Below are 57671 nucleotides of genomic sequence, written 5' to 3'. Positions count from 1 at the left end.
CACTTTCAAAAGGGTATTTTCAAAAAATTAGAGATAGCAGTTGGGTTGGAAGAAACCTTTTGAATATGGGCACCATTCAAAAAGATAAAAGTGATTTTTTTGGAAGCAAAGAGACCCTTACTGATGCCTTAAAGTATTTAAATTCCAGAAATGATAAAACCTATATGGTTCAGTGCTACAATCTTTTGGCGACGAATCATAGGAAACTTTTAAATTTTGATGATGCTTTGACATTTTATAATAAAGCAATTAAATTAACTGATTCACCAACTGATAAGTTTATCTATCAAAATAACTTAGCAGCAACCTATATTGATAACCATCAATTAAAAATGGCTATAAATCTATTGGATTCTATATCTAGTATTCCAATACCTGTAAGTAACCAAAAAGAATACGCAAGAGTTTTGGACAATCTTGCCTATTCAAAATGGCTTTCTGGCAATAAAATAAAGGAGAATGAATTTCAAAAACCTTTGCAAATAAGAATTCAAAATAATGATAAAAGAGGCCAAATTGCAAGCTATACCCATCTAGGAGAATTCCATAGTGAGACCAATCCAGGGAAAGCAACCTCCTATTTTGATTCGGTGATTATACTTTCCAAAACTTTGAAAATACCAAGAGCTGAAAAGGACGCCTTAAAGTTCTTAATGGAATTGGAACCTACAAATGTTCAACTACGCGACCGCTATGTTTTTTTACAGGATAGTCTTTATAAGCAAGAGCTAAAAGTTAAGACGCAGTTTGCCAAATATAAATACGACGACAAACTTAAACAGGAATCCATTCTCCGTTTGGAAAAAGACAACGCCGAAAAAGAGTTGGAAGCCAATCAAGAACGAACTCAAAAGATTTTATATCTAGGAGGTTTTATCTTTACCACTACCATTCTTGGGCTTTCCCTCTTTGGTTTTAGACAACGTACCAAACGATTAAAGCAACAAGGTATGGCTAAAACGCTAGAAGCTATTCAAGAAACTGAAGCGGAACTTTCCCGAAAGTTACATGATGACCACGGCGGAAAATTGAACCAGCTAATGTCTCTCATACAAATTGATGCAGATAAAGAAATAATTTTAGATAAAACAGAAGAACTTTACAACCATACCCGTGATTTTTCTAGAACCTTGAACTCGGTAGATACAGGTCCAGATTTTTGGAACATTCTTAAAGCCACTTTAGAATTTGCAAAACCAGCAGAGGTTGAAATGATGTTTAACGGGGGCAAAGAATTAAATTGGTCAACGGTAAGTGATCAGTCAAAAACCATTCTTTTTAAGGTACTGCAAGAACTGATTATCAATATGGCAAGGCATAGTAAGGCACAACAAACCGTAATCATCTTTAAAGAACATAACAAAATACTCAATGTGTACTACGAAGATGATGGGGTGGGTGCATCAAAAGAATCCCTATTCAGAAAAAATGGACTTCAGAATACAGAAAAGCGTATTCAAGCCATAGGCGGAAGCATTATTTTTGATTCAGAAGAAGGGAAAGGGTTTCGGGCAGAAATCCATATTCCCAAGTAATTAAGTACATCATGTTCAAAAAAATACTATTGGCTGAAGATTTTCAAGGAGAAAACTATGGCATTGTTGAAACCCTAAAAGAAAAATTAGCCATTGAAGAATTGCAAAACGAATTGTATTGCGATAAGGCTTTTACGCGATTAAAAGTAGCCCTAAGGAATAATGATGCGTACGAGTTATTGATAACCGATTTGTTTTTTGAACAAGATCATGTAGACCGAAATCTGACTTCTGGTTTTGAACTAATTAAAGCTGCAAGAACCTTGCAGCCTAGTTTAAAGATTATTGTGCACTCTATGGAAAACAATCCCATACAAATCAATACGCTTTTTAAGGAGCAAAAAATTAACGGCTATGTATGCAAGGGCCGTAACGGTATGGTGGAGTTGGTCAATGCCATTAACGAAGTGTATCATAATAGAACCTATGTGTCCCCGCAGCTAAATTTGAACGTTCCCCACAATGTGGTAGAATTGGATGATTTTGACCGTGCTATATTAAAAGAACTCGCTAACGGCCTTACAAAAAAAGAGGTGTCTGAAAAGTTTAAAAAAGAGAAGATTACCCCTAACAGTGAAAGCACGATTGATAAAAGAATAAGCAGGCTTTATGATGAGTATGAGGCTAAGAATACTACAAATCTACTTTTTAAACTTGCTAAGGAGGGTAGAATTTAACTCCTAATATATTTTATAGATTCGAAGATTTTTAAACAAAATACAATCCCTTACAGATATCTGTAAGGGATTGTATTTTAATGGGGTTAGGTTTGATGAGTATTAATTTAAAGAAAAATTATTATGGCTGTAAAAAACACAGAAACAGGAGAAGTACACTTAGGGTCTAAAGGTAGCGACACCGGATGCGGGCTAGACACATCAGCTAGTCATTGGGTAAGTTCGACAGGGGCAATCACCTGCGATAGATACGGATGTAAAAACTAGTTAAATAAAATGAACAGGATAATCCATGAGTTATTGGAATACTAATCCAATGGTATTACGATTCAATTAAAGATTAAAACAATGAAGATAAAAGCAATAAAACCTGGGCCTAAGCCTAATAAGGATAATGGAACTCCTGATAAGAGAAGGCGAGTAAGGCCAGAAAATAAACCTAAACATCCAAAATTAAAACCTCACAAGCACAAACCTGGTGATTAGAAAATTCAATTAAAAACAAATGATATTAAATTATTTGATGTCTTAATGTCGGATACTATCAATTCTTAACTTATGGATTCTAGTAATTTACCTTTACTAATCTTCTTCTTGTCACTTTCTTTAATTGTTTTGATATTTTTTCTAATAAGAGGGGTGATTCTTTGGTACTTTAAAATTGATAGAAGAATAGACTTAATGAATGAAAGCAACAATTTAATTAGAGAGCTTTTAGATTTTCTGAAAAATGATTCATCAAGAAATGCCTGAATTTAAATAATGCAACTCCAAAACCAACTAAAAGCCCTAGCCGAAAAAATTGGCAAGCTTAAAGAAAAAATAGATACGGAAGAATCTACCAAGCACGCCTTTGTATTGCCTTTCATTAATATTCTAGGATACGATACGTTTAACCCCACCGAGGTGGTGCCAGAGTTTACGGCAGACATTGGCCTTAAAAAAGGGGAAAAGGTAGATTACGCTATATTCCAAAATGAGCAGCCAATTATTATTATAGAATGCAAAAACTGGAAGGAAAAGTTGAATACCCATAACTCGCAACTGTTCCGGTATTTCCATACCACCAAAACGAGATTTGCACTCTTGACGAACGGTGTAGACTACCAATTTTATACAGATTTAGAAGCGACCAATAAAATGGACGAAAAGCCTTTTCTAGAGTTTACTGTCACAGCGTTAAAGGAGAATACAGTTCACGAAATTGCAAAGTTCCATAAATCAAATTTTGATGTGGACAAAATTGTGGACAATGCCAGTTCTTTAAAATATACGAAGGAAATTAAAAAATTGATAGCGCAAGAACTACTAACGCCCTCTCATAATTTCGTAAAACTATTTGCAAACGAAGTATATACAGGCCGACTTACTGAAAAGGTAATGGGGGAATTTACTGATTTGGTAGGCAAGGCCTTTACCCTAACCATTAGCGATAAGGTAAGCGACCGTCTTAATGCGGCGCTCAACAAAGAAGTCGAAAATCAAAAAGAAGAACATCAAGAACCAGAAGAAGTAAGTAAAATCGAAACTACAAAAGAAGAATTGGAAGGTTTTAGAATTGTAGTTGCCATTTTACGAAGAAAACTACCGGTTAGCCGTATTGTTCATAGAGATACACAGTCTTATTTCGGAATCCTCCTAGATGACAATAATAGAAAACCGCTTTGCAGACTTCACTTTAATGGCACAACAAAATATTTAGGCTTGATCAATAAAGATAAGAATGAAATCAGGCAGGCTTTAAATGCCTTGGAGGATATCTACCAATTTGAAAACGAGCTATTACAAACTGTAGATTATTATGAGAAGGAGTAGGTTACCAACTACTATTTACTATAGCTATTTTTTATCTAATTAAAACCTAAGAGAAATACCATGAATAATTTTAACAGGATCAAACAATCGCTATTGCTGCTAATAGCAGTGACATGTGTCATTCCAAAAGACACAAATGCCCAAGACAATGGGGCTGCCATAGCCGCGGGAGTAGGTGCTTTAGTAGCTATTGGAGCAGGTGTTGCAGCTGTAGAGCAAATGAAGGAAAGGGCAGAATTGACTGCTACGCAATGGCTGTTGGCAAACAATCCAGATATGACTAGTTTTTCTTTAAAAACATTGGATTTTAACGGTAAAAAATTAAAGGATATATCCGATGCTTCAGTGATTACCTTTAAAATTCAAGAATTTCTCCCCATGGATAATCCAGAATTAAATGGGAAAAAGCAAGTGTTGCTAGGATTTACCAGCCAAGGATGGATAAACGAATACGGCATTGACTTTAATAAAGTAAAATGGTTTTTACTGGATCAAGAGGAATGGACAAAAATGATGGTTTCTTATGTACGGGTTGCTTCGGGAGAATGGGCAAATTCAAGCGTTGAAGAGATCTTGGTTAGAGGAAAAATCGTGAATAATGGAGTTAAGGTAAAAGGTAGACTCGAAATCCCCTTTTATAAAATGTCTGGAGATATGTACGTGGTTGCGGATTATTCCAATGAAATGAAATTCATATATAATGAACGCTCTTTGGGTATTTTTTTAAAGGAAACCAATGACCTTGTTCAGATAAAACGAGGCAGCTTAATTGAGTTGCATGAATTCTTTTTTGAGGAGTGAAATTTCGATTTTAAAAAAGGATATGAAAGCTTAACCAATTTTTCTAACGAGTGGCATAATGAAAATATCATTACTCTTATTTATAACTGCGATTTTTTCTATTTCAAATAAAGAGCTAGAAACCAATGTCTACATCTGCAAAGGAAAAGGAAGTAAAAAATACCATTATTTAAAATCATGTAGGGGCTTGTCCAATTGCTCAACAAACGCATCTGAGTTAACCTTATCTAAAGCTAAAGAAATGGGCAGAACTCTTTGTGGTTGGGAGGATTAATCTTTGAATCTAATTCATAAAAAAGAACAGTTAATTAGTTGTTCTTTTTTTAGGCTTTACGGATATCTGTAAAGAATTGAAAAATAATGGGTTTAGGTTTGAAAAGCTAAAAATCTAATCTTGAAATAATGGGATACAGAAGAGGATATTATAAAAAAGATGGCACGTATGTTCAAGGTCATTTTGTAAGTAAAAATCACGGAGGAAAAAGACGAAAGATTACCAATAAGAAAGGATGTTTGGGAGTTTTTCTATTGTTATTGGTTACTGTTTTTATTTTCTCCTGTGAAACTGAATCTACTTGCCAGTCTAAAAATTGTGCAGATTTTGCCAATCAAGCAGAAGCCCAAGCCGCTTTTGAAGGGGATAAAAGTTGTTTTTCAAATTTAGATAGAGACAATGATAACATAGCCTGTGAAAATGGTAATTACTAAAATATGGAGAAACTAAATATATCAGTAGGGTTAAAGAGCCATTTTCTTAGGCTATATCAAATGGCATTTGCAGACGATAATTTTGACGTGCTAGAATTAAAAATGCTTTACAAGTTCGCAGAGGAAAGGGGGCTTAGTAAAGATCAGTTAAATGAAATTCTATTAAACCCTTCCCAAGAGTCTTTTGTTCCGGATTCTTTAGAAGAGAAAATAGAGTACTTGTATGACTTAGCGCTTATGATTTGGGCTGACGGAATTGTCACTGAAGACGAAACCAATACCTTAAAAAAATACTGTTTAAAATTTCAATTTCTAGAAGAAAACATTGACGATATCTGTGAATTTCTTCTTGAAAATGCAAAAGTGAAAATTTCTTTAAAAGAACTAATAGCCAAAATGCAAGACTAATATGGGATCTCTAAAAAATATATTCTCTATTAAAAAAAGTGCTCCACAGGAAGTTGAAAAACCTATGGAGGAAGATGTTAAAAAAATAAAACTTTCATTTTTTGAAAGTGGTTATGGATCTTCTAAACAGGCTGAAGGGAATCACATGATATTCAAGGCTTGTTTACAAGATGTCTATATGGATTACAAGGGTAAATGTAGGGAAGATGAAAAGCTCCAGATAGAATTAAAGGAACCCTATGTACAAGAACAAAGTAAGTATGAAATAGAACTAAAGAAAAGGAAAACGGTAAAAGCCATTATTGAGGAGGGTATATCCAGCTTGGAAGAAAAAATTAGGACCTTTAAGAACGAAATAGCTGATGTAAAGCATAATCCAGAAAAATATGTGGAAGATGCGGACAAAAAACCTAAAGCACAATTTTATCTCGGTCTAATTGTGCTCATCCCTATCACATTTTATTTGCTAGTTTTTTATATATCGGCTTCTTATTCTGCTTTTTTTAAAACCTTCGATACCGAACAATTGACCAATGCGATTTTTGATGCCAATGCCTTGACCAAGGCAATTGATGACGGTTGGTTAGAAGGTGTTTTTGTAGCAACGATTCCCTTTGCATTTATGGGTCTGGGATATTTGATACACATGTTTCAAAAACATAAGAATTGGCTATCCTATGTGAAGATAGCAACCTTATTTATGGTCACTTTTATTTTCGATGCCATACTGGCCTATCAAATTGAAAAGAAGATTTATGACATTGAGAAAACCCTCAATTCGCCTGATTTTAATGTACAGATAGCTTTTACAAAAGCTGAGTTTTGGGGAATCATTTTTGCTGGTTTTGTGGTTTATATCATCTGGGGTTTGGTGTTCGATTTTATTATGAAGGAATATGACAACTTCGACAAAATCAAAACTTTTATTAAATCTAAGCGCGAAGAGATTAAAAACTATGAACAAGAAATTACAGAACAAACTGAAAAGCTTGGGCCTATTAAAGAGGAAATTTCAGGTATAGAAGGAAAAATAAGTGACCTGCAAAGGACTATTGATGGTTTTGTGTTCTCCAACAAACAGTACCTCACTTATCATGCTGAATATGTAAAGGGGTGGTTTCTGGCAATAGCGGACAATTTTGATTCTTTAAAAAGGCGAGATCAATTATTGTCTCAGTGCACTGTTGAGGAAAAAAAGCATTTAGAGGAGCATGATATTGCCGATGAAAGTTATGAAGGTCGTTTGTATAAACTAATTAATTAAAAAAGATGAAAAAGTTTACGCAGTATTTTTTAGCCTTGGCATTTTTAAGTTTTACACTTTTATCATGTAAAGAAGAGCCAAAGACAGCCGAATTAATTCATGAACATGATTTTCCTAAGGTTGCTGTAAATTCCAATTTGAATATAAGTATCCTTTTGGATTTGTCTGATAGAATAAGCCCTGAGAAATACCCTTCTCCCGCAATGGAGTTTTATCAAAGGGATATTGGCTATTTAAAGGCTGTTGCAGAGAATTTTGAGTCGCATATCATGAATAAACGATTGATAAAAATAGATGATAAAATTCGGGTATTCATTGATCCAGAACCTTCTGATAAAAACCTAAACCAAAAACTGGAGGCTCTTAAGATTTCTTTTGACAAGAGTACTGTTTCTAAGGAAGCTATCTTAGCTACCTGTAAAAAATATGATAGTATTTCTACACTTATATATGAAGCTGCCATAAAAGATGACCACTATGTAGGCTCAGATACGTGGCGCTTTTTTAAGAACAAGGTAAATGATTATTGCATTGAAGAGGGCTATAGAAATATTCTAGTTGTTTTAACAGATGGCTACATCTACCATAAGGATACCAAGATGAAGGAAGGAAATAAAACCACCTATTTAACACCACAGGATGTTAAACAATTAGGTTTTAATAAACCAGGTTGGAAAGAAAAATTTGAACAGCAAGATTTTGGTTTTGTGGCTACCAATACTAACTTGAACAATCTTGAAGTATTAGTTTTGGGTGTTAATCCAGATGATAAGAATCCTTACGAAGAAGATGTCATTAGAGCCTATTGGACCAAGTGGCTAACGGATATGAATGTAAAAAACTTTGAGATAAAACAAGCGGACTTACCTTCAAATATGAAGAAGGTAATTCAGGATTTTGTTTTGAAAAAGGGATGATTGTAGCAAATGTGCAATTAATAAAAATCACTCATTTTAAGATTATTTAATTAAAATAGAAATTTATGGGAATTAAAAAAGGTCCAAAAAGAATAGCTAAATCAACAGGTAAGCCAGACCGTAGACAGAGAGATAATAAAAAAACACCAGGGAATACACCGTCTTTAAAACCTCATGAACATAAGAAAGGTGATTGATTATACTTTTTTTGAATTTAAGGATTATGGACATCCGGATTGGTGGAGGAATAATGTCTTTACCTATTTTGAATTGCTTTCAGTTCTTATATTTATAGGATGATTCACAGGATTGGAGAAGTTTCTACCATACTACGTTCAGTTGTGAATTGCTTTCAGTTCTTATATTTATAGGATGATTCACAGGTCTATAGCTAAGCGAATGAACTCCTTACCGGTTGTGAATTGCTTTCAGTTCTTATATTTATAGGATGATTCACAGGTCGACCAACCTCATATACTCTATATTTCCAGTTGTGAATTGCTTTCAGTTCTTATATTTATAGGATGATTCACAGGATATTCCCATCAAAAGGAAAAACCAATATGGTTGTGAATTGCTTTCAGTTCTTATATTTATAGGATGATTCACAGGCACGGTGGCATTTAATCCATCACATAGATAGTTGTGAATTGCTTTCAGTTCTTATATTTATAGGATGATTCACAGGATACTTACCGTTCGCCAACACCACCGTGGAGTTGTGAATTGCTTTCAGTTCTTATATTTATAGGATGATTCACAGGTAGTTATATTTTTTAGTTTTTTGAGGATAGTTGTGAATTGCTTTCAGTTCTTATATTTATAGGATGATTCACAGGTACGATTTAAAATTTCCGAGTCCCCGGAGAGTTGTGAATTGCTTTCAGTTCTTATATTTATAGGATGATTCACAGGTATTCCTGTAAGGCTAGAGAAAGCACCGTCGTTGTGAATTGCTTTCAGTTCTTATATTTATAGGATGATTCACAGGTTCCTATATTTATTTCATTATATGCCATACGTTGTGAATTGCTTTCAGTTCTTATATTTATAGGATGATTCACAGGATTTTTGAAAAGGAACTCTAGCTTCTTGTAGTTTTGAATTGCTTTCAGTTCTTATATTTATAGGATGATTCACAGGATTTCATAGAAGTTTGAAACCTCCTTTATGGTTGTGAATTGCTTTCAGTTCTTATATTTATAGGATGATTCACAGGTGGTGCTTCATAGTATAGTAAAGAGCCAACGTTGTGAATTGCTTTCAGTTCTTATATTTATAGGATGATTCACAGGTAAGTAGAATTTGCAGGCGGTACGGTTACAGTTGTGAATTGCTTTCAGTTCTTATATTTATAGGATGATTCACAGGAGGGACGATGAGCCTTATCCGAGCGGTTTGTTGTGAATTGCTTTCAGTTCTTATATTTATAGGATGATTCACAGGCTGCTTACGGAGACACGCAATACACTACTGGTTGTGAATTGCTTTCAGTTCTTATATTTATAGGATGATTCACAGGATGACATTAAAAAACATTTGTTCCAATGGTGTTGTGAATTGCTTTCAGTTCTTATATTTATAGGATGATTCACAGGCAGAATTAGCTAGGATAAACGGTTGGATAAGTTGTGAATTGCTTTCAGTTCTTATATTTATAGGATGATTCACAGGATAAGCCATTTCGCTAGGCTCTATTGCTCAGTTGTGAATTGCTTTCAGTTCTTATATTTATAGGATGATTCACAGGATGTGTTTATGATGGCTAGTTAATAGCTTAGTTGTGAATTGCTTTCAGTTCTTATATTTATAGGATGATTCACAGGTGGTGCCAAGTTTGGCAAAAGTGAAGCCAAGTTGTGAATTGCTTTCAGTTCTTATATTTATAGGATGATTCACAGGATTATCTGCATAGCTTATAACCCCACTATAGTTGTGAATTGCTTTCAGTTCTTATATTTATAGGATGATTCACAGGGGAAAAGATAAAAGAGGGATTTAACCTAGCGTTGTGAATTGCTTTCAGTTCTTATATTTATAGGATGATTCACAGGATGTAGAATTTGAGCTTTCGTCAGATGTTCGTTGTGAATTGCTTTCAGTTCTTATATTTATAGGATGATTCACAGGGAAGTCATAACACATATACGAGAAATAATAGTTGTGAATTGCTTTCAGTTCTTATATTTATAGGATGATTCACAGGTTATATTTCTGTAGACAAGAAATAAGCTCCGTTGTGAATTGCTTTCAGTTCTTATATTTATAGGATGATTCACAGGTGCGAAAAACAATCCTTTTGAATGGATGGGTTGTGAATTGCTTTCAGTTCTTATATTTATAGGATGATTCACAGGTACGCCTGATCCAGTTGTAGCTCCAAGTGGGTTGTGAATTGCTTTCAGTTCTTATATTTATAGGATGATTCACAGGGTTTTGGCCCGGTTGATACCGGAAGTGCCGGTTGTGAATTGCTTTCAGTTCTTATATTTATAGGATGATTCACAGGAAAGAGCGTATTAATAGTGTATCCCTTCAGTTGTGAATTGCTTTCAGTTCTTATATTTATAGGATGATTCACAGGTCCAGCACCACAAATAAATTACCATTAGGGGTTGTGAATTGCTTTCAGTTCTTATATTTATAGGATGATTCACAGGTATACCTTTTTATATGCGCTGCATTAGCGAGTTGTGAATTGCTTTCAGTTCTTATATTTATAGGATGATTCACAGGATGATCGGGATTTAGGGCTTTTAAGCCAGTGTTGTGAATTGCTTTCAGTTCTTATATTTATAGGATGATTCACAGGGATATACAACGAACAGGATTAGCAAGCGCGTTGTGAATTGCTTTCAGTTCTTATATTTATAGGATGATTCACAGGTGAAAACAGATTTACCTTTATATTCCAGTAGTTGTGAATTGCTTTCAGTTCTTATATTTATAGGATGATTCACAGGGCCACTTTGCCGTATCATAACTCGGGTTGGGTTGTGAATTGCTTTCAGTTCTTATATTTATAGGATGATTCACAGGGACTTTATCGGCTTGTATTTCATCCTCAAAGTTGTGAATTGCTTTCAGTTCTTATATTTATAGGATGATTCACAGGCAGCCCTACTAATTCTGTACAAATGGATAGTTGTGAATTGCTTTCAGTTCTTATATTTATAGGATGATTCACAGGAGAAGAAACCCGATCCTATTGTATTGAATAGTTGTGAATTGCTTTCAGTTCTTATATTTATAGGATGATTCACAGGCAGGCTCATCATACCCCTTTCAAGGGAGTGGTTGTGAATTGCTTTCAGTTCTTATATTTATAGGATGATTCACAGGATATTTACACAGATATGATAACAGCGATGAGTTGTGAATTGCTTTCAGTTCTTATATTTATAGGATGATTCACAGGAAAGCTAATTGACAATGCTACTGCTTCTTAGTTGTGAATTGCTTTCAGTTCTTATATTTATAGGATGATTCACAGGATCTTGTTTTTTTCTCGTTTAGTTATCATAGTTGTGAATTGCTTTCAGTTCTTATATTTATAGGATGATTCACAGGAGGATTCAGTAAAGGTTATTATGGCTTAAGGTTGTGAATTGCTTTCAGTTCTTATATTTATAGGATGATTCACAGGCACTTGGAATTAAGTAAGGTCTTAAATCTAGTTGTGAATTGCTTTCAGTTCTTATATTTATAGGATGATTCACAGGAAATAAAGATTGCTTTGGTTTTCTGTGAGGGTTGTGAATTGCTTTCAGTTCTTATATTTATAGGATGATTCACAGGGTAAGGTAAAATTGGGCGGAAGGGTTCCTGGTTGTGAATTGCTTTCAGTTCTTATATTTATAGGATGATTCACAGGAAGTTACAGGACAGGAAAACAAGCAGACGAGTTGTGAATTGCTTTCAGTTCTTATATTTATAGGATGATTCACAGGAACAAAATAAGGATTGGTTGGTCTCCACTGGTTGTGAATTGCTTTCAGTTCTTATATTTATAGGATGATTCACAGGGAAAAAACCCGACCCTATTGTGTTGAATAGTTGTGAATTGCTTTCAGTTCTTATATTTATAGGATGATTCACAGGCAGAACCGGCCGACCTCTACAATGAAGACGGTTGTGAATTGCTTTCAGTTCTTATATTTATAGGATGATTCACAGGCAGGTAACGTCTCGGGTATAGTGAGTAGCAGTTGTGAATTGCTTTCAGTTCTTATATTTATAGGATGATTCACAGGCCACATCTTTTAAATACGACACCATAGGCGGTTGTGAATTGCTTTCAGTTCTTATATTTATAGGATGATTCACAGGGGACGATAACGGGGTACTTCAAATCTATCAGTTGTGAATTGCTTTCAGTTCTTATATTTATAGGATGATTCACAGGATACCCGCCATAATGAGCTGGTATCCTGTTTTTTAGGTCTATTTTTAGGATTTAAAAAATTAGGACTAAAAAAGTGTCTCGACTGCGCTCGACCTGACAATTTAATTTCTAGGGTTTTTAAAAAAGTTCAAGTTGCTGTGAAGGTGTCTCGGGTTCTACTTCTTTTTGACCGTGAAAGAGTTCCATCATTCCAAATTGTTTATCAGTGATTTGCATAATGCAAATTTTTCCTTTTTTAGGAAGTGCATTTTTAGTGCGTCTGATGTGTACATTGGAGTTTTCCCGGCTGGCACAAAACCGCATATAAATACTATACTGAAACATGGCAAAACCATCATCGAGTAAATTTTTTCTAAAACGGGCAGCCACTTTACGCTCGGTACGTGTTTCGGTTGGTAAATCAAAAAAGACAAGTACCCACATAGAGCGGTATTGATTAAGTCTTAAAAAATTGTTTTTTTGCATCATTCATCCAATCTGATACCGGTATATTCAGGAAATAAAATCTTGCGATTTGTCCCTAGAAAACAGTCATAAAGACTGCTTGTGGTGCGGCTTACGGCATTCATAAGTGGGCTCCACTTCCCATCTATATACACGTCTAAGGCAGGAATGAGCAAGAGTTCTGTCTTTAGTTTTTTAGAAAGCTCTTCTATAGGGCAGCCGGTTTCTAGAATATCATACACCACAGCATCTACATAAATGCGATACGGCTCCATAATATCATCTGCCAGACAAAATGCATTGTATTTATTGCGGTGAAAAATTCCTATCGATGGTAACATTCCACTACTCACTAAAGCACGTGCTACAACAGCTCTTAAAATGGCATAGCCATAATTGAGTAGGTTATTGGGCGGTACACCTTTCTGGTTGCGACTAAAGCCTTCTACTTCACTAAAGAGGTTTTGAAAATAATGAGCAGCAGCAACGGCTTCTAAGTTTCCGGTATCACCACTTTTCACATCGGTACTCCAACGCTTCATCTTCAAGACATTATTTCCTCTAGATTCCAGATGTAGTGCTTGATTGTAAATTTTTGCACTTACGGTTTGTTGCCAAAGATTTTTTTTGAGCGGAAGGCTGGCATTGAGCTGATACCGCATCCGTTCGGTTTGCTCTGTATGACCTACCATGGGTTGCAATAAGGAGCAGGGCAGGTGTTGTTTGTCACACGTAATCACAGCGGTTTTGTTTTGAACCAGTTTCATTAGTAGCCCGGTAGTAATCGTGATTTGTGGGTCTTCTAGTACCACATAGCCTAAGTCTTCGATTGGAATAGCAGCTTCCTCTTTTTCTTCATTTGGGAAGTTCACTACCAGTTGCTCATTGCGGGTGCTGAGGTAGGCGGGATTGCCAAAAAAGAGGGTGCGTTTTATCATAATTTAATATTTAAAATTAATCTTTCCGTCTAGATTCATTTCAAAATCTTTTTCTTCGACAGCAAAATTCCAATTACCTGCGGTAAGTCTCATTAGCGGCTGCTCATCAAAACTTCCATATTCAGAAGCTTCCTTATATCCTTTTGGTAAATTTTTTAATATTTCGGTGTTTGCTCCAGAGATTAAATGGTGCTTAAACTTTATTTTATTTGAATCACCTTCAAATTGATATATCTTATACATTCTATCAGAAAGTTCCTTCTCGTTGAGGTCTTTTAATTCTTCTAAGTTTTCTTTGTAGAAAATGGCTTTTTGACCGGATTTTAAAACTGCGCACAAAGGCAGTTCTGTTTTTTTCTTTTGGATTGAATTAAAATGTGGGATTTTATAAAAATATTTTTCATTTTCAATATCCAATTTGGCTAAATCAAAAATCCCAATAATATTAATAGCTCTCTCTTCTTTACCTTTTACTTCTCCTTTATAAAACAAACAAAATACATTTTCCCCGTTCTGCGCATAGGTGGTTTGCTTATATTCTTTATCTGAAACAAAATCGTGGTCGTGAGGTCTTACGGCAGTAGAATGCTTTAATCTTTCAAAACATCGTATATGCCTTATTTTATTTACTTTCTCTCCTTTTTTGTTGAGCATATAAATACCTTTTTCTAAGGAATTTTTAAAGCTTTCAGATTTATCGACCTGGGTTTTTATCATTTCAAATAAAGCCCGGTCTACAATAATCTTATCTATTTCATTCAGGTTTTTAAATCCTGGGGAAGCGGAATCTTTGGCATAGGACAAGGGTTTTCTAATAACGAGTTTGATTTCATCTTCTAAAATCATTTTCTTGTCATCGTCAAATATTATTTTATTATCCTCATCACGCTTAGCTTGTTTTATGGCACCGTATAACGATTCGCCGTGTAATTGTCCTCGAATGGTATCACCCTTTGCCCACATGGGATTGCCATTTTCTTTTTTCACTATTTTTCCACGTTTCCTTACTTTTTTAAAAGTAGGGGTGAGGGTACGTTGTTCTTTTAGGTTATTTATGAGTGTTTCTTCTTCAATTTGTTTAATGTAGTAAGTCTTAAAGTCTTTCCAGTCTATAGGTTGCTCATGATAAGTTCTTGCGATGCCATTATCTTTAGCCAGATTATATTCTTTTAAAATCTGGTCGCGCTCTGCTGGTTTTGGTATCAAGGTTAAAATGGCAGCATCAACAGCGTGATGACTATGTTTGGTGCGGTCTTTTTTATTTCCAAACAATTTTACATTGTAAATTTCTTTAAAATCATTGACCACATTGCCTTTCTGGACTTCTACACGATTAAAAACGGTTTTAAGATAGGGAACAGCATATTTCGTCATTATTTGAGTATCTCTTAATTGACTGTTTCGCCAACTTGCTTTATATTCTTCAATAGTAAAGGTTTGCAGCTTTTGTTTTAAGTAATCCAGTTTGAATTTTAATAGATGACGTTGTTGGATTTTATAATCTTTGGTATCTTTAGAGTCTATGTAACTTAAGTTTTTTAAGCCGTCCAATTGTTTTTCTAAATCAGTTATTTTTGACCATTTTTCAACGATTATTTCTTTTTCGATTCCTCTTTTTTTGATTTTCTTTTTATAAGCGGTGCGTTTGCCAAAAAGACTTTCAATATTTTTTACAATAGGCTCGATACGCTGACCATTAAATGTGGAAGTATCTTTAAAGTTGTCTAACTGCGTGGGGTATTTCTTCCCTTTAATGTGATTATTGAAGTCTTTATTTGCCAGAGTTAAGTTTTTCAATTCACTATCAAAGCTAATACTGGCGGGTATGGTGTGTTCAATATCATAGTATTCTCCATTAAGCACATCGCACATATTGATTATTTTTCCGGTATACAAGCATTTGCGGTCTTGCTCTTCCCAAAGTCTTATTTTACGTATAAGTGATTTGTCGTTTACGTCAAAACTGGTATTACATTCTTTATTTATTTCTTCAATACGGTTTTTATAAGACTCATTTTCCCTTTCTCGTTCGTTTTGCCATTTCACTAGCGCTTTTCTATAATTAGCGTTGTTTAGCTCTCGTGCAATTTCTACGACAATTCGGGTGTGGTTATCAATTTGTTGGGTCTGTAGTAAAAAGTTTAGTAGGTGTTTTAGCTTATGGAGGGTTTTAAGTGCCATTGGATTTTTGAACCCTTTACTAATGGGTTCTGGATCACCTAATAATTTTAGGGAAATACCGTCAGCCTCTGCATCTGGGTTTTTATGTAAAAAACGACCTAGTTCAGCTTCTTTTACAAAAAAGGTTTTGCCTCTAAGGTTAATTTCCTGATTGGTTGATGCATTAGGATATTTTTCCTGTTCTGAAGGATGCCACAGGTGTTTTATATTTTTGTCAGGAACTTGTTCCGGATAATGTTCCTGTAAATATTTAAATATCTGGTCGTGAATACGGGGTTGTTCTATAAAGCTTCCTTTTTTTGCATGAAATGGCTTTTGCAGGAACTTTTTATACTCTTTTTTTATAAAATCAACGTATTGCTTTTGGATGTTTTCATCGGTTTCGTTCCAGGTTTTTTCTCCAAAGCTTTCAATTATTTTTTGATGAACTAAATTGAGGTCTGTATCATCTAAATCTTCATTTTCAGCTAAATGATAATCGCCATCTGAAACAAGTTCTGCTCGAAAAAGACTGTTTAGTATATTGTTTAACTTTTTCTCTATAGCGGCTTTTTTATAAACAGTATCTATTTCGGAGGCAAAATGATTGACGAACTCCGTTGAAACTTCGTGTGTTCCTAGCACCTTTTGAAGATTTGCCATATAAACAGCCTTTGGGTATAAGAAACCTTTCTGAAGATATGGCAGTATTTTTTTTATAGCGGAAAGGCTTAAGGTAGCATAACCTTGTTGTAGTTTTATCTTTGAGAATCTTGCAGAATCTTCTTCGGATAGGCCTAATTTAGTTGATGCAAGTTCTTTAAGCTTTTCTTCATTGTCAAAGGTGAACAGTATGTGCCAAATATCCTCAACGGTATATGCTTCATCTTGCTTTCTTGAAGGTTTTGCTTCCCGTACAAAAGAAGCATTCCAATTAAAATCTTCTTTCCAACTCTCGCCTAGAACGTCTTCGAGCTTTTTAAGTAATTTAGCTGATAATACTTTTGTGTCTGGTCGTTCAGCAAATTTTGAATTTACTTTTGCCCCGTCTTTATGAATACGGTCAAGTATTGATTTAAGCTTGAAATCTGCTCCACTTTTTAGAAATAGGGGATAGATTTTTTCTTTAAGATACGTTACTAATTCCTCTCCTTCCGGAGCTTCAATTTTTAGGTTGTTAATGAAGATCCAAGCGCGGTATTCCTCATATAGGTGATGGCTTATGGGGGCTCTTCTTTTATTTTTTTCGTAAGTACATAAACCTATTAATCCTTTTTGTGTTCGTAAAGGCCGTTGCCAGATGATGGCTTTATGCAGTTTCTTGTAATCTGCATCACTTAGGTCTTGTACCCGGCAAATTTCTTTTAGTTCATTTTCATAATCTTTCCTTAGGTTGTAGCGTTGGCGAATACGGATTTTTTCATAGTTTTTGGAATGCTCTTTTTGATAATGGTAGAGTGCTGCACCTAAGCTTTTATAAGTATCTATATATCCTGAAATTTCATCCCGTCCCTTTGTAGTACCATCTTTTGAACCTTTAAGCATTGTTTTTGCCTCTTCTTCATCGCGCCCTTTAAAACCACGCCTTTGCACTAAATGATAAAATACTCTTCCTAAAATTTCTGGGTTTTCCTGAAATATTTTTTTATCTTTTTCCACCTCACTTACGGCTTTTGCTCTAAAAAGGTAATAACTCTCGTGTTTATTTCCTCCAAACAGGTGAAAATCGGGTTTGCTATCGCCATTAAAATCAAACCGAAGCCAGTTCAGAAATTCTTCGGTTTGTGGATATTGTCGTTTGTCTTTCTTAAAATATTTGCGCCACTGATTGAGTTCGTCGATACTTAATGGGCACATTTTATTTTGAATGAGAAACTCTAATAATTCCCATTTTCTATATTTTTCAGCTTGGTAATTTCTACGTTTCCCACGGCTTTCGGTACGCTTCTTTACCTTAGGGAATTCAATTCCTTTTTCTTCTCCTACACCTTTCTCAAAAATCAGCACTCCATTTTTAATGATTTGATTGTCAATTTCTGTGGTATCCCTAACGGCCCAGCCAATAGAGTTCGTGCCAAGGTCAATTCCTAAGGTTAAGTTGCTCATAATTATTTTTTATTTATATTTACAGTCTGAAAGCAATTCATAATAAGGCTATAAGCCGAAGAAAAATCTTAAATCCTGCGTACTCCGTGGGATTTTTTTATTGAGGTCCCAATTATAAAAGTAACAATAGTTTTTTTTATAAAATTGAGGATATCTGTAATCTCATTAAAAGTCAATCACTTATATTTACAATAAGGATTATTCCGTTGTGTAAACATTTAAAACGGCTTTTACAGGTCGCTTTCATTTTATATACAGGTTAAGTGTTTTATGAAATCTTATTAATTAGAGTAGGTGAAATAGGTATTGTGTGACTCAAATCTGCTAAGATTTATAAAAAAATTGATGACAATTAGAGGTTAGTTTATTTCCACCCGCAAATAAACCGGTAAATGATCTGATAATTTTCTCACCCTTTCCAGATTTTCACATTCTCTAACGAAATCAATGACACCACTTTTGGTTTTAGCAATGGTGTTGGAGTAGAAAATATTATCAATAGCATGGTTACGGTAGTCAAAACCATCACAGGTCTTTTTCAGTGTAGTTTTTTGGTGAGTAACGGCAGGAGCGTAGCCTTTGGTTTTAAAAGTATCAAAAATAGGTAGGGCTTCTTCCACATTAAAGTCCCCAGCTAGAATCACTGAGCCAGTAAAATGTGTAGTGATGTGTTGTGTCAAGGCCTTAATTTCGGCTTCTGGGTTTTTGTCATGAGGTCTGGAGTGAAAGTTGATAAGGGTCAATTTTTTATCAGCCATATAAAAATTTAAGAAAAATGGTTCCCTGTCAATTAGGGCATCTAGTTCTTTTAATAACCTGCCTCTATTCTTAATTTTAATATGCTTGGTTTTCCAAACAAACGCATAACGCTCTGATGCATATTTAGTCCCGTTCGTGGGGTCGCTGATTACATAATCCCATTTAGCACCTTTTCTATTTAATAGATCGGAGAGTTTGGCAACAGCCTGTGCACCTCCATATCCTGAAACTACTTCTTGTATGGCTACAATGTCTACATCTCTTACAACCTCTGCAATTTGTTCCAATTCATCATTGCTTTTGGTCTTTCCAAAATCTTGAATGTTCCATGAGACAATGGTGATTTCATCCTGTTGTGAAAAAATTTGGACTGAAATTAATAGAATGAATAAGAGTAGTATTTTCTGAAACATAAGTTTGCGTTCAATGAAATGCGAAGCTATAGAAAGTTAAGGTTACAGGTTTACGTAAATCCGTAGTTTATACTTGAATGAGCCAAATAATCCGCTTAATCAACTCATAAAAATACTATATTTGAGCCGAATAAATGATTTAATCGGCTCATGAAATACAATTGGCAGCAAAAAGACTGGCCTCATTTTCAGTATAAAACTGAGGCTGTTGAAGATGTACTCTATGATTTTGCAAAGCGTACGGGGCGTATTAGTGGCGTATTGGATGGTTTTTCTGAATCCGAACAAACAGAAGCTATGATAAACTTAATGGTTTCCGAAGCTATAAAGACCTCGGAGATAGAGGGAGAGTATCTGAGCCGAAAAGACGTCATGTCCTCTATTAGAAGGAATTTGGGCTTAAATCCTGAGCTACCTGTATCTAAGGATAACAGAGTTGAAGGAATAACCGATTTAATGCTGGCAATCCGTAATCACTTTACGGCCCCTCTTACAGAAGAGATGCTTTTTGATTGGTATATCATGCTAATGAAGGGTAGTAAAGGGATAGAAATAGGCCAATGGCGTTCGCACGAAGAACCCATGCACATAGTTTCTGGGGCAATAAGTCGTGAAATCGTTCATTTTCAAGCCCCACCTTCAAATACAGTTCCTTCAGAAATGAGCGAATTCATAACCTGGTTCAATGAATCCCGGAATGTGATTCATAAACCTATCATACGCTCCGCTATCGCTCACCTGTATTTTGAATCTATCCACCCTTTTGAGGATGGTAATGGTAGAATAGGTAGGGCCATTGCAGAAAAAGCACTTTCCCAAAGCATTGACCGCCCGGTTTTGTTTAGCCTTTCTAAATCCATAGAAAGCAATAAAAACGATTATTATACGGCTTTAAAAGTAGCTCAACGTTCCAATGAAATTACAGATTGGATAAATTACTTCGTGAAAACTGTTTTGGACGCACTAATCGATGCCGAGAATGAGATTGAATTTACTTTAAAGAAAACGAAGTTTTTTGACCAACATAAAAGAGATCTTAACGAACGGCAACAAAAAGTGGTTCGTAGAATGCTTGAAGAAGGTTACCAAGGTTTTGAAGGAGGTATGAACGCTCGAAAATATGTTTCGATTGCTAGCACATCTAAAGCAACCGCCACAAGAGATTTACAGGATTTAGTTCAAAAAGAGATATTTACGGCTATTGGTGGTGGGCGTAGTACCCGATATAAGCTACTCGTTTAAATCATAATAAGGAATTTCATGGAGTATAAATGAGTCATATCATTCTTTTCAACGGTTTAAATAAAGATTTATACAAAGGGGGCTTTTGAAATAAACCAAGTTTTATATCCTTTTACAATTAAACAATGGGGAGGAGAGAAGTACTGTAAAATGCTGCAAAGAAGTAAAAAAGGGGCAAAAATGCAGCACGCTCGCAGCACGCTGATTAACATTTATTTAACATTAATATTTTTATAACGCTGATTACCAGTTAGTTAAAAACAAAAAAAGCCTCTAAAATAGAGGCTTTTGCGGTCTGGACGGGACTCGAACCCGCGACCCCCTGCGTGACAGGCAGGTATTCTAACCAACTGAACTACCAGACCGTGGCGTTTAGCGTGTGCAAATATACACTGCTATTCCAATTCCACAAACATTTTTTTAAAATATATTTTAACCTAGATAAAATTTTGTCTTTCTACCATAAACGTATTGAGTACAGCGCTAAAATTTGACCGTACATCCACGTCTACATGTTTGATGCGATATTGGGCACATTTAAGTTTTATTTGCGATAGGTAATTGTTGAGTTCCTTTTCGTAAGCTCCTTTGATGTTATCCGCATAAAGGTCTAGATATTCGCCAGTTTCCACATCTAAAAATCGCTTTGGGGTATTCTCAAAATTAAAATGTAACTCATGTTCCTTATCTATTAAATGGAAAAGAACCACTTCATGTTTATTATATTTTAAATGTCGTAAAGCCTCAAAGAGTTCCTCATTGGACTTTTCGTTCTGGAACATATCGGTAAACAAAAAGATAAGACTACGTCGCTTTATTTTTTCTGCAATTTGGTGCAAAAAGGTGTAAGTTCTTGTTGCTTTAGGTGGGTTAGTGTCTTTGCTTATTTCGTTTAATTTTGCCAATAGCATTTGATAATGGCGTTCACTTCCTTTTTCTGAAGCGTAAAAGCTGTAATCATTGGCATAGACGCTTAATCCCACGGCATCACGTTGCCTTTTAAGAATGTTCATCAATGCCGCTATGGCCAATACCCCAAAACCAATTTTATTTAGGTCGTCTAGTTTTAGATTATCCACCTCCGGATAATACATAGAGGCCGAATTGTCCAAAATCATATGACACCTGAGGTTGGTCTCTTCCTCATAGCGTTTGGTGAAGAGTTTATCTGTTCTTGCAAACAGTTTCCAATCTATATGTTTAGTGCTTTCGCCTTGGTTATAAATTTTATGTTCTGCAAATTCTGCAGAGAAACCATGAAATGGACTTTTGTGAATGCCACTAATAAAACCTTCTACCACTTGATTGGCCAAAAGTTCAAGATTTTGAAAAAGGGTTGCGTTATTTAATTCTGATCGTAGGTCCACGGGATTAAAGATAAAACAAAAAAGGTCCGGCAAGTGCCAGACCTTTCTTAAATACTATGTTAAGAATACTACAACAATGCGTCAATAGCATCGGTATACACTTTTTTCGGTGATACGCCAACTTGTCTGCTTGCGATCTCGCCATTTTTAAACACCAATACTGTTGGTATGTTACGTACGCCGTATTTGGCTGCAAATTCTTGGTTGGAATCTACATCTACCTTACCAACAACCGCCTTGCCCTCGTATTCGTTACTTACTTCATCTATAATTGGACCAACCATTCTACATGGACCACACCATGCTGCCCAAAAATCTACTACTACCGGTTTGTCACTTTTTAACACTACCTCGTCAAAAGTAGCATCTGTTATTTCTAATGCCATTTTATTGCTTTTAAAGATTATACAAATTTAGTCAAATATTATCCAGTTTCCTTACGATTCAATTATTCGTTTTGGTTATAACGTCATCAAGCTAATTTATTACAGGATAGTATGTTTATCGAGATTGCTTAATTCAGCTTAAAATGTATCTGCTCTTCTTCCAATCGTTGTAAAAGTTCACTGGAAATCTGTACTTTCTGCTTTCGGCTGCTTAGGTTTACCTTTATCTGCTCCTGCATTTCATAAACCACAAAATTAATGGGGTGGTCACCTTTGTGGGAAATCAAGGTGTCTTTTAATTTGTGTATTTGCTCTTCCTTAAGCTCGTCTATATTTAATTTTATGGTAAGTTTCTTGGCATAGGTTTCCATTACATCCTGTAAGAGCATAAAACTATTAAATTGCATTCTTGGATCGCCCTTTTTGCCCGTATCCCTATTTACCCAACCTTCACGAACAAATAATTTAATATAGGCGAAGGAATTGAGCATTAGAAAATGTCTGAATTTTAGGTATTCCTCACCAAATATGCGAAACTCAAAAGAGTCCGTATAATCTTCCATTGTAAAGGCTGCCCATCCTTTTCCATTTTTGGAGATGCGATGCTGAACATCGGTAATTACCCCTGCAAACGTCAATTCCCAATTTACATAACTAGGCAAATCGTTACAGCTTGAAATGCTAGCATTGCAAAAAGCGTTGATTTCTGTTTTGAAATCATCCAAAGGATGGCCAGAAATATATATGCCAACTACTTCTTTTTCACGTTTTAATTTTTCCATGGTACTCCACTCCTCGCAAGGCGGAACAATGGGTTCTGGTATCTGTACCTCACTGGCATCGCCAAATAGACTTACTTGGGCAGAATTTTCATTTTCTTGAAATTTCGCACCGTATTTGATTACTTTCTCAAGAAATGTGATTCCATCGCCTTCATCATGAAAATATTGTGCCCTATGGCTGGTGCCAAACGAATCAAAACCACCGGCAACAGCTAAGTTTTCAAAAGCTTTTTTATTGGCTGCCCTTAAATCTATCCGTTTTGCCATGTCAAAAACCGACTTAAAATTCCCATCCTCTTTCCGGTTTTTTACGATGGTTTCAACAGCAGCACGTCCAACGCCTTTAATGGCGCCCATACCAAAACGAACGGCTCCTTCCTTATTTACTGCAAATTTATAATACGATTCATTAACATCAGGGCCCAATACATCCAAGCCCATGCGTTTACATTCCTCCATGAAGAAGGTTACCTGCTTAATGTCATTCATATTATTACTCAAAACCGCAGCCATGTACTCAGCAGGGTAGTGGGCTTTTAGATAAGCTGTCTGATAGGCAATATAGGCATAGCAGGTTGAGTGACTTTTATTAAATGCATAGGCAGCGAAAGCTTCCCAGTCTTTCCAAATTTTTTCTAAAGTTTCACGTGGATGCCCTTTCTTTTCCCCGCCATCTAAAAATTGAGGTTTTAATTTTTGTAGCAAGGCAAAAATCTTTTTACCCATGGCCTTTCGTAAAACATCTGCATCACCCTTTGAGAATCCCGCCAATTTTTGGGAAAGGAGCATCACCTGTTCTTGGTAAACGGTAATCCCATAGGTTTCCTTTAGATATTCTTCCATGTCAGGAAGGTCATAGGTTATCTCTTCCGTGCCATGTTTACGGGCAATAAAACTGGGTATGTATTCCATTGGACCCGGTCTGTACAGAGCATTCATGGCAATAAGGTCATCAAACACGGTAGGTTTTAAATCCTTCATGTGTTTTTGCATTCCTGGTGATTCATATTGGAATACCCCTACCGTTTCCCCTTTTTGGAACAGTTCATAGGTTTTTTCATCATCCAACGGAAAATCATCGGGTACCAAATCAATGCCATGTTTTGCCTTAACAATTTTAACCGTATCCTTGATTAAGGTTAAGGTTTTTAACCCCAAGAAATCCATTTTCAGTAACCCCGCACTTTCTACAACGGAATTGTCAAATTGGGTAACGTAAAGATCTGAATCTTTGGCAGTGGCTACAGGAACAAAATTGGTAATGTCATCTGGTGTGATGATGACCCCACAGGCATGAATACCCGTGTTACGTACAGAACCTTCCAAAGTCCTTGCCATTTTAAGGGTCTGGCCCTCTAAATCGTCCCCATCATGAATATTGAACAATTGATATATTTTCTCCAGATCATCTGCTCGGAACTTTTTCTTCAAGTCGGCATCTGATTGCCCAAAAATCTTGCCTAATTTGGACATGGTGGGAATCAGTTTTGCAATACGGTCGGCATCGCCTAATGGTAAATCTAGAACTCTGGCTGTATCCCGAATGGAGGATTTGGCGGCCATAGTACCGTAGGTGATAATTTGTGCTACTTGGTTGGCGCCATATTTATTGATCACATAGTCCATAACACGACCACGGCCCTCATCATCAAAATCAATATCAATATCAGGCATGGATACCCTGTCTGGATTTAGGAACCGCTCAAAAAGCAAGTCATACTTCAGGGGGTCTATGTTGGTAATGGTAAGGCAATACGCAACAACAGAACCTGCTGCGGAACCTCTTCCTGGCCCAACGGATACGTCCATATTCCGTGCTTCACGAATAAAATCCTCAGTAATTAGAAAATAGCCGGGATAACCCGAATTTTTTATAGTATCAAGCTCAAAATCAATACGTTCCCTTATCTCAGGTGTAATCTCCCCATATCTTTTTTTAGCACCTTCATAGGTAATATGTCGTAAATAAGCATTCTCGCCACGGTTGCCACCATCAGCGTCATCTTCTGCAACCTTATATTCTACAGGAATGTCAAACTTAGGCAAGAGTACATCACGTGCCAGTTCAAAAGGTTCTATTTTGTCAAGAATTTCGGAGACACTAATTATGGCTTCAGGGATGTCCTTGAAAAGGGCTTTCATGTCTTCTTGTGACTTAAAATAGTATTCCTGATTAGGAAGTCCATAACGATAACCCCGACCGCGACCTATAGGTGTGGCTTGCTTTTCACCATCCTTTACACACAGCAAGACATCGTGTGCATCGGCATCTTCTTGCGCGCAATAATACGTGTTGTTGGTCGCCAATACTTTTACCTGATGTTTTGTGGCGAAATCTAGAAGTACTTTGTTTACACGGTCTTCATCTTCTTGCCCATGACGCATAACTTCTATGTACAGGTCATCGCCAAATTGTTCTTTCCACCAGATAAGTGCCTCTTCTGCTTGGTTTTCGCCAATATTAAGTACTTTTCCCGGTACCTCACCATACAAGTTACCCGTAAGTACAATAATATCTTCTTTGTACTGTTGAATTACTTTTTTGTCTATTCTAGGGACATAGTAGAAACCATTGGTATAGGCAATTGATGACATTTTGGCCAGATTGTGATATCCGTTTTTGTTTTTGGCCAAGAGTACTATCTGGTACCCGTAATCTTTTACACTTTTGTTGGTATGGTCCTCACATACAAAAAACTCGCAGCCAATAATCGGTTTTAATTCTAGCTCACTGGGTTGTTCACCGTTCTCTATTAATTCAGCATTTTTTTCTCTAACGGTCTTGTTATGTGCGCCTATTTCCTTTACAAAATGAAAAGCACCCATCATATTGGCATGGTCTGTTAGGGCAACGGCAGGCATTTGATTGTCTGCAGCAGCCTTTACCAGATCCCTAATGGCAATGGTGGACTGTAAAACCGAAAATTGTGAATGGTTATGCAAATGGGCATAGGCTACGTCCTCTAAAGTGGCAAGGTTCTCCTTTATTTCCTCCTTAGTAACGCCGCCGGTATCTTTCTCCCAAAGGGCATCTGCAATTTTTTTAGATGCTTTTTTTAGGTTGATGTGTTTTAGGCCAATAAGCTGTATTTCTTTGGGATTGGCTTCTGAGAACTGTTCAAAGTAATCTGGTGGTACATCTAATTGTTCTGTGGTGTACTGTTTTTTGCGCACCAATTCCAAAAAGCAACGTGTGGTAGCCTCAACATCCGCCGTGGCATTATGTGCCTCGCCAAAAGGTTCTCCAAACAAATATTGATGTAGTTCGGTTAGGGTAGGGAGTTTGAATTTCCCCCCGCGACCTCCCGGGATTTGGCAAAGTTGTGCGGTACGTTCCGTACAAGTATCCAAAACGGGTAGTTCCTGCAACGGGTTGGTTATATTGAGCCTATGGAATTCTGCCCCCATGATATTTAAATCAAACCCTACATTCTGACCTACGATAAACTTGGTTTTGGACATAGCTATATTGAACTTTTCCAATACTTCTGCCAGAGGAACCCCTTTTTGTTGCGCCAGTTCCGTAGAAATACCATGAATTTGTTCAGCGTCATAAGGAATATTAAAACCTTCTGGTTGCACTAAATAATCTTGATGTTCCAAAACATTGCCCATGGCATCATGCAACTGCCATGCAATCTGTATACAACGGGGCCAATTATCGGTGTCGGTTATAGGGGCATCCCAGCGTTTAGGTAATCCGGTAGTTTCGGTATCAAAAATTAGGTACATACATGTAGTATTTGAATGTGGGCTTCAATCAAAAAATAGGAACAGATAAAATTAGGTAAAACTTGGGCTTTGGTAAAAGGGATTTACTAGGAGTTATTAACTAAAAAAAACCGAACATATATATGTTCGGTTTTTTAAATGACTATTTATATGGATTAGGAGACTGCCTCTTCAAATATTTTGGCGTTGTTCAACGCTTTTTCAATCTCATTCCTGTGTTTTATGAGCATGTTTTCCGTGGAAGGTGCCCATACTATTTCGGTATCGCTTAAGATTTCGTTATACTCTTCAAGACTTGCTTTTTCTCCTCGTTCAACTTCTTCCAAAATTCTTTCCGTGTCGTCGCTGGTAAAAGTCGTAGTTAAGTTCATCCAAGTTCTATGCAAATCACCTTTTAGGCTTCCGCCTTTTTCTGGCAATTCACCATATATTTGGATTTCTTTTTTCAACTCATGTCCAAAATTGTAACGTTGCTGTACCTTATCGGCCAAGAATTTTTTTACGGTTGGGTTATCTGCTTTATCCTGTGCTAGTTTATAGCCTTTTTCGGCATCGTATGTTCTGGTTAATAAATCGTTTAATCTGTTTGAAATTTTTTCTGAATACTTCATATTATCTCTTATCATTTAAATTTATAATGGTTATTGGTTATCAACAACTACACTATTTAAGTTATAAGAAATATTGCCAAATACAAGTATTTACAGGGGTTTAGTATGTTTTTAACGGTTTGGCGACTGTTTTCTTAAAGCATTTAACATGTTGGAGGGATATTTACTTCAAAAGTTGTGTTGTACAAATTCTAAAATAAACTATATTTGCACCCGCTTTTAGTCCAGCTATGGTCGCTAATTGCGAAAAGTAAAAAAAATAGAATTAATAATCATGGGTCGGGCACCCTACAAATTAATGTGATATGCCAGTAAAAATTAGATTACAAAGACACGGTAAAAAAGGTAAACCTTTCTATTGGGTTGTTGCAGCAGATGCAAGAGCAAAAAGAGATGGTAAATTTTTAGAAAAGTTGGGTACTTACAACCCAAACACAAACCCAGCAACTATAGATCTTAACGTTGATAGTTCTGTAAAATGGTTACAGAATGGTGCACAACCTACAGATACCGCTAGGGCAATCCTTTCTTATAGAGGAGTTCTTTTAAAGCATCATTTATTAGGTGGTGTTCGAAAAGGTGCATTAACAGAAGAGCAAGCGGAAGAAAAATTCAATGCTTGGGTTTCTGAAAAGGCAGCTGCAATAGACGCCAAAGTGGGTGGTTTAGACAAAGCAAAACAAGAAGAAAGAGCAAAAGCATTAGCTGCTGAGAAAGCTGTAAATGAGAAGCGTGTTGCTGAAGCCGCCGCTGCTGCGTTGCCAGAAACTCCAGAAGGAGAAGATGCTGCTGCTGAGGTAGAAGCTGTTGAGGCTGCTCCAGAAGTTACAGAAGAGGCACCTGCTGCTCCTGAAATGAAGGATGAGGCTGCTGCTGAAGAAGAATAGATAATATAGGAAACGATGGACAAGTCTGCTTGTTTCTACTTAGGTAGAATCGTTTCTAAATATAGTTTTAAGGGAGAGGTATTGGTAAAATTAGATACCGATGATCCCGAGATTTACGAAAATATGGAATCAGTATTTGTTTCTCTGGGAAACAATCTGATTCCATTTTTTATTAAACGATGTCGCCTACACAAATCTAATCTGTTGCGAATAGATTTTGAAGAAGTGAAATCAGAGTCTGACGCAGACCGTATTATGCGATCAGAACTGTATTTACCCCTTTCCATGTTACCAAAACTTACAGGTAACAAATTCTATTACCATGAGGTAATTGGGTTTACCATGATAGATGCCGTTCATGGGAACATAGGACAGATACAAAGTGTAAATGATAGTACATCACAGGCACTTTTTGAAGTGCAAAAAGGAGACAAGGTATTGCTTATTCCCATAAATGATGAAATCATCACTAAAGTTGATAGGGAAAACCAGACCATAGAGGTAGCTACCCCAGAAGGTCTGGTAGAATTATATTTATCCTAACTTTCCAAGGCTTGTTTGGCAAAAGCCAAACATTTTTTAACCTCCTCTACCGCATTGGAGCCTTCGGGTATGTCATATTCCAACTCTATTGTAGCTGGGAAAGAATAGTTATTGTCGCGCATAAGTTGTAGCGCCTCTGTAATAGGCGTATCACCTGTACCCCAAACTAAGTTCCCTTTTTCATGTTCCGGTGTTTGGCGATCTTTTATGTGCATACTCTTTATGCGTTCGTGTTTTTCTTTAATAATATCTAAAGGCGCATTATTTCCAGCAGCAACAAAATGACCCAAATCTAAATTTAGCGCATTGTGTTCTGATTGCCCTAAAGCGGTATCCCAGAAGGTTGGAGTTTGCTGTTCATGACCATGATACGCCACATAAATACCATGGTTGGCTGCTATCTTTCCAAGTTTTGCGGTATGGGCATCATCACTGGGATGCTCCAAGGTAACATGGCTGGCACCTAAAACCTTTGCCACCTTCATACCCCAATTTATTTCATCATCTGTATTGTTTTTGCCAAAGGCACTTGGTTTAAAGGCATAAATTGAAACTCCAGCGTCATTATACATTTTTCGTAATTCCTTAAACTTGTCCATAGAAACTGTAGCACGCCATGCGGCTACTTCTTTGTTGTACGCATCCAAGGTCTTTTGCATTTCCAAAAATTCCTTTTCTTCCTTTTGGTCTAGTTCGTTGTTTCTCTTTTTTCTCATTAGTCCATAAAAGGCGCGTCTGTCCACCGGACTTTCTGGTTTACCGGCAAAAGACTCGGCTGGATCCCCCATGAGCTCTATGGCATTTATGCCACAATCTAATACATATTGTAAGGTTGCTTTTGCACTTTGATCTGGCATACTTCTAAAGGAATAGGTAATTACTCCCAATTGAACACCTCTAATTTTGGAATTAGGGATGTAAGCCCATTTTAAACCACGTGCTGCACTAAGAAGTGATGGGCCAACCAATGCTGTCCCAGTTGCCGCCAAGGTGGAATTTTTTAAAAATTTTCGTCGACTAATACTTGTTTTGTTTTCTTTCATATTTCTAGTTGTTTATTTGGCTGTTTTGGTTAATTCTGGCATAGCATACAATTTCAATTGTCGCATACGCCAAGGTATTTCATTTTCATCTTCAAAGCCTTCTGTAAGGGTGAATTTGATATATTTAGCACTTGTCACTTCAAAATCTTTGTTAAAATCTGGACTATCGCCCAGACCTTGGTAAACTGAATCCCAATTCTCTCCATCCAATGAAGTTTCTATTTTAAAAGAACGGGGGTACGTTTGTAATGGCGGCGGCGACCCTTCTCGCCAACCTCTTGAGATGGGTTGCGAATTATAAGAAAGGCCTGTTAGTCCTATGCTTTTAGGGAACTCAACTTGAAACCACATCCCTTTCTTTTGGTGTTCGCCAGTGGTCCAACCTTCATAATTAAATGCACTCTTAGGAGAAGCGGTTCCTCCAATTCGGTTAGGTGCGGTATGGCTGGAGGTAACTTTCCAATCACTGCCCAAACTTAGGTATTTAGGAACAGAGTTTATTAATTCAGTATAACGGTAGGTGCCGTTTTGCCTAGTTGTTTTAGCTCGTATTCTAGCAACTTGATCAGCCGTCACCATACTGGCCTCATTCGATAAATTTTGTCTTATATAAGACGCTATCGCGGCTATCCACGCATCATCCTGTTCTTTATTGCCTACCATAATTCCTGCAGGATAGGTTTTACCTTCCAACGGCCCTTCTAAGCCATGCAAGATGGTTTTAATGATATATTCCGGATGTTGTTGCACCCTAATAGAACCCGCTAGAGGAGGTGCCATTACGGAGCCATTGCCTAAAGGGGTGCCTGTACCATCATTGCCATGGCATTGTACGCAAAGCTCATTAAATATTTCCTTTCCCATCTCCAACGATTCTTGCTCAGATTCAGAAAGAACTGTGGCATTTCGGTTCCATCGATTACGGACTTCTGGAGGATTTACAATCTGGTTGCCAATTACTTGTATCCCTTTTGCCTTATTTTCTATCATTAGATTTATTATCTCGGTTTTGTGTCCGGGAATATCCAGATATTTACAGGTAAGCATAGCTTGTAGGGCTACATCGGTATCAGGATCTTTTAATAATTGTAAGTACAAATCATTAAAAGATTTGTTTCCAGCTTTGTAAAGAGTTTCACTAGCTCTTAAAGCTTGTATTTTTATTTTAGGGTCATTATCCTTAAACAGGGGTAATAATGTTTCTTTTTGTAAAGCACCAAGACCTTCCAGACACCAAATGGCATGTATTCTTGCAAATTGATTGGTGTGGTTCAAAACCATATCTTTTAGAATGGGAGCCACGCTTAAGTCCTTGGATAATACAATTAGCTGTTGCGCCTTATCACGCCACCACCCATTAGGATGATCCAGAAATGATATGAGTTCACTTGCTTTTTTATTGAACATATTAGGTCTTGTCCTGTCACGTTCTTTACTCTCATGTGTAATACGCCATATACGGCCTAAACCAATAACTTTATCTAATTGGTACTGTTCAATTTTGGTTCTTAGATAGGTGCCTTTCTGTGCCCATTGCCCTTCTTGTATGATGCCATGGTACATATCCGTGATATATAAAGTGCCATCTGGAGCAGTGGTCATGTCCACAGGTCTAAATAAGGGATCTGTAGAGCGAAGAAATTCAGATTTTTCATTCTGATAAACATTATGCAATGTAGTTAACCCCTCATTTACTTCTGGGTTGATTTGTCTTACGATACGTGCTACCGGTTCACCGTAAAAGTACTGACCATAGAGATTTTCTGGTAATCTGTCTCCCCTATACACATCATTGCCAGCAGATCCCGTTACCCTATTGGTAGATCCGTCTGGTTGTCTAACCCTGTCCATACCCTCTTGTAAATCAGCAATTTTTACCGCCACGCCCCAGGGTACTTCAAATCCTTCTGCAAATTCATTTTCAAAAGTAAAGTTACCGTAATGAACAGGAAATTGGAAATGGGACGGGACACCACTCGCACCTCCCTGGAACCATAGTTTGCCACTATCATCATGGGTAACACCCCACTGTGCACGGTTGTAACCCGTCTTTTCCCGTATCACCCCATTTGGTGTCTCCCTGACCCTAAAGGCATTTACGGTACTATACAGCCAATTGTCCATACCATAATACATAAAGGCCTGTTGATGCTCAACATTTCCAGAACGTCCATATTTGTTGGTAAAGAACTCCTTTTTGTCTGCTTTTCCATCTCCATTAGTATCTGTGTATTTGTATACATCATCTGTATCTGACTCCATGGAGAGAATACAATCTTTACCATACGGCAAAACAAAACGGGGAAATATTAAACTATCAACAAAAACGGTTCCCGTTTCGTAAACTCCATCATTATCCTTGTCCTCCCATCTGGAGATTCTACTTACAGGTTCAAGAGTACCATCAGAATCTGCCGTTAACATATAGGTTCTTAATTCCAATACGTACATCCTTCCATTACCATCAAAGGAGATGGCCCCGGGTTGTTCAATTTGTGGTTCAGTTAAAACAGGTTCAATATGATAACCCGCTGGCAAAAGAAATTTGGTCGCTTCCTCTTCGGGTTGAAGTGGAAGAACAGGTGCTTTGGGATCGAGGTCAATTCCTTTCCAATCTTCATCCTCCGGGTCTGCATCGAGTGGCAAGGATAATTGTGGTAAGGTGTCGGACATTGAATTGATGACCGTTTCTACGGGAGTCGGTTTTTTTATTTCGGGTTGACATCCATAAAGTAGAAGTATACAGGAAATGGATATTAGGAAATGAGGTAGGGATAGATATCTTTCGAATTGAAATTTTAACTTGCTCATTAGTAAAGGCATTGGATAGGTCTTTTCAACCTTTGAATGTATAAAAAATAACTATATTCAGATTGATAATAATCTAAATTTTATGATATATAATGAGAAAAAGGAAAAGATCAATACTTAAAAACACTTTTTTAATATTATTTTCTGTATTTATTTGTTCATTGGCGCTAGGGCAGTCTAATCATGAAACTTTTTGGGAACCGCCCAATATAGTGTTGATTTTTACCGATGACCAAGGCTATAATGATGTTGGTGTTTTTGGAGCGGATGATATTGAAACACCCAACTTAGATCAAATGGCAAAGGATGGACTTTTGCTTACCAATTATTATGCAGCACAGGCCGTTTGTTCCGCATCCAGAGCAGGAATATTAACGGGTTGTTACCCTAATCGGATAGGAATCCATAATGCCTTGATGCCTAATAGTAAGGTAGGTTTAAACCCCAGTGAAACTACATTGGCAGAAATGCTTAAGGAAAGGGGGTATGCCACTGGTATATATGGTAAATGGCATTTAGGGGATGCGCCTGAATTTCTGCCTTTAAACCATGGATTCGATGAATATTATGGGATACCTTACTCTAATGATATGTGGCCGCTACATCCTCAACAAGGTTCAGTATTTAATTTTGACCCATTACCCTTATATCAAAATGAAATAGTAATAGACACGTTAACGGATCAGACCAATTTGACTACAGCCATCACAGAAAAAAGTGTGGATTTTATCAATAGACATAAAGATGCCCCATTTTTTCTTTACGTGCCACACCCACAGCCCCATGTTCCCCTGTTTGTATCGGAGAAGTTTAAAGGCAAATCAAATAGAGGTTTGTATGGTGATGTAATAATGGAGCTGGATTGGTCTGTTGGTGAAATTTTGAAAGCTTTGGAGCAAAATAACCTTACCGAGAACACCTTGGTCATCTTTACCTCTGATAATGGTCCGTGGCTTGCCTATGGCAATCATTCTGGTAGTGCGTATCCTTTGCGCGAAGGGAAGGGCACGGCTTGGGAAGGAGGCCAAAGAGAGCCTTTCATTGTTAAATATCCGAAGGAGATAAAAGGAGGTGATATTTTAGGCACACCTGTAATGGCCATAGATATATTACCAACGATTGCAGCGCTGACCGATTCAAAATTGCCAGACGCTACATTGGATGGTAAAAGTGTATGGAAATTGCTCAAGGGTCAAACCAAATCCAGCCCACAGGAGGCATATTTCTTTTATTATAGGGTTAATGAACTATTTGGTGTACGTTATAAAAATTGGAAAATGTACTTTCCACATACGTACAGGACCATGGAAGGTCAGGAAGCCGGCAAAGATGGAATTCCGGGCGAATATAAAATGATTAAGCTGGATACGATTGAATTATATAATTTGGAAGTTGATCCAAGTGAAAAACATAACTTGGCGAACGAATTTCCCGAGGTGGTAAAAACAATTAAAAAATTAGCAGACAATATGCGATTTAAATTAGGGGACAGTTTAACAGGTATTGAAGGGTCCGAGAACAGGGATTCAGGTATATTAAAATGAGCAAACCATTTAAATGTAAACAGTTTACGGTTAACCAAGATCGCTGTGCCATGAAAATAGGCACGGACGGTATCTTGCTTGGGGCATGGACTCCGTTGAACAACAATCCATGCTCAATTTTAGATATCGGTGCAGGAACGGGTATCATCAGTTTAATCATGGCACAACGGAGTAACGCGGAACTAGTTGATGCCATAGAGATAGATGAGAATGCCTATGAGCAATGTGTTGGGAATTTTGAAGCTTCACCATGGGGAGATCGGTTGTTTTGCTATCATGCTGGATTAGATGAGTTTGTGGATGAAATTGATGATACATATGATTTAATTGTGTGTAATCCACCATTTTATACTGAAGTTGTAACCACTGGAAATAAACAAAGGGACCTTGCAAGACAAAATAGTTTTCTTCCTTTTGATGAACTGTTGCAAGGGGTATCCATTTTACTGTCAGAAGCTGGATCGTTTACCGTTATTATCCCATTTAAAGAAGAAATTCAATTTATAGCAATAGCAAAAAAGATAGGGCTTTTCCCAAGTAAAATAACAAGAGTAAAGGGGAACACCACAAGTGAGGTAAAGCGTAGTCTTCTGGAAATCAGCAAAAAAGAGATGACGGTGGAAATAAGAGAGTTGATTATTGAGAAAGAGAGACATGTGTATACAGAGGAATACATTAACCTAACAAGGGATTTTTATTTAAAAATGTAACTTTTTAATTGCGCAATGTTATATTTTTATATTCATTTATGTAAAAAAATTGTATGAAGCCTGATTTATTTGAAGCACCTGACTATTATAATTTAGACGACTTATTTACCGAAGAACATCTATTGGTGCGCGACGCTGCCCGACAATGGGTTAAAAGGGATATTTCTCCAATTATAGAAGAATATGCCCAAAATGCTATCTTCCCAAAACAAATTTTATCTGGTTTAGCAGAAATAGGGGCGTTCGGACCTTATATTCCAGAAGAATATGGTGGAGCAGGGCTAGATCAAATAAGTTACGGACTCATTATGCAAGAAATAGAGCGTGGCGATAGCGGGGTGCGTTCCACCGCTTCTGTGCAGTCCTCATTGGTAATGTATCCTATATACTCTTATGGAACGGAGGAACAACGTAAAAAATATTTGCCAAATCTGGCTTCGGGGGAAATGATGGGTTGTTTTGGCCTAACAGAACCTAACCATGGGTCCAACCCTGGTGGTATGGAAACCAAGTTTAAGGACATGGGAGATCACTATCTTTTAAATGGGGCCAAGTTGTGGATTTCTAACTCACCTTTTGCCGATATAGCCGTGGTATGGGCTAAAAATGATGAGGGTCGTATTTATGGATTGATAGTAGAACGTGGCATGGAAGGTTTTTCTACTCCAGAAACACATAATAAATGGTCGCTACGCGCTTCGGCGACTGGAGAGTTGATATTTGATAACGTAAAAGTACCTAAGGAGAATCTGTTGCCTAACAAATCTGGTCTGGGTGCCCCGTTAGGTTGCTTGGATTCTGCCAGATACGGAATTTCTTGGGGAGCCATAGGTGCGGCAATGGATTGCTATGATACCGCTCTGCGTTATGCCAAAGAACGTGTTCAATTTGGCAAACCTATAGCCGCTTTCCAATTGCAGCAGAAGAAATTGGCCGAGATGATTACAGAAATAACAAAGGCGCAACTTTTAGCATTTAGATTAGGGCAGTTGAAAAATGAAGGGAAAGCTACTACGGCACAAATATCTATGGCAAAAAGGAACAATGTGGACATGGCCATTAAAATTGCAAGGGAAGCAAGACAAATTTTAGGAGGAATGGGCATTACTGGAGAGTATAGTATTATGCGCCATATGATGAATCTAGAAAGTGTAATTACTTATGAAGGAACACATGATATTCATTTGTTGATTACAGGCGCAGATATCACAGGTCATCAAGCATTTAAATAAGTTAACCAATTGCTTAGGTTAATTTAACATGCTCACAAAAAAGACGCGCTATTTTTGCCGTGCGTGTTTTAAGATGCATGCTAATGTTTGAGTTAGTTAGCTTAAGCCGATGGGAGCATCGGCTTTTTTTTATATAAAAAAGTAAGGTGTTTTACACTTTTTTACCAAGAAAGTCGCGATACCATTTCCCAGACGATTTTAGGGTTCTTTTTTGACTTTTAAAATCAACATGTACGAGTCCAAACCGTGGGTAATATCCTTCGGCCCACTCGAAATTATCAGTAAAGGTCCAAACAAAATAGCCGCCGATATTCAACCCCTCTTGTTTCGCTTTTAAAACGTGTTGTATATAGTGTTGTAGAAACAACTTTCGATTGGTGTCATTTACCTCACCATCTATTGGTTCATCTTTAAAAGCAGCACCATTTTCAGTAATTATAAGTCTGGGAATTTTCCTGTAGCTATTGAATTTTTTAATCATTTCATAAATACTAGCAGGGTAGACCTCCCAATCCATTAATGTGGTGGCCACATTGCGTTTTGTGGCTTTTATTATTTTCGCCCTTAGATAAGGAACAAAATAGCTATGCCCAACCACTTCCCTAGTATAATTTTGGATTCCAATAAAATCGAAATCAAACGTACTCCGTTCCATATCCCCAGATAGGATATAAGGTTTTAATTTTTTTAGAATGGGTAGGTCTTCTGAGGGGTAGCCAAGTCCTAAAACAGGTTCTATAAAAAGTCGGTTTAATAAAGCATCCACTCGTATGGCTGCTTTAGCATTCCTTTTACTTTGGTTTTTAGGTGTAATTTGGGAACAGGAGTAGGTTGTTCCTATTTGTGCATTGTTTACTTCTTTTCTTAAAATTCTAGCACCTATGGCCTGTGAGAGTTGTGCGTGGTGTACTGCAGGCAAAAATTGTTTTATCCCTTTTTTCCCAGGGGCATGCACGCCAAGAAAATAACCACCTCCCGTAAAAACCATAGGTTCGTTTAAAATCATCCAGTGTTTTACCCTATCACCAAAATGACTTGCACAAACCTTTACATATTGGGAAAACCAATGCAGTATTTTTCTATTGGTCCAACCACCTTGTAATTCCAATGAATGTGGGAGGTCCCAATGATAAAGGGTTACCCAAGGTGTAATGCCAGATTCAAGACAAAAATTAATAACATCATTGTAAAAATCAATTCCGTTATGGTTTATTTCACCAATGCCATTGAGTAAAATTCTACTCCAAGATAAAGAAAACCTAAAATTTTTAAGGTTCATGGATTTCATCAACAGGATATCCTCTTTGTACTTGTGGTAAAAATCACAGGATTCCCGTGCGGTATGGTTTTGATAGATGTTTCCTTTTTCATTGGAAAATATGTCCCAAATGGAATATCCTTTTCCGTCTTTTTTATAAGCCCCTTCTGTTTGAAATACCGCAGTGGCCACACCCCAAACAAATTCTTCTCCAAAATCTGTAATGCTTAGAGGTATTTCTGTTGAATTTATTTTTTCTTCCAATCCTAATGAATCCCTTTAGTGGTGGTTTCTCCCAATAAACGCAAAACAATTTCATCGGTACGATCAGGATAATCTACGGGAACGATAATATTACTCTCCACCCAATTTTTAACCTTGTCCAAATGCTTGTCTTTTAGCGATTTTATGACAGGAACACCCATGTTCTTTAAAGCAGCGGCATTGCATTGTTGCTCATATTGACCTTTCATAGGAATTACCAATAATTTTTTTTGCATGAAAAGTGCTTCTGCGGGGGTTTCAAATCCAGCTCCACAAAAAACACCTTTACTACTGGCCATGCTTTGTACAAAGGCTTCATTTGTTATAGGTCTTATCATTATTTTTCCTGAGGTAATTTCCTTATCGTTATGTTTAGAAAATACTTCCCACCGTATTTCTGGCATTTGAGATAGAAACCCGAGTAGTTTTCCATCACTATAAGAAGGTAGGTATACCGTATAATGATCTTTTGTACTGATCTCTTGATTACGAATGTCATTTCTTATAATTGGCGTAAAAATGCCATTTTCATAAGCTTTGAAGTGAAGTCCGAATTGATGACTGGTAGGCGCGTAGTTTTTTAGTATCCATTTGCCCATTACATCATTTTTTTGTGGTTTAGGTGCAAATTTAGATAGTACTGCAGCTTGGTGACTAAAACTATAACAAGGTTTATTGCGAAGTTTACAGCCCCATGCAGTTATAGGTTCAAAGTCATTTATGATTAGGTCATATTCGAGTATAGGGACCGATTTGATTTCTTTTTGCAGTCGTACCGTATTGGATTTTATATAGGTACGCCACATATCAACACCGCCTTTTTTTCCAAAAATAAAACTTAGGCCTTTAAGCCTATATTTTACCCGGTAGGGAATTTGAATATCTGCTTGCGTACCACTTATTAGAATATCTAAATCTATATTATGCTTAAGTAAGGCCGGAATTACATCTTTGGCCCTACTTAAATGCCCATTTCCCGTGCCTTGAATCGCATATAAAACTTTCATATAGTTGGGTTGTTCAAATATTATAATTATTTCAATTTGACAAGACCACTTGATTGAAATTCTTCTACAAGACTTTGGAACAATGCGGCTTTTTCGAGAACATAGGTTTCTTCGTTGGGATCTTCAGCTTGATTAGCAATTTCAATATCATGTTCGTAGGTATAAAGTTTCCATTTGCCATTATGGTATTCCAGAGCGGTAAGGTTCTCTATCCAATCACCTGAATTTAGATAGGTGACGGTACCTTTATCATTTGATATTTGACGCATTTCCGGTTGATGGATGTGTCCGCAGACCACATAATCGTAATTATTTTCAATGGCAATATCCGCTGCAATTTGCTCAAAATCGTTAATGAACTTTACAGCAGATTTAACACCATTCTTAATTTGTTTGGACATGGATATAGGTCCTTTACCTATTTTTTTGGAAATAAAGTTAATGGCCCTATTTAAGATGATTAAAAAATCATATCCTTTTGCACCTAGTTTTGCTACCCATTTCGAATGTTGCATGGTAACATCAAAGACATCGCCATGAAAAAACCAAGCTTTTTGGTCACACAACGGAAGAACAACTTTGTTGACGATGCTAAAAGAGCCCATTTTAAACCCTGTGAATTTTCTAAGCATTTCATCATGGTTACCCGTGATGTAATGTATTTTTACATCTTTGGCAATCCATTCCATAATCATTTTAACCACTTTCATATGTGATTTTGGCCAGTACCGTTTGCTAAATTGCCAAACATCAATAATATCGCCATTAAGTATTACCTCTTTAGGCCTTATTGATTTCATATATTTTAATAGTTCTTTTGCATGGCAACCATATGTGCCTAAATGTACGTCTGATATGACCACAAGATCAACGGGTCTTTTTTTCATGTAAAAATTTGGATTTAATTTTTCTGGTTTTCCTGAATTTTAGGGGAGCAAAGAAGCTTCCTAATCTGCAGATTAAGAAGTGGGAGGGAAAAACAAGGACATGCAGTTGTATGATTTTCATTCGTACCGAACCTCTAACTACAAAGATTCATGTATTCACTTAAAATTAGCGTTACCAGTTATTTAATCTTTGGTTATGAACTTGTTAAGTTTATGGTACGCATTAATATTTAGGTATTAAAACACGTCTATAAGGTGCTGTGTTGCTTATGATTACATGTTGATTAAATTACTAAATAACATGAATTGACGGTTTCACAACAGAATCACTTTATCTCACAACAATAAGTTTAGTTTCAAAATGTTCCTAACTACATTTACTATGTAATAAAAAAGAAATAAAATTTTTCATTTTCATATAGTGTTCTCGTGAAAGAGTCTGATCCCACAAGGTTGGACTCTTTTTAGTTTACAGCAGTCTTAAAATAACTTATCGTTAGTAAATACATCTGACAACACTTCTTCCATGAAGGGAATCTGTTTTTGGGCTTTAACGGTAAAATCAAATAAACTTAAGCAACGATCCAAATTTTGGTTTTCATAGGTTACTTTATAGTAAATATTGCCATTAAGGTAGTCTGTCAACGCTCTTAACCCATGTAAGAAAGGCATCATAAATACGCCTATGGGCAAAGATTTTATCTCATTTTTAGTTAAGAAAGCCGTGTTGCTGGCCAATCCTTTAGCGATAGCATTGAAAAGCTCAGTATCGAATGTTATTTTGCCATGGTCTTTTTCATCTTCAGATGCTGCGTTTACAATTGTTCGTACAGCGTCACCAAAATCATAAAGGAAGTAGCCTTTCATAATAGTGTCCAAATCAATTAGGCAAAGTGCTTTTTTTGAAGTTTGGGAGAAGAGTATGTTGTTTAACTTAGTATCGTTATGACAAATACGGATAGGTAAATCCTTTAAGTTAAAGGTATTCAGCTTGGCAAGTATATTTTGCGCGGTAATTAGGGCATTTTCAGCAATTTTGATTCTATCATTTTTAGCTGAGGCCAAGGCAGTAGTAAACTGCTCCTTGCGAAATTCTAGATTATGGAATTTAGGAACGGTATCAACATATCCAGATATTGACTCTTTCTGAAGTAGCAAATGAAATTTACCAATGACCCTTCCAGCTTCGAAAGCTATATCTGTATCGTTGGTAGTTGTATAGGTAATGCTATTTGGGATATAATTTACCAAACGCCAAAATCCAAGTTCAGTTTCAGCATAAGCTCCTCCAGAAAGTGTGTGAATGTATTTTAAAGAAGAATAATCACTGCCTTGTAATGCTTCCAAGGCAGTGGTGATATTTTGCATTAACCCCGAAACATCCTTAAAGACTTCGGTATTGATCCGTTGTAAGATATATAAAGGTTGATTGAAAGAGGAGACAAGAAAGGTGTCGTTTATATACCCTGCAGTAAGTGAGCTATAAGTATACTCACGTTTAACAATAGCAAAATACCCCAAAATTGCATTTAGCTCCTCTGGGGTATATTTACTTTTTTTTAGTTCCATAATGGTGAAACGTACTGACCTTCTTTTGTTTTGTTTTGAAGACTTTCCATAGCTTTTTCCTTATCGCTAGCATAGGTTACGCCAAACCAGTCACCACCGGAAGGAATACATTTAACTTCAATTTCCTTGGCTTGTAGCATTTCCTGAATCATAAAAGGAAGATATAATTCGCTGTTGGCGATACGATCTTCATCATTTAGGAATACTCTAAATGCTGACTCTATTTTGTTGAATATAGACGGTCTACAGACCCAAAAATTCATACTGGCCTGTTCTGTACCATTAAATTTTAAGTTGGTATCCTCATCTATAATGTCATCATCAACCTTTATCAACTTTAGTCGTTCTTGAACAGAAATCAAGTTGTCCCCATTTACTTCGCAAACACCTCTGGAAACGGAGCCATGCTCAGATAAGGTGTCTTGTAACGTATAACCTAAAAGCGCATAGGCACTTTCATTAGTTTTCATGAATTCAGCAGCCTTTTTATAGGCAGCTTGACCGTAAAAATCATCGGCATTAATCACTACAAACGGACCATTGATAACATTTCTGGCTGTCCAGACAGCATGGGCCGTGCCCCATGGTTTTTTTCTCTCACCTTCAAAAGTAACTCCAGAAGGTAAGTCAGTAAGTTCTTGGGCAAGGACGTTAAGCTTTATGTGCTTTGGTAAACGCCCACTTAGGTGTTCTTCTAAAAAAGCAACATTTTCTTTTTTGGTAATTACAACAATTTGTTCAAAATCATTTTGAATGGCATCATAGATTGCAAATTCCATTAAAAACTCGCCATTTGGGCCTAAATCATCAAACTGTTTTAATTTGCCGTATCTGCTACCGCTTCCGGCAGCCATTAATAGTAGTGTCATGGTTTTAATTTTTACTCGATAATCGAGATTCAATATTCCAACGTTTACGTTGATTTGTTTATTATAGTTTTTTTTGTTAACCACAAGTATTTATTATGAGGTTAAAAACAGGTCCAAAAATAAGGATTGTCATTAAATAAGAATCAATAATTAGTTATACGGTCGTTATATTTCTATTAATTCTTCATTTCAAGAGATTTTCATAATTTACAGTACAATTAATACTAGAAAATAAATGGGTACTCGTCGCAATTTTATAAAAAGCACCTCTATGGCTGGTGTTGGTCTCATTACAGTGCCAGGTTTAGCAAATACTACCTTTAGTGTTTCGGACAAACTTAATGTTGGCTTGATCGGTGTAGGTTTAAGAGGAACGAATCACTTAAATAATCTTCTGTTAAGGAAAGATGTAAATATTACAGCAATCTGTGATATTGATTCCAACCGAATTGATATTGCCAAAGATTTAATAAAGAAATCAAATGGTAAAGTACCAAAGGTTTTTGGGGCCAATGAGTACGACTATAGGAATTTATTAGAATTGGTTGATGTTGATGCAGTGGTAATTTCAACGCCTTGGTTATGGCACACCAGAATGACGGTAGATGCCATGAAGGCCGGAAAATTTGCAGGTGTAGAGGTATCTGCATCCAATACAATAGAGGAATGTTGGGATCTTGTAAATACCCATGAGGCAACAGGAACACACATGATGATTCTAGAAAATGTAAATTACCGAAGGGATATTCTTGCTGTACTTAATATGGTTAAACAAAACCTTTTTGGCGAGATGGTACATTTTAGATGTGGCTATCAACATGATTTGCGCCATGTGAAGTTTAATGATGGTAAGGAAGCCTATGGAAAAGGTGTGGAATTTGGCGAGAAAGGAATTTCGGAGTCAAAATGGCGTACGGCCCATTCCGTAAAACGAAATGCTGATGTGTACCCTACCCATGGTTTGGGTCCAATTGCTGTAATGGCCGATATTAATAGGGGAAATAGATTTGTTTCCCTGACCTCTCATGCTTCAAAAGCTATTGGCCTACATAATTATATTGTTGCCGTTGGTGGTGAGGAACATCCCAATTCAAAAGTTAAATTTAAGCAAGGAGATGTTATCACAACAACCATAGATACCGCTAATGGGGAAACCATCATTATAACCCACGATTGTAATTTGCCAAGACCCTATTCTTTAGGATTTAGGGTGCAAGGGGCCAATGGTTTGTGGGAAGTTGATGGTAACCGAATTTATATTGAAGGCCAATCTGAATCCCATAAATGGGACGAAGCAACCAATTGGTTACAAAAATACGATCATCCACTTTGGAAAAAATACGGGGAATATGCTTTGGATGCCGGTCATGGCGGAATGGACTTCTTTGTCTTGAATTCATTTATAGAATCTGCTAAGGCAAATATTGCACCACCTTTAGATGCTTATGATGCGGCATCATGGAGTGCTGTTACCCCATTATCTGAAGTTTCTATAGCCAATAATGGGGAGCCACAGGATTTTCCAGATTTTACTAGGGGACTTTGGATGAAAAGAAAACCGTATGATTGGGTGAAGGAGACGTATTAAGGTTTTAGCTCGCTTGCGCTTCCTTGATGGTTTCTTGGGTTTTTTCTTCAACCTTGGAATCTGCAATTGTAAGATTTGATTTCTTCTTTTTAGTGGATTTCAGCCATTTATCTTCCCTATCCCTCATAAAGCTTCTCGATTTAAGAATATGAGGTGCATATGAAATTCCTAGTGCGGCTAGACCCACACCAAATAGAGTAGGAGCGTTGATGAAAAAATCGCTAAAAGAAAAAATACCGATAATTAAAAGTGTAGAAAAAGGTAGGGAGCATGCCAAAATGTTTACCGCAAAATTTATATCGAAGGTGGGTTCCTTATGTTCATCTTTTTCTTCCATTGAGTAAATGGCACTCATGTGTGCAAAAGGCCAGAAACTACAGGAACTTTGAGGAAAAACTACTAATAATAAAATAAGTGCAGGAGTTAAAGAAGGAAATAGAAAAACAAAAATGCTGGAAAGACAAAAGGTGAGTCCCGCTCTTCGGATTAGCATGGATATTATTATCCTAAATTCACCTGATTTAATGCGGACGGCCATACCTATAAAAAGTAATACAAGTGGTGTCATGAGTACCTTCAAACTCAGTATAGTATTCTGAAGAAAATTTGGTAATGAAGTAAGTTTTAGACCTAGTCCCAAAAGAATAAGCCCCAAAACAATGACAATGTTAATAGGTTCGTTTATCAGCGAAAGTACTAGGCTCTTTAACTTGCTTTTGGAAGATGACTTTTTTTTCTTAATCGACCTTAAATGATACCAATGCATGGCCAACATATATAGTAAGATTAGGCCAAATATTTTATTGCCAACATCCGCTAAAGCGGCAAGCGCAAGAGAATCATCTCCTAGATACACCACAATAAAAGGAAAGCATGACAATCCTGGAGCCAATGATGGTAAAAGCATCATTAATGTTCGTTTTTTGGCATTTTCCCCAGTAGGGAGTGTTACAGACAATAGATATTTTGATGCAAGTAGCATCAATAGATTAAAGGACAAGGCCAAGAATGGGAAAATTAATAAGGTTCCCTTAAGTTCTATCTTTAATAGCGCAACGAATATGGTTGCGGGAAGGGCAACACTTAGAACTAGGACTTTTACACCTTTTAAATCCTGTTTTGCCACTTTTTTCTGTAAGAGCAGCCCTAAACCAATGATGATTAGAAGTTCTAAAGTTTTTTGAAGGGCAAAATTCATATGGCTTAAGAGGTAGATTTGGTTAATTGAATTTTATTTAGAGTAGCCCCTTGGAGTTGGACAAGGACGATTATCAAGGCAATTGTCCAATTGATCCAACTCCTGGGCTAATCAAACTTAAACTAGCACTTTTTCTAGGGCAGCTGTAAACAACTTCATTTCATCCATGGTACCCATACTAACACGGCACCAATTTTTATCATAGATTTTAAAAGCTCTGACCCCGACCCCTAGGGCGGTCATTTTTTCCAAGAAGGGTTGACCTTCCATTTCAATGGGAAATAATATGAAACTTGTTGAAGAAGGCACATAATCAAATCCCATTCTTTTAAGATTTTCATAAACATATTCCCTACATTCCTTATTCAACTTTCTTGACTTATCCTTAAAGGCAACATCGTCCATACTAGCCATAGCAGCATAAACGGAAGGCAATGTAATACCCATGCCCCCTCTAGTAATTTTTTGGATAATTTCTAAGGTTTCGGGAAGTGCTACAACATAGCCTACACGCAAACCTGCCATACCTTGTATCTTAGAAAATGTACGGGCGATGATTACATTTTTACCTTCATTAATTAAGGATACCATACTTTTTTTGGCACCATCTTCCAAGAATCCTAGATAGGCTTCGTCAACAAAAATTGGTGTTTTTTCCGATACTCTGGAACAGAAATCAATCAATTCATCATGGTCGGTCATGCTACCCGTAGGGTTGTTCGGGTTACAGATATACACCAATTTCGTATCGGTATCAATTGCGGCCTCCATAGCGGCTAAATCATGAGACCAGTCTTTTTTCAAAGGAATAGGCTTCCATGTAGCACCGGTAGCTTCGGCAACTTTTATTAATGACATATACGCAGGATCGGCAGAGATGATATTTCCACCGTTTTGAAAGAATACCATTGCTGTTTTTTCCAATAGATCAGAAGAACCAGGACCCATCATTATATTTTCTTGCTTTACACCTTCTTCCAAAGCAATTTTGTCCATTAATTCATATAATTCTTTCCAGGCATATCTATTTCCTTTTGGAGCCCATTTTTGCATGGCCTCAACAGCCATGGGAGAAGGTCCGTAAGGATTTTCATTAGCATTGATTTTTGCTTCCAATGCCATAGGTGAAATAGGCGCGTATGGTAAATACTCCTTGAAAAACGGAGTGTAAGGAATATTTCCCTGCGCATCTACCCTAATAGGTTGAGACGGAAATGCTCCATAGGTCAAATAAGGTGCTGCCATTACTCCTGCAGCGGTGAGAACGCCTCTTTTGAGCCAATCTCTTCTGTTTACTTTTGTTTCCATTATGTGCTATGTTTAAGTTTAAAATTCTCTAATTAGTTTCTACTGGATCTGCGTTTACCCCTAAATCTCCTGTAGCAACGATGGTATCGTCTGTACCGCTCAGGTAGATATTGATGTGTGAATCCATAGTTGGGATTCCGTCATAAAAACTGGTGTCAGGTATTAGAAAAAACTTGTTCTCCTCTAATTCCCCTGTGTCTCCTGAAACCTCATCCAAGGTTAACATTATGGGTCCACCGGAGCCTGAAGGGCCTTCCAATACATTTGCTGGATGTAGAAAATCAGGAACGGTATTATACAGCGAAATTTGTACTAACGTTTGGTCTAAATCGGTTTTCCAGAATACAATTCTTCCATTTACATTAGATCCTGTAGGATCAGTAGCGTTTATAGTATAGGCGGTATAGGTATCCAAGGTTCCACCACCTTCCGCCACCTCTTGTGCTGATTCTAATCGCTCTAAGTCACATGAAATAAATGCTATCAACAATACAGTAAATACACTTAACTTTTTTATATAGGTCTTTATCATTTTCTTATTTTTTAATTTTACATATCAATTAGAAGCTTAATGTAGCTCTTACTGAATAAAAAGCACCAAGAGAGCCCTGTTGCGCATTGCCGTAGAGGTAAAAACCTCTTTCCTCTGATCGATATAAGTCAGGGTAATTGTTGAAAATATTTTGTCCTGTAAGGGTAAAAGCCAAATTCTCTGAAGCCTTGTAAGTTATTCCAAGATCAGAAGTAACCTGTGCCGAAAACGTTTGATCTGAAAACCCTTGAGTACCTGCACCTGGAAAGTTTTCATCAGTTAAAGTTCCTTCACCATCATCCAATCTAGATATTTCCCCAAAATAATTACCTCTTAACATCCCGGACCATTTTCCTATGGAATAAGTGGCTGATGCGATAAATTGTGTATTTGGAACACCTTGCTCGTAGGCTCCGATCACCGCGCGATCTATATATAGATCTTCAAGTTCTTGATCGGTTAAAACAGTGTTTAAATCAGGGACATTTGCACCCTCAAACGTTCTATCGGAAATTAGTCCGGAGAGGTTTAGATTTAACTTTCCTTCACCAACTCTTTCGTTATAATTTGCCACAAATTCGATACCCTTTGTGCTGATGTCTCCTCCATTGATTCGAAAACTGGCTAAACCAGAACCAATTAATGGTTCTAAAACAGGAGCGTCCGAGGCACTAAAATTACCAGTGCTGAATAGGCGATCTTTTATGTCTATTTGGAATGCATCGATACTTATTTCCAATTTGTTAAATAGCTTTGCCGTAATTCCCAAGCCAAAATTTGTGGATCTTTCTTCCTGTAATTGTTGAATGCCAATAGCTTTTGCGACCTGGCTGCTGTTTGGATACAGTGTTCCGTCAAATGGTATAAGATCAACAAAAAAAGTAAAGGTGTGAGAGTAATTCAGTTCTTGTAAAGAGGGTGCCCTGAACCCATTACTTACGGAACCTCTAACGGCAAAATTATCTGTAATGGAATAACGTGTAGCAAATTTTCCGGTGAAAACCCCACCAAAATCTGAGTACTGCTCCGTTCGCAATGCGGCACTGACGAACCATTTATCGGTAACATCTAATTCCGCGTCCAAATAAAGTCCGGTAACCGAACGAAAGGCGTTGGCTTCATTTTCTGGAGCAAAACCTCTAAAACATTGACAATTTGGACTGTATTGTAGCACTGGATAGGAGCTAACACCGCCATTTGGCAACACCAGTGCATCTCCGTTCGTGTCTACAATAGGGTTACCGCTCAAATCTTCCAATGGAAAACCATCCGGCCCAACAAGTGCTTGATTATCCTGTGTAGCTGTAAATAAACCAGCGTCCCCAGCTTCGTAACTTTCTTCTTGTCCTCTTTCTATGATATAGTTTTCTATCCTAAATTCTGCTCCACCCGCTATGTTAAGTCCCGATAAAAAGTCTGGATAGTACCTAGAAAGGTCAAAGTTGGCTGTGTTCTGAGTAAATTTGTGTGTACCCAAATCCATCACAGTAGGTGATTCCGACTGTAAACTGGCGTTGAAGGTATTAAATTGGCCAAGCCTTTGGGTATTGGTGCCGAACGTATTACTGAAATCAAAGTCCCATTCCCCTAATTTTCCTTTAATACCACCTGTAAAAGCAATATTGGTCTGAGTGTTAATCATTTGTGGTCTAAACCCATTAGGGTATAGGTCAAAATTAAAGCGATCAGTTTGAGCGGATCTTCGATAAAAACAACCGAAGAGATCACCAGATTTATAGCCAAAGTCCCCAAAGGAGTAGAAAACGGACTCAGAATTTGCCGAAAGCGGCAACTCCAAATCATAAGAAACCACCCCTAGTACGCTCGCGGATAAACCTGCAAATGTTGAAATATCCCTTGCTGTTAGGCCACGTGCTGCAAGTAGGCCTGCATCCGTCTGGAGTTCTGCGGCAAGTGCTGCGTCTCCAGATGCTTGGGCGGCCAGCAGTTCTGGGTTGGTAATTATCGGATTTCCTTGTTTATCAGTCCTTTCATTGTTTAAATAAGAATTACCGTAAGGGGTAGCTCCACTTATATTCGGACGAATGGCCGCTTCATTCTGGCGATACATTCCCGTAACGTTAACGTATCCGCCATTTTCAAATGAGGTGCCGTAGTTAATTCCAAGTTGGTGTGTTATACCGTCAACTCCATCTGTATCTTCAAGTAATGCTTGGTCAGACTCGCTGATGTTTGAATCACTTATGTCAGGATTGGAGTTGGTATAAAAACCGGTGGTGTAGTTTGCTGTAAATTTATTGGTACCTTTCTTAGTTACGAAATTAATTACACCGGCAATCGCGTCAGAACCGTATTGTGCTGATGCCCCGTCCCGTAATACTTCTACCCGGTCTACTGCGTCCAAAGAAACAAAGTCCATATCGACTGAATTTGCTGAGCCCCCTGTTGCCGTGCCTATTAATTGCGCTCCACTATGGCGTCGCTTTCCGTTTACTAGGACCAACAATTGGTTGGGTCCTAAACCTCTCAAGGATGGTGGCGTTACCGATGCGCTAAGGTCTCCCCCCTGTGATCGTACGGCCGTAAATGAAGGCGCAGAGGCAACGAGCATTTGTCCTACATCTAACTGTGGCATATTAATTGCCTGTTTGCTCACGCTAATAACATCTACAGGGGCTGCGGTTTGTAATTTGGTTCTTGCCTGTCCCCTTGATCCAACTACTATAGTTTCCGTAAGTTGTTCAGCAGATTCTTCTAACGTTACGTTTAAAGTGCTTTGTCCGTTTATTGGGACTTCTTTAGTGCCATAACCAAGGTATGAGAATATTAAGGTTCTGGTATCCAAGGCTTCAATGGAGAATTTACCATCAAAATCTGAAATTACTCCCTTGGATGTTCCTTTTACTCTGACATTTACTCCCGGTAAAGGTCCCGTGGCATCCAAAACAGTTCCTGAAACTGTTATTTCCTGTGCAATGACTGCAGTCGAGACACCAATAATTAATAAAATAAATAATAAAACTTTCTTCATTAGTTTGAGGTTTAGTGGTTATTACTCAAAAATCCATAGTCTCCCTACAATCAAGCCTTGCTAAATACTTATTAGAAAGGCTCATTTGACAAATGGATAAAGAAAAGTTCCGGACACTTATTCTATGCAAAAAACTGCTTGTTCAATCAAATTTTATGCGTTTACAATATTAATTAGAGTTACCGATAAATTAAAATTGGGTTGTGCTAGAAAACATATGTTTTAGAGCGGATAGACGACTAAAATCTAAATAATCACCATTTTTATTGATGTATTATGGTGATATGTTAGAATTCTAATTCCTTAACATTAATAAATTAAAAAATCGTCATTAGTTAAAATTGCAATATTTTTATTAAAATACTATTTTTTAGAACTTATATTAATGTATTGTCATTATTATCACTCATATATTATATAATAATTATATAAAATTAAAAATCGTTGAATTATATTTACTTTGATATTATTCTTAATGAGTAAAAGCAGTTAGTGTTAAAGAATTAGATACTATTCAAAATAAGATTAAGTTGTATATCTATAAAAATCAATAAGTAAGGTGTGAAGAACAAATTAGATCATGTAGATTTTAGAATTCTAACCATTTTGGCCGAGGATGCCCAGACCCCATACACCGAAGTTGCAAAAAAACTTATTATCTCGCCAGGAACCGTTCACCTTAGGATGCGGAAAATGTGTGACCTTGGTCTAATAACGGGTACTACCTTAAACTTAGACTACAGTAAAATAGATTGGAAGTTGACTGTATTTTTAGGAATTTATTTAACTAAAAGCACATTGTACAAGGATGTTATTGTTAACCTTATGGAGGTTAAGGAGGTGGTTAATGTACATCATGTAACCGGCAAGTATGATATTTTTATTAAAATGCACGCAAAAGATAGTATCCACTATCGAGAAGTATATCAAGATTCCCTTTTAACTATCGAAGGAATAAAAGCTGTAGAATCTTTTATTTCCGTTCAGGAAAACCTCACAAGACATATTGAATTTAATTAATAGAACATCTTTATTCTTGATTAGATTTCTTTTAGTTCGTTGGCTTTTTTATTAATCAATTCTTCTTCAAATTTCATTGTTATACCTATCTGTAATATCTGCCACGAATGCAACTTGTATAATTACTCTATTATTTAAAAAAAAATAATATCTCAAAACAACAAAATTATGATATTCTTATTTTTAACTGTTAAAAATATATAATTATCTAGTAAAATCAAATATTATTGATATATTGTTAATAATAGTTTAAAATTTAAAAAAAATTACGATGAAAAAAATAAGCCTAATCCTAGTTTTGATCGTTTTTCTATCTGGTAGTAGTATAATGGCCAATGAATGTCCTGAGCCAACAAAAAAACTGACATTTCATATTTCTAAAATGTTAACCAAAGATTCAGCTTACTCAATAAGTGAAGGTACTGTTGCTGAGGTGCGTTTGTCCATTGATAGTTTTGGAAAGATACATATCCTTTCGGTTGATACTACTAATGAAAATCTCGAGAAGTTTATAATGGAAACCGTTGATATGAAAACTGTTCCGCGCGATAGTTATAAACTTGGCATTGTCTACAGAATTCCTATCGAAGTAGCTGGATAGAAACACGTAACGCTGCAGAATTAAAAATGTTAAAAGTCGGTACTGAGCTGCCGACTTTTTTATTTATAGAATGGTCAAATCTGATATTTATCATAGTTTGTAAGTAAGTGCGGTGATAGATTTGAGCTAAATATTTGAAAATCTATGTGCAGCCTAATTCAAAAATATAATATTCCAGGTCCTAGGTATACCAGTTACCCAACCGTACCTTATTGGGACTTGGAAACATTTTCTGGAAAGAAATGGGAAGAAACCGTTAAAAGAAGCTTTGAGGCTTCCAATAGCAAGGAAGGTATTAGCCTTTATATACATCTGCCCTTCTGTGAGAGTATGTGTACGTTTTGTGGCTGTCATAAACGTATAACAAAAAGGCACGATGTGGAATTACCGTATATAAAATCCGTTTTGCGAGAATGGGCTTTATATGTCCGTTTATTCTCAGAAAGGCCTATTATTAAAGAGCTACATCTTGGTGGTGGTACACCTACGTTTTTTAGTCCAGAAAATTTACAAATGCTTATTCAAGGAATTATAAGAAGGGCAGACTTAGCACCCGATTATGAGTTTAGTTTTGAAGGTCACCCAAATAATACTACTAAGGAGCACCTTCAAGTTTTATACGATGTAGGTTTTAGAAGGGTAAGTTATGGTGTTCAGGACTATAATGACGTTGTTCAGAAAGCGATCCATAGAATACAAAGCTTTGAACAGGTTAAGTTGGTAACCAATTGGGCAAGGGAAATAGGGTACACATCCATTGGCCACGATATTATTTTTGGATTGCCACATCAAAAATTAGAGCATGTAGAAGAAACCATTGCCAAGACCAAATTAGTAATGCCGGATAGGATTGCATTCTATAGTTATGCCCATGTGCCTTGGTTAAAGGGTAACGGACAAAGGGGCTACAAAGACACGGATTTGCCCTCAGGCGAGGAAAAACGAAGGCAATATGAAACTGGAAAACTAATATTGGCAGAAGCAGGTTATGTGGAAATTGGTATGGACCATTTTGCCTTAGTTACAGACGAGTTATACAAATCATTTAAAAACGGAAAACTTCATAGGAACTTTATGGGGTATACAGCTTCAAAAACAGAACTAATGGTAGGGTTGGGGGCCTCGAGTATAAGTGATAGCTGGTATGGTTTTGCCCAAAATGTGAAAAATTTGGAAGAGTATCAGCATTTAGTACAGAATGATATCATTCCTATTTTTAGGGGACATATTTTAAGTGATGAAGATATAGTGATCAGAAAGCATATTCTCAACCTTATGTGTCATATGGAAACCTCTTGGTTTAATGAGGAAATGCAATTTAAACAACTTCCTGAAGTTTTGGGCCGATTGGTTGAAATGCAACAGGATGGATTACTGGAAACGAGCACCTACCAGTTAAAGATCACTGAGAAAGGAAGGCCATTCGTGCGTAATATTTGTATGGCATTCGACCTAAAATTACATGAGAAAGCGCCAGACACACGATTATTTTCAATGACGGTATAATGTATATAAACCTAAATCTATAACTATGAAAAGTATTATTGTTCCCATAGATTTTTCAGAAACATGTGAGCATGCTTTTGAAGTTGCAGCAGCCATAGCCAAGGAAAAGAAAGCTACTTTATATGCTCTTCATATGTTAGAGCTAAATCAGGCTATGTTAACATCCTCAGAGGGTTTTCATCCAGAACAAACTGTTTTTCTAATTAAACTAGCTGAAAAGCGCTTGAATGAATTCCTGTATAAACCTTATCTAGAAGGTGTAAACGTAGTCCCTATTATCAAGCATTTTAAAGTGTTCAGTGAAATTAGTCATGTAGCTAAAGAACACAATGCGGACTTAATTGTTATGGGAAGTCATGGTACCGAAGGTTTAAAGGAAATGTTTATTGGTTCCAACACAGAAAAAGTGGTTCGTAATTCAGATACACCCGTATTGGTGATAAAATCAAAATTAAAGGGATTTAATCCAAAACAGATGGTTTTTGCCTGTGATTTGAAAGAGGAATATGTTCAGGCATTACAAAAGGCACAACACATAGCCGATGCTTTTTCAATACATTTAAAGTTAGTATATGTAAATACACCAGGTGATGACTTTTTAAGTACTTTCGAAATTAATGAGCGCATCAAATCATTTAGCAAGTATGTAGGTGCAGACTTGGAAATTGCCGTTTACAACGATTATAACATAGAAAGAGGGGTGTTAAATTATGGTAGGGAGATCAATGCAGATCTTATAGGCGTGCCCACCCACGGCAGAAAGGGACTGTCACATTTTTTTATGGGCAGTATAGGTGAAGATATTGCAAACCATTCTACTTTACCGGTGGTGACCTTTAAATTATAAAATAAGAGGCTGTCTAAAAGGCCTATAATAAGAACTATTGTCATATCGAGCGCAGTCGAGATTTATTGAAAATCAAAGGCTTATAGTTCTTGACTGCGCTCTAACAGACGACGAAATAGGATTTTTAGATAGCCCTCTTTTATTTATATCAATTTCATATTGGTCGGGTCCCAATCTACAGGGTGTTTTTTAAAATAGCTTTCATTCGCCAATAGCGCGGCACCAGCGGCCCTTAATCCAAATGTAGGGTCTTGTATCACAGAACCGTTTTTGCGTATGGCCGTAAAGAAATTATTAAAATGGTCATAGTGGCCACCTTTATAATCTCTTGGTGCCTCCCAAGTAGTAGTTCCGGTACTAAGTGAGGATGCCCTAGTATCTAGATTTTGCGCTTGGTACCCTTTTCTAATTTGTTCTTGCATATTCTCGGTAAAGGATATTGTAGAATAGCCACCGGGTATCATTTCTAATTTAGACCGCGTTAGTTTTACACGGTTTTGTCCAATTTCCATTTCGCCTTCTGTGCCTACAAGTTTAAAACCACCGCCACCGCCACTACCAGCAATGAAATTTACACGAAAAGCTGCATTAAAGGCCGCATGGGTATCCGTTTTTGGATAATCGTATAAGGTAATGGTGACATCAGGTACGTCCCTTCCGTCTTTCCAATACCGTAATCCTCCAGTCGCCAAGGCACGGTTTGGCCCATGAGAGCTTATGACATGGTTTAAAGTGGAAAATGCATGTACAAATAAATCACCGGCAACACCTGTGCCGTAGTCTTGATAATTTCTCCATCTAAAAAAACGTTTTGCCTCATATGGTACTTTTGGGGCATTTCCTAAAAATGTATCAAAGTCTACGGTATTGGGATTGGCATCTGGTGGAATGGGATACTGCCAAGCCCCTTCTGCAGAATACCTGTCGTTGTACATATCTAGCATGACAATATCGCCAATGGCCCCTTCTTCATAGAGTTCTTTTGCTTTTTCATTGCCTAGTGAGGACATACCTTGACTACCGATTTGGCAAATTTTGCCGCTTTCTTTTTGTGCTTGAATAATGGCTTGGCCTTCTTCATATTTTTGAACTATGGGTTTTTCACAATACACATGTTTGCCGGCCATTAGGGCATCAATAGTAATTTTTTGGTGCCAATGGTCTGGTGTGGCAATAATAACCGCGTCAATATCCTTACGATCTAATATTTTTCTATAATCCCTAGTAACAAAAATAGAGTCACCCCATAACTCTTTGGCCCTATCCAACCTTCCTGTATAAAGATCGCAAGCTGCAACTAATTTTACCCCATCTACCTGAAGCGCAGACTGTGTATCATAAATACCCTGTATTCCAGTGCCAATTAATGCCAAGTTGATCTGGTCATTTGCAGCAAATTCATCATGGTAATAGTTTCGTGTAAGTTGTATTTTTTCTTGGTAGGACGAAGCAAGAATAATTGGTGCAGAGGTTAGTGCAGCAGATGTTAGGGTCGCCTTTTTAATAAAGGACCTCCTTGAGTTTTTATTGTTCATTTTTGGTAATGTTTTTTCGGTCTGCTTTTTCAAGCATTCTAAAAATAAGAAAATTTATTTAGTGGACCGATATTCAAATATTTTCAAAAATAACATGGTGCTCATTTTTTGGGCCCTGTTTTTGGCTACCCATGCGGTTTCGCCACTAAAAAGCTCATCAATTGTGGCAAACCATAGATTTAGCCAAAGTCCAAAATGTTCCGTGGTAATGGTATTTTGCATTTTGTCGTCCACTTTTTGATGTACGGTAATGGGATTTCCTTTGTATTTGGTCTTAAGAAAAAGTTGGGCTTCCCAAAAATCAGTTAGTATGACATAGTGTTCCTCCCAATTGGTAATTACCGAATTGAATATTGGTCCAAGTATGGCATCTTTCTGTACTTTGGAGTAAAATTTACGAACCAAAAAGGCTATATCTTTCCTACTTTGTATTTCATTGTTTGTGTTCATTGCCATCTTGGATTCAATAACGAATGTAGGTTTTTTTAAACCTTAAGTATCAAATCCATCATAAACGTGTACATTTCTTGCATTTGGGGTTGTCCTTTTTTCTTTCCTAGCCTGCCAAAAAAATAAAGTGTAAACCATAGGATTACCAACAATACCATAAACCCGACCTGAAGTCCATAAGGTTTGTTGAGCGTGGCACTTACATAGGCCCAGATGCCTAAAATAATGAACAAGGTTGCCACGCCAAAATGTAAGAACATAAAAAAGGTCCACAAGGTAGGATTAGGGCCAAACAACCCAAATAATCTACTATTCTTTTTATCGATTTCCGTAATTTCCAAATGTAGTTGTGGTGACCAAAAATGGGAATTTTCTTTGGTGAATTTTATGAAAAGATGGTCGTCCAGACGTTTAATATGAAAAGGTTCTTTTTTTGTTTTTTCAAATGCTGCCAATAGGTGCTCCTTATTGGATACCAAGTCTAATTGAAATCGTGGCCTAAGGACAATATCATTCGAAATTTTTTTCATTTTCTAATTCATGGGTGACACTCTATACTGGATGATGCGGCAACCTCAATAACCGGTTTGGGTGAAACATAAGGAATACCTAATCCTAATCCCCTAAGTATAAACAAGGTTCCCATGAGTACTACAAAAACCGGAATCAATTTCTGAATTTTTTGTTTTCGATTACCTTTTAAAAATCCACTAAAGTAAACCGCAGTCGTCATTAATGGAATAGTGCCTGCACCGAACAAAACCATGTATAGACTACCTTGGGCAATGTTGCCCATGGCTATTGCACCAAATACTGCAATATAAATCAGACCACAGGGTAAAAACCCATTTAGGAATCCAATTGTCAAGAACGTGTCGGCAGTTTTTCGCTTAAAAGAAGCACCTAGACTACTTTTTATTTTAGAGATTACTTTGTAAATAGGTTTTGAAATCTTGTAACGATTTAATGTTTGGGTTGGAATAATGACTAAAACAATCATTAAAACACCAATTCCTATAGATAGTTTTTGCTGCATTCCAAATACATAAAGCCCTTTTCCAATCAAACCAAAAACAAGTCCTATAAGTCCGTAGGCCATAAGCCTACCCGAATGATACAAGGATATCTGAAGGACTTTTTTAAGGTTGTTTTTACTATCTACCGGAAGCATGAAGGCAATGGGTCCACACATACCAACACAGTGTAGACTGCCCATAAAACCTAATAAGAGAGCCGATAATAGCATAATTTTAATACATTAATTGCTCTTTATGAAGATAATTTTTTCCATTATAGTTCCAAGATATTTTAATGTCCCAGCGACCATCCAACAAACGTTTGTCAGGTATGAGCAAATGTGTATTGGACAAACTTATAGGTAAGTCAAAATCCAATTGTTTATTAGATGGTCTGTATAGGGACACTGTGCCGTTTATGTTTGTAATAGTAAACGTTTCAGGAAATTCGATCTGTAATCCGTTCGTTGTTTTATGTAGTTTTAGCTGGGCAATGTCAGCTTTAGCATTGTTTTGGGCATCAATCTCTTTTTGATATTCCAATTCTGCGCGGTAATAATCCTCTGTAACTAAATCATGGTTGGCGCGGTCGTCCAGATTCATTTTTACCACAAAAAAGAGTATAAACCCAATGAATCCTATGAATGCCAATACTACCCCTGTTCCCCAGTTAAATTTCATACTCTTTATTTTAAGTTATTTATAGCTTCGTGGCGCCATAAAGGAGCACGTGGTGGTCTCAATTAATTCATCACCACTGTAAATTCCAATTTTCAATTTCTCCTTATCGCTTTTCACTGCCGCATTATTAATTTCTATGAAAAGTGTTCCTTCGGCTAGTTCTTGGGCAGGAACATTAAACTTCTCATTACGTACCATTTTCACGTTTCCGTTATGTGAAATAAGCCTAAAGCTTACACTTTCTACATCTTTAGAGGTCTTATTTACCAATTTATAGGTGTAAACGTTACTGATAATATTTCC

The 57671-nt window shown here is 36.9% G+C and carries 47 protein-coding genes, 1 tRNA gene and 1 CRISPR repeat array (2 of these 49 cut by a window edge); of the genes, 22 read left to right on the top strand and 26 right to left on the bottom strand.

The genetic code is table 11. From position 1 onward, the window contains the following. The 11 genes from ACOCEA_RS02450 to ACOCEA_RS02400 all read left to right on the top strand — a co-directional run. Positions 1–1535, top strand: the 3' portion of a protein-coding gene (locus ACOCEA_RS02450; protein ID WP_420754605.1) for a tetratricopeptide repeat-containing sensor histidine kinase. 403 nt of this gene lie to the left of the window's left edge; 1535 of the gene's 1938 nt are visible here — the last part of the coding sequence; the start codon falls outside the window, past its left edge; the stop codon is at positions 1533–1535. An 11-nt stretch (positions 1536–1546) separates the two neighbouring features. After that, positions 1547–2212, top strand: coding sequence for a response regulator (locus ACOCEA_RS02445; RefSeq protein WP_420754604.1), 666 nt, complete (start codon positions 1547–1549; stop codon positions 2210–2212). A gap of 348 nt (positions 2213–2560) precedes the next feature. Beyond that, positions 2561–2698, top strand: coding sequence for a hypothetical protein (locus tag ACOCEA_RS02440; protein ID WP_420754603.1), 138 nt, complete (start codon positions 2561–2563; stop codon positions 2696–2698). A gap of 276 nt (positions 2699–2974) precedes the next feature. After that, positions 2975–4027 (top strand): type I restriction endonuclease, encoded by a 1053-nt coding sequence (locus ACOCEA_RS02435; RefSeq protein ID WP_420754602.1) that lies wholly within the window; start codon positions 2975–2977, stop codon positions 4025–4027. A gap of 60 nt (positions 4028–4087) precedes the next feature. Continuing rightward, positions 4088–4828: a hypothetical protein gene (locus ACOCEA_RS02430; RefSeq protein WP_420754601.1), complete on the top strand. Its 741-nt coding sequence runs from the start codon at positions 4088–4090 to the stop codon at positions 4826–4828. A gap of 58 nt (positions 4829–4886) precedes the next feature. Continuing rightward, on the top strand, positions 4887–5102 hold the full coding sequence (locus tag ACOCEA_RS02425) for a hypothetical protein (protein ID WP_420754600.1): 216 nt from the start codon (positions 4887–4889) through the stop codon (positions 5100–5102). Between the two features lie 128 nt (positions 5103–5230). Continuing rightward, the gene (locus ACOCEA_RS02420) at positions 5231–5536 is read left to right on the top strand and encodes an excalibur calcium-binding domain-containing protein (RefSeq protein ID WP_420754599.1); all 306 of its coding nucleotides are present in this window, start codon (positions 5231–5233) and stop codon (positions 5534–5536) included. Positions 5537–5539: 3 nt separating this feature from the next. After that, a complete protein-coding gene (locus ACOCEA_RS02415) occupies positions 5540–5944 on the top strand; it encodes a hypothetical protein (RefSeq protein ID WP_420754598.1) in 405 nt (134 codons plus the stop codon). Position 5945: 1 nt separating this feature from the next. Beyond that, the gene (locus ACOCEA_RS02410; RefSeq protein ID WP_420754597.1) at positions 5946–7208 is read left to right on the top strand and encodes an ABC transporter permease; all 1263 of its coding nucleotides are present in this window, start codon (positions 5946–5948) and stop codon (positions 7206–7208) included. A 5-nt stretch (positions 7209–7213) separates the two neighbouring features. Next, positions 7214–8125 (top strand): hypothetical protein, encoded by a 912-nt coding sequence (locus ACOCEA_RS02405; RefSeq protein ID WP_420754596.1) that lies wholly within the window; start codon positions 7214–7216, stop codon positions 8123–8125. 65 nt (positions 8126–8190) lie between these two features. Then, positions 8191–8322 carry a hypothetical protein gene (locus ACOCEA_RS02400; RefSeq protein WP_420754595.1) on the top strand — a complete coding sequence of 44 codons (132 nt, stop codon included), beginning with the start codon at positions 8191–8193 and terminating at the stop codon, positions 8320–8322. 65 nt (positions 8323–8387) lie between these two features. After that, positions 8388–12530: direct repeats of the CRISPR family, unit length 46 nt; unit sequence GTTGTGAATTGCTTTCAGTTCTTATATTTATAGGATGATTCACAGG. Between the two features lie 117 nt (positions 12531–12647). On the opposite strand, the gene cas2 is transcribed toward ACOCEA_RS02400, so the two are convergent. From cas2 to ACOCEA_RS02380, 4 genes are all read right to left on the bottom strand, one after another. Next, positions 12648–12995: a CRISPR-associated endonuclease Cas2 gene (gene cas2 / locus ACOCEA_RS02395; protein ID WP_420755028.1), complete on the bottom strand. Its 348-nt coding sequence runs from the start codon at positions 12993–12995 to the stop codon at positions 12648–12650. Continuing rightward, positions 12995–13912, bottom strand: a complete 918-nt coding sequence (gene cas1 / locus ACOCEA_RS02390) for a type II CRISPR-associated endonuclease Cas1 (protein ID WP_420754594.1) — start codon at positions 13910–13912, stop codon at positions 12995–12997. The genes cas2 and cas1 overlap by 1 nt, the downstream gene beginning before the upstream one ends. Positions 13913–13915: 3 nt before the next feature. Continuing rightward, on the bottom strand, positions 13916–18178 hold the full coding sequence (gene cas9 / locus ACOCEA_RS02385; RefSeq protein WP_420754593.1) for a type II CRISPR RNA-guided endonuclease Cas9: 4263 nt from the start codon (positions 18176–18178) through the stop codon (positions 13916–13918). A gap of 359 nt (positions 18179–18537) precedes the next feature. Next, positions 18538–19350, bottom strand: a complete 813-nt coding sequence (locus ACOCEA_RS02380) for an endonuclease/exonuclease/phosphatase family protein (protein ID WP_420754592.1) — start codon at positions 19348–19350, stop codon at positions 18538–18540. A gap of 150 nt (positions 19351–19500) precedes the next feature. Between ACOCEA_RS02380 and ACOCEA_RS02375 the strand changes: the two genes are divergently transcribed. Continuing rightward, complete coding sequence (locus ACOCEA_RS02375) at positions 19501–20592, top strand: Fic family protein (protein ID WP_420754591.1); 1092 nt, start codon at positions 19501–19503, stop codon at positions 20590–20592. A gap of 291 nt (positions 20593–20883) precedes the next feature. Here ACOCEA_RS02375 and ACOCEA_RS02370 read toward each other — a convergent pair. The 5 genes from ACOCEA_RS02370 to ACOCEA_RS02350 form a co-directional block, all read right to left on the bottom strand. Further along, a tRNA-Asp gene (locus ACOCEA_RS02370) sits at positions 20884–20957 on the bottom strand. A 72-nt stretch (positions 20958–21029) separates the two neighbouring features. Then, entirely contained in the window at positions 21030–21959 is a 930-nt protein-coding gene (locus tag ACOCEA_RS02365) for a DUF58 domain-containing protein (protein WP_420754590.1), read from the bottom strand. A 68-nt stretch (positions 21960–22027) separates the two neighbouring features. Next, entirely contained in the window at positions 22028–22345 is a 318-nt protein-coding gene (trxA, locus tag ACOCEA_RS02360) for a thioredoxin (RefSeq protein WP_420754589.1), read from the bottom strand. Between the two features lie 128 nt (positions 22346–22473). Then, the gene (dnaE, locus tag ACOCEA_RS02355; protein WP_420754588.1) at positions 22474–26859 is read right to left on the bottom strand and encodes a DNA polymerase III subunit alpha; all 4386 of its coding nucleotides are present in this window, start codon (positions 26857–26859) and stop codon (positions 22474–22476) included. Positions 26860–27014: 155 nt separating this feature from the next. Beyond that, positions 27015–27470 carry a ferritin-like domain-containing protein gene (locus ACOCEA_RS02350; RefSeq protein ID WP_420754587.1) on the bottom strand — a complete coding sequence of 152 codons (456 nt, stop codon included), beginning with the start codon at positions 27468–27470 and terminating at the stop codon, positions 27015–27017. Positions 27471–27775: 305 nt separating this feature from the next. On the opposite strand from ACOCEA_RS02350, the gene ACOCEA_RS02345 reads away from it, so the two are divergent. Continuing rightward, a complete protein-coding gene (locus tag ACOCEA_RS02345) occupies positions 27776–28357 on the top strand; it encodes a 30S ribosomal protein S16 (RefSeq protein ID WP_420754586.1) in 582 nt (193 codons plus the stop codon). 15 nt (positions 28358–28372) lie between these two features. Next, the gene (rimM, locus tag ACOCEA_RS02340; RefSeq protein WP_420754585.1) at positions 28373–28900 is read left to right on the top strand and encodes a ribosome maturation factor RimM; all 528 of its coding nucleotides are present in this window, start codon (positions 28373–28375) and stop codon (positions 28898–28900) included. Here rimM and ACOCEA_RS02335 read toward each other — a convergent pair. Together ACOCEA_RS02335 and ACOCEA_RS02330 are read right to left on the bottom strand one after the other, a co-directional pair. After that, positions 28897–29943 carry a sugar phosphate isomerase/epimerase family protein gene (locus ACOCEA_RS02335; RefSeq protein ID WP_420754584.1) on the bottom strand — a complete coding sequence of 349 codons (1047 nt, stop codon included), beginning with the start codon at positions 29941–29943 and terminating at the stop codon, positions 28897–28899. The genes rimM and ACOCEA_RS02335 overlap by 4 nt on opposite strands. A gap of 12 nt (positions 29944–29955) precedes the next feature. Then, positions 29956–32754 (bottom strand): DUF7133 domain-containing protein, encoded by a 2799-nt coding sequence (locus tag ACOCEA_RS02330; RefSeq protein WP_420754583.1) that lies wholly within the window; start codon positions 32752–32754, stop codon positions 29956–29958. Positions 32755–32846: 92 nt separating this feature from the next. On the opposite strand from ACOCEA_RS02330, the gene ACOCEA_RS02325 reads away from it, so the two are divergent. From ACOCEA_RS02325 to ACOCEA_RS02315, 3 genes are read left to right on the top strand one after another with little or no spacing between them, the layout of a single operon-like run. Further along, positions 32847–34298, top strand: a complete 1452-nt coding sequence (locus ACOCEA_RS02325) for a sulfatase family protein (RefSeq protein ID WP_420754582.1) — start codon at positions 32847–32849, stop codon at positions 34296–34298. Next, positions 34295–35008 carry a tRNA1(Val) (adenine(37)-N6)-methyltransferase gene (locus tag ACOCEA_RS02320; RefSeq protein ID WP_420754581.1) on the top strand — a complete coding sequence of 238 codons (714 nt, stop codon included), beginning with the start codon at positions 34295–34297 and terminating at the stop codon, positions 35006–35008. The genes ACOCEA_RS02325 and ACOCEA_RS02320 overlap by 4 nt, the downstream gene beginning before the upstream one ends. Positions 35009–35061: 53 nt before the next feature. Further along, a complete protein-coding gene (locus ACOCEA_RS02315; protein WP_420754580.1) occupies positions 35062–36240 on the top strand; it encodes an acyl-CoA dehydrogenase family protein in 1179 nt (392 codons plus the stop codon). A gap of 151 nt (positions 36241–36391) precedes the next feature. Here the strand turns inward: ACOCEA_RS02315 and ACOCEA_RS02310 are convergent, their stop codons facing one another. The 5 genes from ACOCEA_RS02310 to ACOCEA_RS02290 all read right to left on the bottom strand — a co-directional run bounded on the left by ACOCEA_RS02310 (position 36392) and on the right by ACOCEA_RS02290 (position 42094). Further along, positions 36392–37762, bottom strand: a complete 1371-nt coding sequence (locus ACOCEA_RS02310) for a GH1 family beta-glucosidase (protein WP_420754579.1) — start codon at positions 37760–37762, stop codon at positions 36392–36394. 2 nt (positions 37763–37764) lie between these two features. Beyond that, positions 37765–38769 (bottom strand): glycosyltransferase family protein, encoded by a 1005-nt coding sequence (locus tag ACOCEA_RS02305; RefSeq protein ID WP_420754578.1) that lies wholly within the window; start codon positions 38767–38769, stop codon positions 37765–37767. A gap of 26 nt (positions 38770–38795) precedes the next feature. After that, complete coding sequence (locus ACOCEA_RS02300) at positions 38796–39656, bottom strand: UDP-2,3-diacylglucosamine diphosphatase (RefSeq protein ID WP_420754577.1); 861 nt, start codon at positions 39654–39656, stop codon at positions 38796–38798. A 480-nt stretch (positions 39657–40136) separates the two neighbouring features. Continuing rightward, positions 40137–41225, bottom strand: coding sequence for a phosphotransferase enzyme family protein (locus ACOCEA_RS02295; protein WP_420754576.1), 1089 nt, complete (start codon positions 41223–41225; stop codon positions 40137–40139). Continuing rightward, positions 41216–42094 carry a nucleotidyltransferase family protein gene (locus ACOCEA_RS02290; RefSeq protein WP_420754575.1) on the bottom strand — a complete coding sequence of 293 codons (879 nt, stop codon included), beginning with the start codon at positions 42092–42094 and terminating at the stop codon, positions 41216–41218. The genes ACOCEA_RS02295 and ACOCEA_RS02290 overlap by 10 nt, the downstream gene beginning before the upstream one ends. 271 nt (positions 42095–42365) lie before the next feature. Here ACOCEA_RS02290 and ACOCEA_RS02285 point away from each other — a divergent pair, with 271 nt between their 5' ends. Next, positions 42366–43682 carry a Gfo/Idh/MocA family protein gene (locus ACOCEA_RS02285; RefSeq protein ID WP_420754574.1) on the top strand — a complete coding sequence of 439 codons (1317 nt, stop codon included), beginning with the start codon at positions 42366–42368 and terminating at the stop codon, positions 43680–43682. Between the two features lie 4 nt (positions 43683–43686). Here ACOCEA_RS02285 and ACOCEA_RS02280 read toward each other — a convergent pair whose 3' ends face one another. The 4 genes from ACOCEA_RS02280 to ACOCEA_RS02265 all read right to left on the bottom strand — a co-directional run bounded on the left by ACOCEA_RS02280 (position 43687) and on the right by ACOCEA_RS02265 (position 49712). After that, positions 43687–44880 carry an AEC family transporter gene (locus tag ACOCEA_RS02280; protein WP_420754573.1) on the bottom strand — a complete coding sequence of 398 codons (1194 nt, stop codon included), beginning with the start codon at positions 44878–44880 and terminating at the stop codon, positions 43687–43689. A 117-nt stretch (positions 44881–44997) separates the two neighbouring features. Further along, positions 44998–46188: a pyridoxal phosphate-dependent aminotransferase gene (locus ACOCEA_RS02275; protein ID WP_420754572.1), complete on the bottom strand. Its 1191-nt coding sequence runs from the start codon at positions 46186–46188 to the stop codon at positions 44998–45000. Positions 46189–46216: 28 nt separating this feature from the next. Further along, a complete protein-coding gene (locus ACOCEA_RS02270) occupies positions 46217–46720 on the bottom strand; it encodes a hypothetical protein (RefSeq protein ID WP_420754571.1) in 504 nt (167 codons plus the stop codon). 28 nt (positions 46721–46748) lie between these two features. Further along, on the bottom strand, positions 46749–49712 hold the full coding sequence (locus ACOCEA_RS02265) for a TonB-dependent receptor (protein WP_420754570.1): 2964 nt from the start codon (positions 49710–49712) through the stop codon (positions 46749–46751). 561 nt (positions 49713–50273) lie between these two features. Here ACOCEA_RS02265 and ACOCEA_RS02260 point away from each other — a divergent pair. From ACOCEA_RS02260 to ACOCEA_RS02245, 4 genes are all read left to right on the top strand, one after another. Then, positions 50274–50732, top strand: coding sequence for an Lrp/AsnC family transcriptional regulator (locus ACOCEA_RS02260; RefSeq protein WP_420754569.1), 459 nt, complete (start codon positions 50274–50276; stop codon positions 50730–50732). A gap of 271 nt (positions 50733–51003) precedes the next feature. Further along, entirely contained in the window at positions 51004–51333 is a 330-nt protein-coding gene (locus ACOCEA_RS02255) for a hypothetical protein (protein ID WP_420754568.1), read from the top strand. A gap of 144 nt (positions 51334–51477) precedes the next feature. Further along, positions 51478–52839, top strand: a complete 1362-nt coding sequence (gene hemN / locus ACOCEA_RS02250) for an oxygen-independent coproporphyrinogen III oxidase (RefSeq protein WP_420754567.1) — start codon at positions 51478–51480, stop codon at positions 52837–52839. A 25-nt stretch (positions 52840–52864) separates the two neighbouring features. Next, entirely contained in the window at positions 52865–53686 is an 822-nt protein-coding gene (locus tag ACOCEA_RS02245; RefSeq protein ID WP_420754566.1) for a universal stress protein, read from the top strand. Between the two features lie 143 nt (positions 53687–53829). On the opposite strand, the gene ACOCEA_RS02240 is transcribed toward ACOCEA_RS02245, so the two are convergent. The 6 genes in view from ACOCEA_RS02240 to ccoG are tightly spaced (at most 54 nt apart) and all read right to left on the bottom strand, a layout consistent with a single transcriptional unit that may run on beyond the window. Continuing rightward, positions 53830–55221, bottom strand: coding sequence for a Gfo/Idh/MocA family protein (locus ACOCEA_RS02240; protein WP_420754565.1), 1392 nt, complete (start codon positions 55219–55221; stop codon positions 53830–53832). Positions 55222–55275: 54 nt separating this feature from the next. After that, positions 55276–55671, bottom strand: a complete 396-nt coding sequence (locus tag ACOCEA_RS02235) for a group III truncated hemoglobin (RefSeq protein WP_420754564.1) — start codon at positions 55669–55671, stop codon at positions 55276–55278. Between the two features lie 35 nt (positions 55672–55706). After that, positions 55707–56201 (bottom strand): GTP-binding protein, encoded by a 495-nt coding sequence (locus ACOCEA_RS02230; protein WP_420754563.1) that lies wholly within the window; start codon positions 56199–56201, stop codon positions 55707–55709. 8 nt (positions 56202–56209) lie between these two features. Further along, on the bottom strand, positions 56210–56917 hold the full coding sequence (locus tag ACOCEA_RS02225) for a sulfite exporter TauE/SafE family protein (RefSeq protein WP_420754562.1): 708 nt from the start codon (positions 56915–56917) through the stop codon (positions 56210–56212). A gap of 4 nt (positions 56918–56921) precedes the next feature. Continuing rightward, positions 56922–57368: a FixH family protein gene (locus tag ACOCEA_RS02220; protein ID WP_420754561.1), complete on the bottom strand. Its 447-nt coding sequence runs from the start codon at positions 57366–57368 to the stop codon at positions 56922–56924. A gap of 15 nt (positions 57369–57383) precedes the next feature. Then, positions 57384–57671, bottom strand: the 3' end of a protein-coding gene (gene ccoG / locus ACOCEA_RS02215; RefSeq protein WP_420754560.1) for a cytochrome c oxidase accessory protein CcoG. The gene runs 1131 nt beyond the window's last position; the window shows 288 of its 1419 coding nt (coding positions 1132–1419); its start codon lies beyond the right edge, outside the window; it ends in the stop codon at positions 57384–57386.

The organism is Maribacter luteocoastalis, assembly GCF_048890225.1.
Taxonomy (GTDB): domain Bacteria; phylum Bacteroidota; class Bacteroidia; order Flavobacteriales; family Flavobacteriaceae; genus Maribacter; species Maribacter luteocoastalis.
This window is presented reverse-complemented; position numbering and strand designations above follow the sequence as displayed.

What these genes read in the sequence shown, in the direction of transcription:
- ACOCEA_RS02420 (WP_420754599.1), top strand. Translation starts at nt 5,231, where the DNA reads ATGGGATACAGAAGAGGATATTATAAAAAAGATGGCACGTATGTTCAA.
- ACOCEA_RS02405 (WP_420754596.1), top strand. Translation starts at nt 7,214, where the DNA reads ATGAAAAAGTTTACGCAGTATTTTTTAGCCTTGGCATTTTTAAGTTTT.
- ACOCEA_RS02240 (WP_420754565.1), bottom strand. Translation starts at nt 55,221, where the DNA reads ATGAACAATAAAAACTCAAGGAGGTCCTTTATTAAAAAGGCGACCCTA.
- dnaE (WP_420754588.1), bottom strand. Translation starts at nt 26,859, where the DNA reads ATGTACCTAATTTTTGATACCGAAACTACCGGATTACCTAAACGCTGG.
- ACOCEA_RS02320 (WP_420754581.1), top strand. Translation starts at nt 34,295, where the DNA reads ATGAGCAAACCATTTAAATGTAAACAGTTTACGGTTAACCAAGATCGC.
- ACOCEA_RS02255 (WP_420754568.1), top strand. Translation starts at nt 51,004, where the DNA reads ATGAAAAAAATAAGCCTAATCCTAGTTTTGATCGTTTTTCTATCTGGT.
- ACOCEA_RS02430 (WP_420754601.1), top strand. Translation starts at nt 4,088, where the DNA reads ATGAATAATTTTAACAGGATCAAACAATCGCTATTGCTGCTAATAGCA.
- ACOCEA_RS02330 (WP_420754583.1), bottom strand. Translation starts at nt 32,754, where the DNA reads ATGAGCAAGTTAAAATTTCAATTCGAAAGATATCTATCCCTACCTCAT.
- ACOCEA_RS02220 (WP_420754561.1), bottom strand. Translation starts at nt 57,368, where the DNA reads ATGAAATTTAACTGGGGAACAGGGGTAGTATTGGCATTCATAGGATTC.
- ACOCEA_RS02280 (WP_420754573.1), bottom strand. Translation starts at nt 44,880, where the DNA reads ATGAATTTTGCCCTTCAAAAAACTTTAGAACTTCTAATCATCATTGGT.
- cas2 (WP_420755028.1), bottom strand. Translation starts at nt 12,995, where the DNA reads ATGCAAAAAAACAATTTTTTAAGACTTAATCAATACCGCTCTATGTGG.
- ACOCEA_RS02275 (WP_420754572.1), bottom strand. Translation starts at nt 46,188, where the DNA reads ATGGAAACAAAAGTAAACAGAAGAGATTGGCTCAAAAGAGGCGTTCTC.
- cas9 (WP_420754593.1), bottom strand. Translation starts at nt 18,178, where the DNA reads ATGAGCAACTTAACCTTAGGAATTGACCTTGGCACGAACTCTATTGGC.
- ACOCEA_RS02235 (WP_420754564.1), bottom strand. Translation starts at nt 55,671, where the DNA reads ATGAACACAAACAATGAAATACAAAGTAGGAAAGATATAGCCTTTTTG.
- ACOCEA_RS02410 (WP_420754597.1), top strand. Translation starts at nt 5,946, where the DNA reads ATGGGATCTCTAAAAAATATATTCTCTATTAAAAAAAGTGCTCCACAG.
- ACOCEA_RS02305 (WP_420754578.1), bottom strand. Translation starts at nt 38,769, where the DNA reads ATGAAAGTTTTATATGCGATTCAAGGCACGGGAAATGGGCATTTAAGT.
- ACOCEA_RS02350 (WP_420754587.1), bottom strand. Translation starts at nt 27,470, where the DNA reads ATGAAGTATTCAGAAAAAATTTCAAACAGATTAAACGATTTATTAACC.
- ACOCEA_RS02315 (WP_420754580.1), top strand. Translation starts at nt 35,062, where the DNA reads ATGAAGCCTGATTTATTTGAAGCACCTGACTATTATAATTTAGACGAC.
- ACOCEA_RS02295 (WP_420754576.1), bottom strand. Translation starts at nt 41,225, where the DNA reads ATGGAACTAAAAAAAAGTAAATATACCCCAGAGGAGCTAAATGCAATT.
- trxA (WP_420754589.1), bottom strand. Translation starts at nt 22,345, where the DNA reads ATGGCATTAGAAATAACAGATGCTACTTTTGACGAGGTAGTGTTAAAA.
- ACOCEA_RS02440 (WP_420754603.1), top strand. Translation starts at nt 2,561, where the DNA reads ATGAAGATAAAAGCAATAAAACCTGGGCCTAAGCCTAATAAGGATAAT.
- ACOCEA_RS02230 (WP_420754563.1), bottom strand. Translation starts at nt 56,201, where the DNA reads ATGAAAAAAATTTCGAATGATATTGTCCTTAGGCCACGATTTCAATTA.
- hemN (WP_420754567.1), top strand. Translation starts at nt 51,478, where the DNA reads ATGTGCAGCCTAATTCAAAAATATAATATTCCAGGTCCTAGGTATACC.
- ACOCEA_RS02245 (WP_420754566.1), top strand. Translation starts at nt 52,865, where the DNA reads ATGAAAAGTATTATTGTTCCCATAGATTTTTCAGAAACATGTGAGCAT.
- rimM (WP_420754585.1), top strand. Translation starts at nt 28,373, where the DNA reads ATGGACAAGTCTGCTTGTTTCTACTTAGGTAGAATCGTTTCTAAATAT.
- ACOCEA_RS02290 (WP_420754575.1), bottom strand. Translation starts at nt 42,094, where the DNA reads ATGACACTACTATTAATGGCTGCCGGAAGCGGTAGCAGATACGGCAAA.
- ACOCEA_RS02225 (WP_420754562.1), bottom strand. Translation starts at nt 56,917, where the DNA reads ATGCTATTATCGGCTCTCTTATTAGGTTTTATGGGCAGTCTACACTGT.
- ACOCEA_RS02270 (WP_420754571.1), bottom strand. Translation starts at nt 46,720, where the DNA reads ATGATAAAGACCTATATAAAAAAGTTAAGTGTATTTACTGTATTGTTG.
- cas1 (WP_420754594.1), bottom strand. Translation starts at nt 13,912, where the DNA reads ATGATAAAACGCACCCTCTTTTTTGGCAATCCCGCCTACCTCAGCACC.
- ACOCEA_RS02265 (WP_420754570.1), bottom strand. Translation starts at nt 49,712, where the DNA reads ATGAAGAAAGTTTTATTATTTATTTTATTAATTATTGGTGTCTCGACT.
- ACOCEA_RS02425 (WP_420754600.1), top strand. Translation starts at nt 4,887, where the DNA reads ATGAAAATATCATTACTCTTATTTATAACTGCGATTTTTTCTATTTCA.
- ACOCEA_RS02415 (WP_420754598.1), top strand. Translation starts at nt 5,540, where the DNA reads ATGGAGAAACTAAATATATCAGTAGGGTTAAAGAGCCATTTTCTTAGG.
- ACOCEA_RS02325 (WP_420754582.1), top strand. Translation starts at nt 32,847, where the DNA reads ATGAGAAAAAGGAAAAGATCAATACTTAAAAACACTTTTTTAATATTA.
- ACOCEA_RS02375 (WP_420754591.1), top strand. Translation starts at nt 19,501, where the DNA reads ATGAAATACAATTGGCAGCAAAAAGACTGGCCTCATTTTCAGTATAAA.
- ACOCEA_RS02345 (WP_420754586.1), top strand. Translation starts at nt 27,776, where the DNA reads ATGCCAGTAAAAATTAGATTACAAAGACACGGTAAAAAAGGTAAACCT.
- ACOCEA_RS02400 (WP_420754595.1), top strand. Translation starts at nt 8,191, where the DNA reads ATGGGAATTAAAAAAGGTCCAAAAAGAATAGCTAAATCAACAGGTAAG.
- ACOCEA_RS02335 (WP_420754584.1), bottom strand. Translation starts at nt 29,943, where the DNA reads ATGAAAGAAAACAAAACAAGTATTAGTCGACGAAAATTTTTAAAAAAT.
- ACOCEA_RS02300 (WP_420754577.1), bottom strand. Translation starts at nt 39,656, where the DNA reads ATGAAAAAAAGACCCGTTGATCTTGTGGTCATATCAGACGTACATTTA.
- ACOCEA_RS02380 (WP_420754592.1), bottom strand. Translation starts at nt 19,350, where the DNA reads ATGTTTCAGAAAATACTACTCTTATTCATTCTATTAATTTCAGTCCAA.
- ACOCEA_RS02285 (WP_420754574.1), top strand. Translation starts at nt 42,366, where the DNA reads ATGGCTGGTGTTGGTCTCATTACAGTGCCAGGTTTAGCAAATACTACC.
- ACOCEA_RS02445 (WP_420754604.1), top strand. Translation starts at nt 1,547, where the DNA reads ATGTTCAAAAAAATACTATTGGCTGAAGATTTTCAAGGAGAAAACTAT.
- ACOCEA_RS02435 (WP_420754602.1), top strand. Translation starts at nt 2,975, where the DNA reads ATGCAACTCCAAAACCAACTAAAAGCCCTAGCCGAAAAAATTGGCAAG.